At 42.5% G+C, this 57,671-nt stretch carries 48 protein-coding genes and 1 rRNA gene; 25 read left to right on the top strand and 24 right to left on the bottom strand.

Translation table 11 applies throughout. The features are described from left to right. Positions 1–160: 160 nt before the first annotated feature. Positions 161–706 (bottom strand): uracil-DNA glycosylase family protein, encoded by a 546-nt coding sequence (locus F9817_RS13740; protein WP_161156493.1) that lies wholly within the window; start codon positions 704–706, stop codon positions 161–163. 34 nt (positions 707–740) lie between these two features. After that, entirely contained in the window at positions 741–1,667 is a 927-nt protein-coding gene (locus F9817_RS13735; protein ID WP_161156475.1) for a D-2-hydroxyacid dehydrogenase, read from the bottom strand. 71 nt (positions 1,668–1,738) lie between these two features. On the opposite strand from F9817_RS13735, the gene F9817_RS13730 reads away from it, so the two are divergent. Then, entirely contained in the window at positions 1,739–2,326 is a 588-nt protein-coding gene (locus F9817_RS13730; protein WP_161156473.1) for a YjaG family protein, read from the top strand. A gap of 69 nt (positions 2,327–2,395) precedes the next feature. On the opposite strand, the gene F9817_RS13725 is transcribed toward F9817_RS13730, so the two are convergent. Together F9817_RS13725 and licT are read right to left on the bottom strand one after the other, a co-directional pair. Next, positions 2,396–4,294: a beta-glucoside-specific PTS transporter subunit IIABC gene (locus F9817_RS13725; RefSeq protein ID WP_161156471.1), complete on the bottom strand. Its 1,899-nt coding sequence runs from the start codon at positions 4,292–4,294 to the stop codon at positions 2,396–2,398. Positions 4,295–4,538: 244 nt separating this feature from the next. Next, positions 4,539–5,381 carry a BglG family transcription antiterminator LicT gene (licT, locus tag F9817_RS13720; protein ID WP_161156470.1) on the bottom strand — a complete coding sequence of 281 codons (843 nt, stop codon included), beginning with the start codon at positions 5,379–5,381 and terminating at the stop codon, positions 4,539–4,541. 619 nt (positions 5,382–6,000) lie between these two features. Here licT and ascB point away from each other — a divergent pair. The 3 genes from ascB to F9817_RS13705 all read left to right on the top strand — a co-directional run bounded on the left by ascB (position 6,001) and on the right by F9817_RS13705 (position 9,458). Then, complete coding sequence (ascB, locus tag F9817_RS13715) at positions 6,001–7,416, top strand: 6-phospho-beta-glucosidase (RefSeq protein WP_161156467.1); 1,416 nt, start codon at positions 6,001–6,003, stop codon at positions 7,414–7,416. A gap of 130 nt (positions 7,417–7,546) precedes the next feature. Continuing rightward, positions 7,547–7,777, top strand: coding sequence for a hypothetical protein (locus tag F9817_RS13710; RefSeq protein WP_161156465.1), 231 nt, complete (start codon positions 7,547–7,549; stop codon positions 7,775–7,777). An 82-nt stretch (positions 7,778–7,859) separates the two neighbouring features. Continuing rightward, the gene (locus tag F9817_RS13705) at positions 7,860–9,458 is read left to right on the top strand and encodes a carboxylesterase/lipase family protein (RefSeq protein ID WP_202436461.1); all 1,599 of its coding nucleotides are present in this window, start codon (positions 7,860–7,862) and stop codon (positions 9,456–9,458) included. 183 nt (positions 9,459–9,641) lie between these two features. Here F9817_RS13705 and F9817_RS13700 read toward each other — a convergent pair whose 3' ends face one another. Continuing rightward, the gene (locus F9817_RS13700) at positions 9,642–10,727 is read right to left on the bottom strand and encodes a CNNM domain-containing protein (protein ID WP_161156463.1); all 1,086 of its coding nucleotides are present in this window, start codon (positions 10,725–10,727) and stop codon (positions 9,642–9,644) included. A gap of 339 nt (positions 10,728–11,066) precedes the next feature. On the opposite strand from F9817_RS13700, the gene hupA reads away from it, so the two are divergent. After that, positions 11,067–11,339 (top strand): nucleoid-associated protein HU-alpha, encoded by a 273-nt coding sequence (gene hupA / locus F9817_RS13695; protein ID WP_161156461.1) that lies wholly within the window; start codon positions 11,067–11,069, stop codon positions 11,337–11,339. A 71-nt stretch (positions 11,340–11,410) separates the two neighbouring features. Next, positions 11,411–12,109 carry a DUF1481 domain-containing protein gene (locus tag F9817_RS13690; RefSeq protein WP_161156459.1) on the top strand — a complete coding sequence of 233 codons (699 nt, stop codon included), beginning with the start codon at positions 11,411–11,413 and terminating at the stop codon, positions 12,107–12,109. 78 nt (positions 12,110–12,187) lie between these two features. Here the strand turns inward: F9817_RS13690 and purD are convergent, their stop codons facing one another. Together purD and purH are read right to left on the bottom strand one after the other, a co-directional pair. Then, positions 12,188–13,477 carry a phosphoribosylamine--glycine ligase gene (purD, locus tag F9817_RS13685; RefSeq protein WP_161156457.1) on the bottom strand — a complete coding sequence of 430 codons (1,290 nt, stop codon included), beginning with the start codon at positions 13,475–13,477 and terminating at the stop codon, positions 12,188–12,190. Between the two features lie 120 nt (positions 13,478–13,597). Continuing rightward, positions 13,598–15,190, bottom strand: a complete 1,593-nt coding sequence (purH, locus tag F9817_RS13680; RefSeq protein WP_161156455.1) for a bifunctional phosphoribosylaminoimidazolecarboxamide formyltransferase/IMP cyclohydrolase — start codon at positions 15,188–15,190, stop codon at positions 13,598–13,600. Positions 15,191–15,422: 232 nt separating this feature from the next. On the opposite strand from purH, the gene zntR reads away from it, so the two are divergent. From zntR to F9817_RS13640, 8 genes are all read left to right on the top strand, one after another. After that, positions 15,423–15,836, top strand: a complete 414-nt coding sequence (gene zntR, locus F9817_RS13675) for a Zn(2+)-responsive transcriptional regulator (protein WP_161156453.1) — start codon at positions 15,423–15,425, stop codon at positions 15,834–15,836. Positions 15,837–16,086: 250 nt separating this feature from the next. Beyond that, positions 16,087–17,457, top strand: coding sequence for an ABC transporter substrate-binding protein (locus tag F9817_RS13670; RefSeq protein WP_161156451.1), 1,371 nt, complete (start codon positions 16,087–16,089; stop codon positions 17,455–17,457). Positions 17,458–17,737: 280 nt separating this feature from the next. After that, a complete protein-coding gene (locus F9817_RS13665; RefSeq protein WP_202436460.1) occupies positions 17,738–19,156 on the top strand; it encodes a sugar porter family MFS transporter in 1,419 nt (472 codons plus the stop codon). 482 nt (positions 19,157–19,638) lie between these two features. After that, complete coding sequence (locus F9817_RS13660; protein ID WP_161156447.1) at positions 19,639–20,856, top strand: tyrosine-type recombinase/integrase; 1,218 nt, start codon at positions 19,639–19,641, stop codon at positions 20,854–20,856. Continuing rightward, positions 20,844–21,440, top strand: a complete 597-nt coding sequence (locus tag F9817_RS13655) for a hypothetical protein (RefSeq protein ID WP_161156445.1) — start codon at positions 20,844–20,846, stop codon at positions 21,438–21,440. Before F9817_RS13660 ends, F9817_RS13655 begins: the two co-directional genes overlap by 13 nt. An 88-nt stretch (positions 21,441–21,528) precedes the next feature. After that, on the top strand, positions 21,529–21,720 hold the full coding sequence (locus F9817_RS13650) for a helix-turn-helix transcriptional regulator (RefSeq protein WP_161156443.1): 192 nt from the start codon (positions 21,529–21,531) through the stop codon (positions 21,718–21,720). A 137-nt stretch (positions 21,721–21,857) separates the two neighbouring features. Then, entirely contained in the window at positions 21,858–23,627 is a 1,770-nt protein-coding gene (locus F9817_RS13645) for a primase-helicase family protein (RefSeq protein WP_161156441.1), read from the top strand. Positions 23,628–23,668: 41 nt separating this feature from the next. Beyond that, positions 23,669–24,382: a competence protein CoiA family protein gene (locus F9817_RS13640; protein WP_161156439.1), complete on the top strand. Its 714-nt coding sequence runs from the start codon at positions 23,669–23,671 to the stop codon at positions 24,380–24,382. 230 nt (positions 24,383–24,612) lie between these two features. Here F9817_RS13640 and F9817_RS13635 read toward each other — a convergent pair whose 3' ends face one another. Next, positions 24,613–26,304, bottom strand: coding sequence for an alpha/beta hydrolase-fold protein (locus F9817_RS13635; protein ID WP_161156437.1), 1,692 nt, complete (start codon positions 26,302–26,304; stop codon positions 24,613–24,615). Positions 26,305–26,385: 81 nt separating this feature from the next. Continuing rightward, positions 26,386–27,690 carry a neutral/alkaline non-lysosomal ceramidase N-terminal domain-containing protein gene (locus F9817_RS13630; protein WP_161156435.1) on the bottom strand — a complete coding sequence of 435 codons (1,305 nt, stop codon included), beginning with the start codon at positions 27,688–27,690 and terminating at the stop codon, positions 26,386–26,388. A gap of 155 nt (positions 27,691–27,845) precedes the next feature. On the opposite strand from F9817_RS13630, the gene F9817_RS13625 reads away from it, so the two are divergent. Beyond that, positions 27,846–28,493 carry a TetR/AcrR family transcriptional regulator gene (locus tag F9817_RS13625; RefSeq protein ID WP_237476255.1) on the top strand — a complete coding sequence of 216 codons (648 nt, stop codon included), beginning with the start codon at positions 27,846–27,848 and terminating at the stop codon, positions 28,491–28,493. Positions 28,494–28,820: 327 nt separating this feature from the next. On the opposite strand, the gene F9817_RS13620 is transcribed toward F9817_RS13625, so the two are convergent. Continuing rightward, positions 28,821–29,405, bottom strand: coding sequence for an NAD(P)H-dependent oxidoreductase (locus F9817_RS13620; RefSeq protein ID WP_161156433.1), 585 nt, complete (start codon positions 29,403–29,405; stop codon positions 28,821–28,823). 1 nt (position 29,406) lies between these two features. Then, the gene (dkgB, locus tag F9817_RS13615; RefSeq protein ID WP_161156431.1) at positions 29,407–30,207 is read right to left on the bottom strand and encodes a 2,5-didehydrogluconate reductase DkgB; all 801 of its coding nucleotides are present in this window, start codon (positions 30,205–30,207) and stop codon (positions 29,407–29,409) included. A 110-nt stretch (positions 30,208–30,317) separates the two neighbouring features. Here dkgB and F9817_RS13610 point away from each other — a divergent pair, with 110 nt between their 5' ends. Continuing rightward, positions 30,318–31,223, top strand: a complete 906-nt coding sequence (locus F9817_RS13610) for a LysR family transcriptional regulator (protein ID WP_161156429.1) — start codon at positions 30,318–30,320, stop codon at positions 31,221–31,223. Positions 31,224–31,640: 417 nt separating this feature from the next. On the opposite strand, the gene fis is transcribed toward F9817_RS13610, so the two are convergent. The 11 genes from fis to F9817_RS13555 all read right to left on the bottom strand — a co-directional run bounded on the left by fis (position 31,641) and on the right by F9817_RS13555 (position 43,304). Next, positions 31,641–31,937, bottom strand: a complete 297-nt coding sequence (gene fis, locus F9817_RS13605; protein WP_000462885.1) for a DNA-binding transcriptional regulator Fis — start codon at positions 31,935–31,937, stop codon at positions 31,641–31,643. Between the two features lie 25 nt (positions 31,938–31,962). Next, positions 31,963–32,928 (bottom strand): tRNA dihydrouridine synthase DusB, encoded by a 966-nt coding sequence (gene dusB / locus F9817_RS13600; RefSeq protein ID WP_161156427.1) that lies wholly within the window; start codon positions 32,926–32,928, stop codon positions 31,963–31,965. A gap of 139 nt (positions 32,929–33,067) precedes the next feature. After that, the gene (gene prmA / locus F9817_RS13595; RefSeq protein ID WP_161156425.1) at positions 33,068–33,955 is read right to left on the bottom strand and encodes a 50S ribosomal protein L11 methyltransferase; all 888 of its coding nucleotides are present in this window, start codon (positions 33,953–33,955) and stop codon (positions 33,068–33,070) included. A gap of 137 nt (positions 33,956–34,092) precedes the next feature. Then, positions 34,093–35,550 (bottom strand): sodium/pantothenate symporter, encoded by a 1,458-nt coding sequence (panF, locus tag F9817_RS13590; protein WP_161156423.1) that lies wholly within the window; start codon positions 35,548–35,550, stop codon positions 34,093–34,095. Then, positions 35,543–35,827, bottom strand: a complete 285-nt coding sequence (locus F9817_RS13585; RefSeq protein WP_161156421.1) for a YhdT family protein — start codon at positions 35,825–35,827, stop codon at positions 35,543–35,545. Before F9817_RS13585 ends, panF begins: the two co-directional genes overlap by 8 nt. 70 nt (positions 35,828–35,897) lie before the next feature. Continuing rightward, positions 35,898–37,241, bottom strand: a complete 1,344-nt coding sequence (accC, locus tag F9817_RS13580) for an acetyl-CoA carboxylase biotin carboxylase subunit (protein WP_161156419.1) — start codon at positions 37,239–37,241, stop codon at positions 35,898–35,900. 14 nt (positions 37,242–37,255) lie between these two features. Continuing rightward, a complete protein-coding gene (gene accB, locus F9817_RS13575; protein ID WP_161156417.1) occupies positions 37,256–37,714 on the bottom strand; it encodes an acetyl-CoA carboxylase biotin carboxyl carrier protein in 459 nt (152 codons plus the stop codon). Positions 37,715–37,776: 62 nt separating this feature from the next. After that, complete coding sequence (gene aroQ, locus F9817_RS13570) at positions 37,777–38,226, bottom strand: type II 3-dehydroquinate dehydratase (protein WP_161156415.1); 450 nt, start codon at positions 38,224–38,226, stop codon at positions 37,777–37,779. A gap of 500 nt (positions 38,227–38,726) precedes the next feature. Then, positions 38,727–40,682, bottom strand: coding sequence for an acetate--CoA ligase (gene acs, locus F9817_RS13565; RefSeq protein WP_161156413.1), 1,956 nt, complete (start codon positions 40,680–40,682; stop codon positions 38,727–38,729). Between the two features lie 160 nt (positions 40,683–40,842). Further along, a complete protein-coding gene (locus F9817_RS13560; protein WP_161156411.1) occupies positions 40,843–41,466 on the bottom strand; it encodes a 3'-5' exonuclease in 624 nt (207 codons plus the stop codon). A 32-nt stretch (positions 41,467–41,498) separates the two neighbouring features. Then, positions 41,499–43,304 (bottom strand): DUF294 nucleotidyltransferase-like domain-containing protein, encoded by a 1,806-nt coding sequence (locus F9817_RS13555; RefSeq protein ID WP_161156409.1) that lies wholly within the window; start codon positions 43,302–43,304, stop codon positions 41,499–41,501. Between the two features lie 308 nt (positions 43,305–43,612). On the opposite strand from F9817_RS13555, the gene F9817_RS13550 reads away from it, so the two are divergent. Together F9817_RS13550 and F9817_RS13545 are read left to right on the top strand one after the other, a co-directional pair. After that, positions 43,613–44,776, top strand: a complete 1,164-nt coding sequence (locus F9817_RS13550; protein ID WP_161156407.1) for a 3-phenylpropionate MFS transporter — start codon at positions 43,613–43,615, stop codon at positions 44,774–44,776. Between the two features lie 119 nt (positions 44,777–44,895). After that, complete coding sequence (locus tag F9817_RS13545) at positions 44,896–48,324, top strand: PAS domain-containing hybrid sensor histidine kinase/response regulator (RefSeq protein ID WP_161156405.1); 3,429 nt, start codon at positions 44,896–44,898, stop codon at positions 48,322–48,324. Positions 48,325–48,367: 43 nt separating this feature from the next. On the opposite strand, the gene gppA is transcribed toward F9817_RS13545, so the two are convergent. After that, the gene (gene gppA, locus F9817_RS13540; RefSeq protein WP_161156403.1) at positions 48,368–49,864 is read right to left on the bottom strand and encodes a guanosine-5'-triphosphate,3'-diphosphate diphosphatase; all 1,497 of its coding nucleotides are present in this window, start codon (positions 49,862–49,864) and stop codon (positions 48,368–48,370) included. 7 nt (positions 49,865–49,871) lie between these two features. Continuing rightward, the gene (rhlB, locus tag F9817_RS13535) at positions 49,872–51,173 is read right to left on the bottom strand and encodes an ATP-dependent RNA helicase RhlB (protein ID WP_161156401.1); all 1,302 of its coding nucleotides are present in this window, start codon (positions 51,171–51,173) and stop codon (positions 49,872–49,874) included. Between the two features lie 111 nt (positions 51,174–51,284). Here rhlB and trxA point away from each other — a divergent pair, with 111 nt between their 5' ends. From trxA to F9817_RS13500, 7 genes are all read left to right on the top strand, one after another. Continuing rightward, complete coding sequence (trxA, locus tag F9817_RS13530; RefSeq protein ID WP_161156399.1) at positions 51,285–51,611, top strand: thioredoxin TrxA; 327 nt, start codon at positions 51,285–51,287, stop codon at positions 51,609–51,611. A gap of 201 nt (positions 51,612–51,812) precedes the next feature. Next, positions 51,813–53,072 (top strand): transcription termination factor Rho, encoded by a 1,260-nt coding sequence (rho, locus tag F9817_RS13525; RefSeq protein WP_161156487.1) that lies wholly within the window; start codon positions 51,813–51,815, stop codon positions 53,070–53,072. A 97-nt stretch (positions 53,073–53,169) separates the two neighbouring features. Then, positions 53,170–54,156, top strand: a complete 987-nt coding sequence (locus F9817_RS13520; RefSeq protein WP_161156397.1) for a hypothetical protein — start codon at positions 53,170–53,172, stop codon at positions 54,154–54,156. Positions 54,157–54,257: 101 nt separating this feature from the next. Continuing rightward, complete coding sequence (gene ubiD / locus F9817_RS13515; RefSeq protein ID WP_161156395.1) at positions 54,258–56,111, top strand: 4-hydroxy-3-polyprenylbenzoate decarboxylase; 1,854 nt, start codon at positions 54,258–54,260, stop codon at positions 56,109–56,111. Further along, positions 56,108–56,377, top strand: a complete 270-nt coding sequence (locus F9817_RS13510; RefSeq protein WP_161156393.1) for a 2Fe-2S iron-sulfur cluster-binding protein — start codon at positions 56,108–56,110, stop codon at positions 56,375–56,377. The genes ubiD and F9817_RS13510 overlap by 4 nt, the downstream gene beginning before the upstream one ends. Positions 56,378–56,391: 14 nt before the next feature. Beyond that, complete coding sequence (gene fre, locus F9817_RS13505) at positions 56,392–57,102, top strand: NAD(P)H-flavin reductase (protein ID WP_161156391.1); 711 nt, start codon at positions 56,392–56,394, stop codon at positions 57,100–57,102. A gap of 489 nt (positions 57,103–57,591) precedes the next feature. After that, positions 57,592–57,671: ribosomal RNA gene (locus F9817_RS13500) — 16S ribosomal RNA — on the top strand; the annotation flags it as partial.

Here is a 57,671-nt window from a genome sequence, read left to right as displayed (position 1 = left end):
TTACTATGTATTTTAAGTTCATAGGGTGATCTGGATTAAATCTGGAATTTTTCATTTTTATGGATATACCTAAATCACATTAAAATACTGTTGCAGCGAAAACCCATTTTCTCTTAGTCAAGACACTGATTTTAAAGTCTAAGAATTCTATGATTGGAAATCAGGATACAATATTTTTTAAATAAGGAAGGAGTTCCTTATCAAACCAAGAATTGCGTCTAAGCCAAATATTATTTCTTGGGGATGGGTGAGGGAGTGGGATTTTTTCTGGAGCCCAGTGTTGCCAGTTTTTTACTGTTTCAGTCAATGTTTTGGGTTTGTCTTGCAGGTAATAGTTTTGTGCATACTGACCAATTAATAATGTGGTTTTGATATTAGGTAATAAGGTTAATAGCTTTTCATGCCATAGGGGGGCGCACTCTTTACGTGGTGGTAAATCGCCGCTATTTCCTTTGCCCGGATAGCAAAACCCCATAGGAATGATGGCGACTTTGGTTGGATCGTAAAACGTTTCTTTGTCGAGGTTTAACCATTGGCGTAAGCGATCGCCGCTGGGATCATTCCATGGAATGGAGGTCGCGTGCACTTTCGTACCAGGAGCCTGACCGATGATCAGCAATTGTGCATTATGATGAGCTTGGATGACTGGATTGGCTCCTAGTGGCAAATGAGGCTCACAGGTGCGGCATTGGCGCACCTGCTGCATTAAAATGGTCAGGTCATCACTTGACCTGAGTTGCTTAGTAACCTTTGTCAAAGCTTACCTCGTTATCTAAGCGGAACCCTGTACACCACAAGTCGTAGTTATGAATGAATTGTTCGAGCACTTGGCTTGGAAAACTTAATGCCGCAATGTGTGGAGTAACAGTAATTGCGTGATTTTTCCAATATGGATGCAGCTCAGGGAGCGGCTCTTGCTCAAATACGTCAAGGAAAGCGTGTTCCACATAGCCCTTATCGATGGCATTAAGTAAGTCTGACTCAACCACGGTTTTCCCTCGTCCGACATTAAAGATTAATGTGCGAAAACAATGGGAGAGAACCTCCTCATTGATGAGGCCTCGGGTTTGTTCCGTATCGGGTAAGGTATTTACGATAATATTGGCTTGTGAAAGCGCCGCACTGAGTTCATTAACATGATAGGTGCGACTAAATTTCCCTGCTTTAGGGGGGATGCCACTGCTGTTTATCCCAATAACATCAATGCCCAACCCCGATGCGGCATGACTGAGATGAGAGCCAATCGAGCCGGTGCCGAGTATCGCCATCACCTTGCCCGAGAGCGATTCATAAAGATGCGGAGTCCATTGCTCTGCGCTTTGCTGTTGACGATATAAAGGAAAGTGGCGGTAATGACTAATGATATAGCCGATTACGTATTCAGAAATAAGCTGGCCAAAAATACCTTTAATATTGGTCAGTAGGTAATCGGTGCGTTTTGGGTGGAGTGTTAGGGCATCGACACCAGCATATACTGACTGGACCCATTCTACGTTAGGAAAATCGTTGATACACGATGCGGCCATTGGTGGTGCGGCTAACAAGATAGTCGCTTCTGCACGGTTATCTGTGATTGTTAGGCCATCAAGGTGAGTGTTTTCTATCGCTTGGCGGTAAATATCGTCGTGTTCAGTTAAAATATACAAGTGATGGTTAAAATTGTTCATATTGGTGGCTTTTTTCCCTGCTGGTTATCCAGTACACTGCCGCTGTCTTTTTCTGCAACGATTGAGTGATTATGCTACAGAATCCTTTACAGCTTCGACTCGAAAAGTTTGAGCCTTGGCAACAGATTACCTTTATGGTCAGTCTATGTGAACGTATGTATCCAAACTATGCGGTTTTTTGTGAACATACTGAATTTGCTCCAGCACGTGTTTACCGAGAAATTCTAGATAGCGTGTGGGAAATTCTTACGGTAAAAAATGCCAAAGTGAATTTTGAGCGCCAGCTAGAGAAATTGGAAGAACTGATTCCAACTTCACAAGATTATGATTTTTACGCAGTTTACCCTGCAATTGATGCTTGTGAGGCACTGGCTACATTGCTGCATGGCTTGCTTGATCGTGATAATTTATTGGAATTTGTTTTAGATGTTAGCCAAGTATCGGTGCGTACGGTTGCTCAATTAGAAGAAGCACAAGGTAGTGAAGAAATCACTAACGAAAACCAAAAGAGTAATGAAGCGGTATGCGCTGAATGGGATGTGCAGTGGGCAATTTTCCGACCTTTGAAAGAAGCACAAGAGCGTGACATTCAATTAATAAAAGACTTACGTTTAGAGCTACGCGAAGAAAACATCAGTAATATTGGTATGAGTGTGTAAGCTAATGCTTATCAATGCCGATATACAAAAAGAAGCCACTCATTTGAGTGGCTTCTTGCTTTGGGTTAATTACACCAAAGATAAGATAGGTGAACGAGCGTCTATATGCGGTTGGTTGGAGGAAGGTAAAACGTCGAGATACTCTTCGGTGTTCGTGATGATGACAGGTGTTGTCACGTCATAACCCTTCGCACGAATAGCTTCTATATCAAATTTCAGCAGTACGTCACCTTGGCTAACCCGTTGACCCTCTTTGACTTGAGGCGTGAAAAATTCACCATTGAGTTGAACGGTATCAAGGCCTACGTGAATTAATACTTCAGCGCCGTGATCGCTTTTTAAGCCAAAGGCATGATTGGTTTTGAAGATGGATTCGACGATGCCATCAACGGGTGAATATAGGGTGCCGTCATCGGGAATAATCGCGATGCCTTTGCCCATGAGTTCACTGGCGAACGTTTCATCCTCTACACCTTTTAAATCAATTACTTCACCAAAAAATGGGCTGCTTAATGTTTCTTTTTCAGGTTTCGATAGTGTATGAGCTTGTGCTGCTGGTGGTGTTTGTGGCACTGGTTCTTCATTCGTTTCTTCATGGTAGAAGGTCACCACTAAAACAGCAGGTACAATAATGCCAACGATAGCGGCAATAATGGCACCGTAAACACTCATATCAATCCCGGTATCTGGGATATATTGTGCGATACTGAAGATGGCTGGAATCCCCATCGAAAAGACTTTAGTACCAAAGAAACCAATGATACCGCCCCCGATAGCGCCACCAATACAACCAAATATAAACGGTTGTTTACGGGGTAGGTTCAAACCGTAGACTGCGGGTTCAGTGATACCGAAGAATCCACTTATACCGACTGAGCCTGCTAAAGCGCGTGTTTGTTTGTTCTTAGCAATAATAAAGATACCTAATGCCGCCCCCACTTGACCGAATACGGCTGGGAGAGTCATTGGACCAAATACATCGAAGCCATTGACAGTTAAGTTGTTGATAAACACAGGCGCTAAGCCCCAATGTAAGCCAAAAATTACCAAAACTTGCCATAGAGCGCCCATGATCATACCGGCGATGACCGGGCTGGCTGAGTATACAAACATAAAGGCAGCTGATAGACCTTCACCAATCATGGTGGCAATAGGGCCGATCACTAAGAAGGTGAGAGGTACAGTAATTAGCAAACACAAGAAAGGTGTGAACAAGTTTTTAATTGAATCAGGCAACCATTGATTAAAGCGTTTCTCTAGTATGACGTTAAACCAACAAGCAAGAATAATAGGGATAACAGAGGAGGCATAGTTCATGTAGCTGATTGGGATACCGAGGAAATATTCACTTGGAATCGTCTTTCCTGACAACTCAGCAGCAAAGATAGCATTAAAGTGCCCCATTACATCTGGGTGAACCAGAGCTGCACCTATTGCCATTCCGATAAACGGTTTACCACCAAATTTTTTCGCTGCGGTGTAGCCAAGGAAAATAGGCAGGAAGTAGAACATACCATCCGCGGCCGCGTTCATGACGCGGTGAGTTCCTCCTGATGCATCCATCCAGCTCATTGCGACACAGAGTGCAATTAAGCCTTTCAAAATACCGGCTCCTGCCATAATGCCAAGAATAGGGGCAAAGATGCTGGAGATAATATCAATAACGCGATTAAGGAGCGTTTGATCAGAAGCGGCTGAATCCGCATCGTCAGAGGGAGCGCCAATATAGGGTTGAATGGCGTCGAAAACACTGGATACATGGTTACCAATGACTACTTGAAATTGGCCACCGCTTTTTACCACGGTAATAACACCAGGGTTTTGTTTGAGTGCTTCTGCTTGACCCAGAGAGATATCTTTCAGTTGAAAACGCAGCCGAGTGGCACAGTGAATCAAGCTGGCAACATTGTCTGCACCACCCACTTTTTCCACAATCTCTTGGGCTAATTCATCGTATTTGTTACTCATTTATATTGTCCTCTATCACTGCGCAAACAGGTGAACATTCTTTTAGAGGACATTTCGTTATGTATGGCAGTCCCCAGATAAGAATGTGGTTATGAAAATGCGCTTTCATAATCGTTTCCTTTGGTTTGGGTCTTGCCTGCTTAACCAGTAACAATCCGAATCAACAACTCATTATTTTGCCAAGAATATTTCCTTGGTAGGATGCCCATGAGTAGGGGCATTGGTTATTACCTCATGATGAGGTTTAAATAGAACGTCTCAGCCGTTCAATATGAATGGTGAGAAACATCATCTCTTCTTGAGTCATCGCGTGACGAAACTTCTCTTCGACGAATAAGTAAATTTTTTGTGTACAAGCAAAAGACTGCGGGTATTGCAATCGTACCGATTGAAAGAGTGCGTCATCATCGCTAGTTACAGATGCACGATGCATCAAACGGTGAGCAAAAAACTTTAAGTGTGTCACTAAGCGTTGATAATTTAGACTTTCTTCATCTATTTCAATTCGTAATTGATACTTAATGATTTGGATAATATCGCGAATGAGGTTAGTTATCCCAATCGTGTTATGCATGTCTTCACTCAGTTGCGCGTTGACTAAATGCAGAGCAATGAATCCAGCTTCATCTTCAGGAAAAGAGATATTTGAGATGTTTTTGATGATCTCAAGTGCCTCCATCCCCATGGCAAATTCTTGTGGGTAGAGCTTTTTAATTTCCCACTGCATCGCGTTTTTAATTTCTTTGCCTTGAATACACCGTTCTAATGCGAAAGAAAGGTGATCAGCCAACGAAATACGAATACTTGGGTGTAATTCACCCGGCAGTTTTTTCTGTGCGGTTTCAACAATGGTTTCTGTTGCTAGTAGCAGATCGACGGGTATCTCCGCCAACAGTTTGTGATAGCGAAAGTCGATACTGCCATCATCTGTTTGTTCTAAACGAAATATCTTCTCTACCTTATCGAGAGCAACATCCATCCCTGGCTTCATTTGGAAACCAAGGCCTTTTCCCATAATAACGATCTCTTTGTTATCGCTATCTTTTGAGATAATGACGTTGTTATTTAACACTTTTTCAATTTGCATGTTCACGCACTTTTCCGGCTTGGATTAACAGAAGCTGGATACAAAAAAACCTAGCCCGTAAAAGCTTCTATGGCTTTTATCGTGTCTAGGTTTCGCCTGCTAGGAGCAGTAACAATCCAATTAAGTTCATATATAACGGCAACCGTTCCCATTATTCAACCAGTAAGTTAATTAAATGTGAGTTTGCTCTCTTTCGCCTTTTTACTTTGTGAGCCAAAGTAAGTAAATTAATAGTTAATATATAAATATCAGTAACATAGGTTATTTTAACGATAAAGTGGAGTCGTCTTGGTGATAGCTATCACAGGTTTCAATCTTTTCCATTGCCACGTAAGACGATGGTGTTTTAGAGTTTCGGACAGGCAATAATGGATTGTCACTGCATAAGCAGGCAAGACCTTATATCTATCCAGCAAAATACTGTTTGTATTTTTAACTGGGCGTAGATATAGGGTTTTTTTTTGGTCTTTTTTTGCCTAATTACTTTTTTAGGGTTTTTCGGATTGTTACCGCAGTGACTCTGCGGGCAAAACCTGAAAGCGCACTCCACGTGTGGGGAGTGGTCGTGCTTTCAGGTTTTTTTTTGTCTCAACACACCCATACGAGGAGCGTATTTATCATGAGTTTTCAATTTCCCGAATCTTTTTTATGGGGTGGCGCGATTGCTGCCAACCAAGTTGAAGGTGCTTACCTATCTGATGGTAAAGGGTTATCCACGTCCGATGTGCAACCTAAAGGGGCACATGGTGAATTAGTTGACCGCAAAGCTGGGGATTACAACATTAAAGATACGGCGATCGATTTTTATCACCGTTATCCAGAAGATATTGCGCTGTTTGCTGAGATGGGATTTACCTGTCTACGACTGTCAATTGCTTGGAGTCGGATTTACCCGAATGGTGATGATCTAGAGCCAAATGAAGCAGGGTTGGCCTATTACGATCGCATATTTAATGAGTTAGAAAAGCACGATATCACACCATTGGTTACTCTTTCTCATTATGAAATGCCATTGAACTTGGCAAAACAGTATCAAGGCTGGGCCAGTCGTGATGTGATTGAGTGTTTTACTCGCTATGCTAAAACCGTTTTTGAGCGTTACGGTCACAGAGTAAAACGTTGGCTTACCTTTAATGAAATTAACGTCACTCTTCACGAACCTTTCACCGGTTCTGGACTACCAAGAGATTGTACTGAGCAGACGCGTTTTCAGGCGATTCACCATCAATTAGTGGCGAGTGCGAAAGCGGTGAAGCTATGTCATGACATTATTCCTGATGCCAAAATCGGTAACATGATTTTGGGTGCAATGCTTTACCCATTAACTTGCCATCCAAGCGATATGGTAAAAACCTTAATGCAAAATCGCGAATGGTTGATGTTTGGTGATATTCAAGCGCGTGGTTATTACCCAAGTTATATGACGCGCAAATTCCGTGATATGGGAGTTGAACTTAATATCACACCAGAAGATGAAGAAGCGCTGAAAGAAACCATTGATTTCATCTCTTTTAGCTATTACATGACAGGTTGTGCTAGCGCAGATCCTAAGCAAGCGGATAACGCTGATGCCAACATGCTGCAGATGATTGCAAACCCATATCTAAAGGCCTCTGAGTGGGGATGGCAGATCGATCCGGTTGGCCTGCGTTACCTATTGAATTTCTTATACGATCGTTATCAAAAACCACTCTTTATTGTTGAAAACGGTTTAGGTGCGAAAGACGTACCGAATGAAAGCGGTGAAATCATTGATGATTACCGTATCACCTATCTTAATGACCATCTTTATCAAGTTGGTGAAGCCATTCAAGATGGTGTTGAAGTGATGGGATATACCTCTTGGGGCCCAATCGATTTAGTCAGTGCTTCTACTGCGCAACTATCTAAACGCTACGGTTTTATTTATGTTGATCGCGATGATAATGGCGAAGGCTCTCTAGCACGCAGTCGTAAGAAAAGTTTCTATTGGTATCAAGATATTATTCAATCTCGTGGCGCGACATTAGCGGCACCAGACCAAGGCCAGTCATGATGATTGGATAAGATATTTAGGCGAAATAACAAAGACTAAAACGCCTTACCTCGCACCCTAACCGAGTATCTCCACTGAGTTTTCCTGAGCTCAGTGCGAGTTTACTCATCCTTAATAAAGGATAATAACGATGAAACGAGCAAATATTCTTACCAGTGGTAACACCGTTAGACCCTTGTCTCTTGCTGTATTGATGGCATTAAGTACTAGTGTGTCTGCTGAAGATTTAACTGTTCAACAGCAGATCACTCAGTTACAACAACAGATACAGCAAGCTCAGGTATTACTTAAACAGCTCTCTGCTAAAAAAACCAGTGCTCCAGACCCTACAACTGAGCACATTGAAATCTGGTGGTTATAAGTGTTTACATGATAAACAGAGGGAGCTGGTGCTCCCTTTGATGTTTCTAAAGGTATCGTTAGCTATGGCGTAGGAGAAGCCTATGAAAATGAGACAAACGATAGCGGCTGGCGTTTTGAGCATGGCTTGTTCGCTAGTGGGAGGTATGGTGCAGGCGCAACCTACAAAGGTTATTTCGTTAGATGCCGGGAAAATTCAAGGGGCATCACAAGACAACATCGATGTTTATAAAGGCATCCCTTTTGCGGCGGCTCCTATTGGTGAGTTGCGCTGGCGCGCTCCTCAACCAGTACCTGCGTGGGATGGCATACGCCAAGTGACGCAGTATGGTCATGACTGTATGCAGAAGCCTTTTCCTAGCGATGCGGCGCCATTGGGGACGGCTCCATCTGAAGATTGTTTAGTGCTTAACGTATGGGCACCTAAGCAAGATAAAAAATCACTTAAACCCGTGATGGTATGGATTTATGGTGGTGGATTCGTCAATGGTGGGGCTTCTCCTGCTGTTTACGATGCCAGCCAGTTTGCTGAACAGGGGATAGTCGCGGTTAGCTTCAATTATCGATTGGGAAGATTTGGTTTTTTTGCCCACCCAGCATTAACCAAGCAACAGCGTAAATACCCAGAAGAAGCGTTAGGTAATTACGGTTTTATGGATCAAATAGCCGCGTTGAAATGGGTAAAAAATAATATCAGTAAGTTTGGTGGTGATCCCAAGCAGGTCACTCTGGTAGGAGAATCTGCTGGTGGTTTTTCTGAGCATGTATTACTGACCTCGCCTAAGGCGAAAGGGCTATTTAATCAAGCCATCATCCAATCTGGTTTAGGACGACAATGGGAACATGCAAAACGGTTTGGTGTGCCCCTCTCTGATCCTGATTCAGCCGAAGCGACAGGTGTTGCTTTTGCCAAACAATGGGGGATTGAGGGCAATAACGAGCAGGCATTGAAAAAGCTGCGTTCACTCTCTGCAGATCAAGTTGTGCATGATATGAATATGATGAATATGAATACTCCAACGTATGCAGGGCCAATGCTTGATGGACGAATCATGGTGAAGCAACCACAAGAATACTACATGTCAGGTAAAGGGCTTGCTATGCCTATTATGGTCGGAGCAAATAGCTCTGATATCGGTTTTGCACCATCGGTGACGTCAACGCAGCAAGCCTTAGCGATATTTGGCAACGCCAACTACCACCAAGCGTTAGCCGCTTATAAACAAAGCGGGGTCACTCAGCCTCAGGAGATAGCTCAGGCATTAGCCAGTGATAGGTTAATGGTTGAGCCTGCTCGTTTTGTCGCACAGCAAGTAGATAAACAAGGTGGAGACGCCTATTTTTATCGGTTTGGATACGTGGCTGATAGCTTGAAGTCTCAATGGCCAGGTGCTTACCACGCGACTGATATTCCATATACATTTAATACAGTAAAAGCAAAATATGGTGATCAGTTAACGAACAATGATTCTGCTATGGCAGCGTTAATTCATCAGTATTGGGTTAACTTTATCAAACGTGGTGATCCTAATGGTGAGGGTATACCTGCTTGGGATTTGTATCAGGATGATGGCCATGAAATGATGCTGTTTTCCAATCGAGGTGTCGCATATTCACACACAGTATCAGACCCCTGGACGGCACGTTTAGATATGGTTGCTCACTTGTATGATAAGCCATAGAAGCGGGCATTAAGGAAAGGGATGTACAGCTTGTTGAGCTTTAGATACATGATGATCCAAAAGCTCTGTAAGTTGTACATTTACAATTAAATCAATGTGTTATGTTTTTACTCTCGCGTGTCTATATTATGTGTACAGGCTTTGGGGTAATTGGAACCCTATGATCCCAAAGCTTGTCTATACTCACTTATTCTGCTCTTCATTAGATGCTTTATCTTCTTCGTCACGGCTTTCAATAACACCATATTTTCTTTTCCAAGCTTCCCAGCGTTCAAACGCCAATTTTTGCATATTCATAATATGATCGGCTTCGTCAATGATTTCCTCACCGAGTAGAAATTCGAAAATATCTTCTAAAGTCACAATGCCTTGGACGGTTCCATATTCATCGACAATCATCGCGATTTGCTGGCGTTGCTCGATCATCTGTTCGAATGCTTTAGGCAGTGTTTGAGTTTTGATTAAAGCGTGCAACGGGCGCATTACCGCACCAAGCTGCTTTTCTCCAAACCCAGATTGTTGGAGGCGATAGAGTTCTAGTCGGTGTACAAAGCCAATGATGTTGTCTTTGGTATCGCTGAACACGAGAGGGCGAGAAAAAGGAGTGTCTTTATGGCTGGCGAGAAACTCATTAATCGTCAATAGGGCACTGACTCGAAATAAAACAATACGAGGTGTCATGACTTGAGTAATCGGAATGCGCTGTAGTGCGAGTAAGTTATTAAGAATACGTGATTCTCCCTCTTCAAATTCGCCATTCTCGTTTGCCAATAACGCCATCGCTGAAATCTCATCACGATATTTGGGCATGGTGTGGTGTCTCTGTAGACGTTTGGTGATCTGTTGTGAAAACCATACGAAGGGAGCGAGAATGATCACCATCCATTTCAATAGTCGACCTGTGAGAGGGGCCAATTGACGCCAGTAGGCTGCACCAATAGTCTTGGGAATAATTTCTGAGAGCACCAAAATACCAAAGGTGAGAACTGCCGAAAAAACGCCTAACCACTCGCTACCAAATACGACAGCTGCTTGTGCGCCTGCACTTGCCGCTCCAATCGTATGAGCAATCGTATTTAAGGTAAGGATAGAAGCGAGAGGCCGATCTATGTCGGATTTAAGCGCCATTAATGTGGGTGCTATGGGGTGTTCTTGCTGACGCAGTTGGGCGAGGTAACTTGGAGTCAGGCTCAGTAACACCGCTTCCAAGACCGAACAGATAAATGAGATACCGATCGCCACGCTAATGTAGATGGAAAGCAAAAACATTGTCGATCCTTATCATACCTTTTTATGATTTTAGTGTATTACGTCACCAGCGCAGAAAATTTCTTGCTATGGTTTACTATTACTAGTTGCATATGAAATGCCCGTTAAATGCAGGCCAAATCAGGCTTTGACGTGTTTTTATACTTATTAAATAAGGTGATAAGTGCGTCAAAACAAGTCGTATAAATTGGTCAATGAGTAACAAATTGTGAGCTCTTACTCATATTATGGTTAAAAGTGCGTCAGAGTCACCAAACTTGCGCGACAAACCTTTGCCATACGGGCTATTTATGCTTTAGAGTGAAGTCAATTCGATAACCTATAAAGAAGGGAAACCTAATGAACAAGACCCAATTAATCGACTTTATCGCAGAAAAAGCTGATCTATCTAAAGCACAAGCTAAATCTGCTCTTGAAGCTACACTTGGTGCTGTTGAAGGTGCACTTAAAGATGGTGACCAAGTTCAACTAATTGGTTTTGGTACATTCAAAGTAAACCACCGTGCAGCTCGCACTGGTCGTAATCCAAAAACTGGCGAAGAAATCCAAATCGCAGCAGCAAATGTTCCAGCATTCGTAGCTGGTAAAGCGCTAAAAGAATCTGTGAAATAATATTTGATAAACGCCGAGGAAATCCTCGGCGTTTTTCTTTCCTTCCTGAACATCTCTATTTAGCTTCTAATATGAAATATAGAATTGCTTCCATACTGTTGCTTAGCGTTTTGGCTGGATGCAGTTCGACATCCCCAACTTTAAAAAAACCGCAAACAGAGTTGTATAGTGGTGGTGAGCGAGTGGGTGATGAAGCTCGTTATTATTGGTTCACAGAAAAAAACAAAGCACCAGTCAGTGCTTCCGATTATGTTATTTCTGGCGCTTATAATTGGTATAAAACCAGTTATCGTTGGGACAATAACTTAGTACGAGAAGTGTCCCGAGTTGGCGCTCAGCGTAAAGATGGCAAAGTAGTTTCTTTCGAAACGTTACTGCGTTTTGATGTTCGTGGTGAGCCTATTTATCAACGTTATCGGATTGATGGTAAAGTGTATCCATTAACGACAGAACAAATCGATAAATATATTCAGCAAGCCCGTTACGTTTCTAAAGTAACTCAAGAGCAAGACAAGCAAGGATTAGAATTAATCCAAGGTGTATGGAACGGAGAGAAGTTTGTAACGTGTCGGGCAAGACAATATGCTCGAGTTCAGTTCAATGATTCCTTGCCGGATTTTGTGATTAATCGACTCGCATCGATTGATAGTTACATTGCGTTTCTTGGAAAGATTCGTAATAACACCATCTATATCGAAAAGTTACTGACTTTGGATGATAGTGAGCATCAATGTGTGACTCGTCCAGAGCTACTTGATGAAAAGAATTAATGCCTTCTATTATTGCTTGTTCTAAATGACATAAAAAAAGCGCAGACTCAGTCTGCGCTTTGCGATCGATAACCGTGATTACTTATCAGATTGTTCGCGTGCAATCGCACGATAGCCAATATCGTTACGATAGAACATACCATCCCAGCTTACAGTCTTAGCAAGCTCGTAAGCACGTTGTTGAGCTTCTGAAACTGTATTGCCCAGCGCAGTAGCACAAAGAACACGGCCGCCGTTAGTGACAACTTGCCCTTCTTTATCTGTGGTACCTGCGTGGAAAATTTTCTCGCCTTCAATTTCACCACTTGGCAGAGTGATAACATCGCCTTTATTGTAGCTACCAGGGTAACCACCGGCTGCAAGTACGACACCGATTGACGCGCGAGGATCCCATTTCGATTCCATTTGATCTAGCTTACCTGCGATAGCAGCTTGGCAGAGTTCAACCATGTCTGATTGCATACGCATCATAATAGGTTGAGTTTCTGGGTCACCGAAACGACAGTTATATTCAATCACTTTTGGTGTGCCTGATTGATCAATCATCAAGCCAGCATAGAGGAAACCAGTGTATGGGTAGCCTTCAGCAGCCATACCACGTACTGTTGGATAAATAACTTCATCCATAATGCGGTCATAGATTTCAGAGGTTACAACTGGAGCCGGTGAGTAAGCACCCATACCGCCAGTGTTAGGACCTGTATCTTTATCGCCTACGCGTTTGTGATCTTGGCTTGTTGCCATTGGCAGAACGTTTTCACCATCCACCATCACGATAAAGCTTGCTTCTTCACCATCGAGAAATTCTTCGATAACCACTCGGCTGCCTGCATCACCAAAGGCATTACCCGCGAGCATGTCTTTGATCGCATCTTCAGCTTCTTCAAGTGTCATCGCAACGATAACGCCTTTACCTGCCGCAAGACCATCGGCTTTAACGACGATTGGAGCTCCTTGTTCACGAACATAAGCAAGAGCTGGTTCGATTTCAGTAAAGTTTGCGTATGCTGCAGTTGGGATATTGTGGCGAGCAAGAAAATCTTTCGTAAAGGCTTTTGAACCTTCAAGTTGCGCTGCACCTTTGGTTGGACCAAAAATTGGCAGATTTGCTTCATTGAATGCATCAACCACACCGATAACAAGTGGTGCTTCAGGGCCGACAATAGTCAGTTCAATCGCGTTATCTTTTGCAAAAGCCACTAAACCATCGATATCTTCAACGCCAATATTAACGTTTTGAAGCTTTGGCTCAAGAGCGGTGCCTGCATTACCTGGTGCAACATAAACAGTCGTTACGTCTGGATTTTGAGCGACTTTCCAGCCTAGAGCGTGTTCACGACCGCCGGAACCGATTACCAATACATTCATCTTTGAATCCTTGTACTGTGAGGACTTACTGAGAGTTTATATAACACCTAAACTATTACATTTTGCAGCTTGAGGTGTAAAAAATGAGGCTGCCTACACAAGGTTGGCAGCCTGGGTGTCTTAGTGACGGAAGTGGCGCATACCAGTGAAGATCATCGCCATGTCGTGTTCATCTGCCGCAGCGATAACTTCGTCATCACGAATAGAACCGCCAGGTTGAATAACACATTTGATACCTGCTTCTGCCGCAGCATCAATGCCATCACGGAATGGGAAGAAAGCGTCAGACGCCATTACACTGCCTGCAACTTCTAGGTTTTCATCAGCCGCTTTAATACCTGCAATTTTAGCAGAGTAAACGCGGCTCATTTGGCCTGCGCCAACACCGATAGTGCCGTTTCCTTTCGCGTATACAATCGCGTTAGATTTCACGAATTTCGCTACTTTCCAGCAGAATAGCGCATCTTTCATTTCTTCTTCGGTCGGTTGACGTTTAGTCACGACTTTTAGATCGTCAAAGGCTACCATGCCGTGGTCACGGTCTTGAACCAATAGGCCACCGTTAACACGTTTCACGTCGAACCCAGTGGATTGTGCAGTCCATTCGCCACACTCAAGTAGGCGTAGGTTTTTCTTCGCAGCAATGACTTCAACCGCTTCTGCCGTTACTTTCGGTGCGATGATCACTTCAGCAAATTGACGGTCGATGATCGATTTTGCTGTTTTAGCATCTAGCTCGCGGTTGAACGCAATGATGCCACCGAAGGATGATGTTGGGTCAGTTTTGAATGCGCGATCGTAAGCGTCAAGAATGTTATCTGCAATTGCAACGCCACAAGGGTTGGCGTGTTTTACGATAACACAAGCTGGTTCGTCGAATTCTTTCACACACTCAAGTGCTGCGTCAGTATCAGCGATGTTGTTGTAAGAAAGCGCTTTACCTTGTAGCTGTTTAGCGGAAGAAACAGAACCATTTTGTGCATCGCTTTCAACGTAGAAAGCGGCGTCTTGGTGGCTGTTTTCACCGTAACGCATGTCTTGTTTTTTCTCGAACTGCATGTTGAACGTACGAGGGAATTTAGACTCTTCGTCGCCTTCTTTGTTTTCGCCGTAAGAAGGAACCATTGTACCGAAATAGTTCGCGATCATACCGTCGTAAGCCGCAGTGTGTTCAAATGCAGCGATAGCTAGATCGAAACGAGTATCTAGAGTGAGAGACTTATCGTTTGCGTCCATTTCAGTGATTACACGGTCGTAATCTGAAGCTTTTACTACGATAGTGACATCTTTATGGTTTTTCGCTGCAGAGCGAACCATAGTTGGACCACCGATATCGATGTTTTCTACTGCATCAGCAAGAGTACAACCTTCTTTTGCTACTGTTTCAGCAAACGGGTAAAGGTTAACAACAACCATATCGATAGGCTTGATGCCGTGCTCTTCCATGATGGTATCATCTTGACCGCGACGGCCTAGTACACCACCGTGAACTTTAGGGTGAAGCGTTTTTACGCGTCCATCCATCATCTCTGGAAAACCGGTGTAATCAGAAACTTCTGTTACAGCAATGCCTTTTTCTGCAAGTAGGCGGGCAGTGCCACCGGTAGACAAAATGTCGACACCACGTTGTGCGAGTGCCTGTGCAAACTCAACAATGCCAGTTTTATCTGATACGCTGATGAGTGCGCGACGAATTGGACGAGCGTTATTCATGCTTCCCTTTTCCTCAAATGCTTGGAGTTAGTGACGAAAGATACTTGCCAAAACTGAGTATTACGCGGCAATGTTAGGGACGCGCTGGCGAGTTTTGGTAAAGACCTTTAATCCCAAATTTGATGGCGCACATTCTAACTAATCTCTTAAGAAAAAGCTCGCGCAATCGTTTGGCATGCGCAAAATAATCGCAAAAAGAGTGTTTTTCAAGAAAAATTTAAAGAGGCTTCAGATGTTTCAAATCGGTGAGTTTGCCAAACGTAGTGGGGTTTCTACTGATACACTGCGTTTTTACGAGAAAAATGGCTTAATCGTGCCTGCTGGTCGAAGTGAATCGGGTTATCGACTTTATAATGAAACGAACTTACAGCAGATTCACTTTATTCTTAAATCCAAAGAAGTGGGGTTAAGTTTAGAAGACATCAAAGAGTTGATGGAAATTCGACTTGAAGCAACCGAACATAGCTGTGCTGAAGTAAAGGCGATTACCTCGGCAAAGTTACGTTTGGTTGATGAGAAACTTGCGGAGTTAAAACGCATTCGCAGCGCATTGGAAAAAATGAATAATGCCTGCTGTGGTGATGTGGATGATGATGCCAGCCATTGCTCTATTTTGGCTGCGTTGAATGAAACGGAAAATAATTAACTCACTACTTTTCTAGTAGTCGGTAGCAGGTCTACTTACCATGATCGCGTATTGTTTCAGGGCATGATGAGCCTTGATTTGCATTAAATCTGTGTTTTTCTACGATAAACTGCGAGTTGTTTTTGGGCTAATTTCTCCCTCTGCCTATACTGATCTTACTGTACCAACAAATATAAATATCATGAGTATCAATTGATGATGAGATGCCATGGGTTAAGTCTGAGAGATCATGAAAAGGAATCATTGAGTGATGAGTCATTTCAGCGATTATGTGCGTAAGTTATCGTTAATCATTATTTCATCCACCTTTTTGCTGGCGGTAAGCGTTCCAGCAAATGCTGCATTTGATTGGACTTCTGCAAAAGGAGAATCAATCAACGTTCAACTGAACAAGCATCCCTACGCTGATGCCATCATTCTACAAATTCCCCAATTTGAAAAACTCACGGGCATTAGTGTCACGTATTCAGTGACAACAGAAGATACCTACTTCGAAAATTTAACGGCAGGTTTAAATTCCGATCATTCTCCCGATGTATTTATGACGGGCTCATATCAATTATGGGATTACGCCTCGAAGGGTCATGTGCAGTATTTAGATGCACTTATCAACGAGCCAGATAGAACAGAAAGTCAGTTTGATATTGAAGATTTCTTTGAAGGGGTATTAAACGGCGATCGCTGGGATTTGACGCCTGGGCATCCTGTTGGCACTGGAAAACTATGGGCAATCCCACTTGGTTTTGAAGCGAATGTGTTGATTTATAATAAGCGAGCATTGGAGAAAAAAGGACTAACAGTGCCCCAAACCTTTGATGAACTGTTAGAAACATCGAAAGAACTGAATGGCTGGAATGGTATTGATTCCTACGGGACTGCCATACGTGGCAGCTTATCTTGGGCGACCATTCATCCAGGGTACATGAGTGCTTTTTCTAATGCTGGGGCGAAAGATTTTACCATTCGCAATGGTCGTTTGGTGTCGCTGCTAGATTCGCCTGAATCGATTAAAGTCACCCAGACTTATTCTCAACTCATTAAAGAAAGTGGACCTAAACAGTGGTCATTCTACACTTGGTACAATGTGATGAATGATATTGGTAATGGGCGAGCTGCGATGGCTCTAGACGCCGATATCCTAGGGTTTTACATGAATAAAGATCCAGATTCTAGGGAAGGGCGTAACCTTGCTTTTGCGCCAATGCCAGTATTTGATAATGGCGTGCAGGGGGCAAATGAATGGATATGGTCGCTGGCCATGAGCAACTCATCTGCACATAAACAAGCTGCTTGGCTGTTTATGCAATACATGACCGGCAAAAAACAGATGCTCTGGGGAGCGACACATAATTATCTTGTTAACCCTGTTCGAAAATCTATTTGGGATTCAAAAGAGTGGCAACTGGTTATCAAAGGAATCACGGGCTACGAAGAAACCTTCATGAAGATTATCGATAATGTCGGTATTAAGTTCACACCGCAACCGATGTTTTTTGAAACAACAACCGATTGGGCCGAGGCGCTGCAAGATATTGTGTTAAACAATGCTCCTGTTGCTCAAAGAATGAAAGAGTTAGCGAATTCGGTCGACCGTAAAGTATCCACTATCCCTATTCAGTGAATCAATATCAGGAACTGTTTTGAATAAGAGATCTCGTTCACAAAATCATATGTAGTAAAAAGCCAGACTGTTTTAGTCTGGCTTTTTTCATTCTTTTTCAAAAACATATAGTTATCGATCTGTGTTCATCATATCGGTTATATACCCATCATTTACATGTATTTTTTTGCTAAAAAAATACATAAAAGCGCTCAGTTTGTAAGCGTGAGATTTCCTCAAATGTTTCTAAATCGGGGTTCCATATTATAGAGACACCCTACTAATGAGGAATAATAATCAAATGTTTAACTATAATACTCTCGTTTCAGTAGCCGCCTCTCTTGCGGGGCTACTTTTCGGTTTAGATATCGGACTCATTTCTGGAGCGCTACCATTTATCACATCGGAATGGAGTATTTCAATCCACCAACAAGAATGGATTGTAAGTACCATGATGCTCGGTGCTACGTTAGGCTCAATTTCAAATAACTGGTTATCTGCACGTCTTGGACGTAAACGTAGCTTACTATGGGGCGGTATCATCTTCGCCATTGGTACGCTAGGCTGTACCTTTGCATCGAACATCAATGTCATGTTGTTCTTCCGTGTTGTTCAAGGCTTCTCTATCGGTATCGCGTCTTTCGCTGCGCCACTTTACCTATCTGAAATGTCAGATAAAGAAGTTCGTGGTCGTCGTATTGCAACTTACCAATTAATGGTAACCGTTGGGATTTTGGTCGCGTTCCTTTCTGACACTTGGTTTGCTCAAACTGGTAACTGGCGCATGATGTTTGCTGTGCTGCTTGTTCCAACGGTAATTCTTATTCTTTCTGTATATTTCATGCCTCGTTCGCCACGTTGGTTGGCATCGCGTGGTTATATGCAAGAAGCTCAAAAAGTGCTGTTGTCTCTACGTATTGATGAACGTGCTGCTAGCTCAGAATTTCAAGAGATTGTGGCAAGCTTGAAAGTAAAACAATCAGGTTTTGCTCTTTTTAAAGCAAACAAAAACTTCCGCCGCAGTGTAGGCCTAGGTTTGGTTCTACAGTTCATGCAACAATTTACGGGTATGAACATCTTGATGTATTACGCACCAAAAATTTTCGAAATGGCTGGCTTTACCAGTAACATGGAGCAAATGTTTGGTACGGTGCTTGTTGGTGTCGCTTTTGTTGCTGCAACCTTTATTGCCATCGGTATGGCTGATAGCTGGGGCCGTAAACCTGCATTGAAAATTGGTTTTACTGTAATGGGTGTCGGTATGTTCTGTTTAGGCCTATTACTTAAATTTGTATTGGCTGGTGAAGCGCCAGTGTACTTCTCTTACTTAGCCGTTCTAACTTCAATCGTTTGTATTTGTGGTTATGCTATGAGTGCTGCACCAATGGTGTGGGTACTATGTTCAGAAGTACAACCTCTTAAAGGTCGTGATTTTGGTATCGCATGTTCAACAACAATGAACTGGATTTCAAACATGGTGTTAGGGGCAACGTTCTTAACTCTTCTAAATGGTATCGGTACTGCACAAACATTCTGGTTATACGCAGTATGTAACATTTTATTTGTAGCGGTAACTATCTTCTTCGTTCCTGAAACCAAAGGCGTTACTTTGGAATCTATTGAAGCGAATTTGATGTCAGGTAAGAAACTAAGAGATATTGGTATCCCTCATGACAGTGAACAACCTGTCCCTCTTAAATCTCACCATGCACACTCATAGTTATTCAGTCTGTTAAGACACATATACTTAATTACAAAGCCAACCTAGTTCAGGTTGGCTTTGTTTTTTGTTGTTACAGCTAAGCAAAAAAAAAGACTTACCATTTATGGTAAGTCTTTTTAAAACAATTATTTATAAAATAATTATTTATAAAATAATTTTTAGTTCATGCCGTATTTTCAATTTTGTCATCTATTCGTACGTAAAGTAATGTCAAGTTAACATTACTAATCCATTGTTATTAAAGGCTTCTTTGAGTCCTTGTTTCTCATTTTTTCTTAACGTATCTTCTGACGTATTCGCTGATCTGTGGGTTCCAGTGTGGGTTCTATTTGTGGGTTCCAAATTCACTTTAAAAAATTCTCACTTTTTCTATTTAACTTAGGACACTTAGGACAGTAAGATAATAAACGTTTTAATACAGTAACTTAGGGTGTCCTAAGTTGTTTCTGTACTTAGGACAGCTTTAGGACACTTAGGACATGGCAATATCTGACTCAAAATTAAAAGCGCTTAACGGTAAAAAGCACGAAAAAGCGCCTATTAAGATGGCAGACCGAGACGGATTGACGGTATATCACCGAAAAACAGGTACGCTCTCATTTGTTTTCCGCTATCGCTATAACGGAAAACAGCAGAATCTCTCTTTAGGTACTTATCCTTTAATGAGCTTGTCTGAGGCAAGACAGCAAGCTGTTGAGTGCAAGAAGCTACTAGCAGGAGGGCAAGACCCTAAGTTAGAAAGGTTATTAGAGAAAGAAAAAATCTTACAGGCTGTGACAGTTAAGCAAGCGCTCGATTATTGGATTGATAATTACGCAGCTAAAAATAGGTCTAACCATGAAAAGCACCGTGCTCAGTTTGAAAAGCATGTTTACCCATACATAGGTAATATACCTCTCGATAAATGTGAAACTCGCCATTGGGTGAAAGTGTTTGATGACATTACTAATGGGAAACACCACAGAGCAGCACCTAAAGCGAGTGGCTATATTCTGCAAAATGCGAAACAGGCGCTTAAGTATTGCCGTAACCGTCAATTTGCTAAATCAAACGCTTTAGATGATCTGAATATTACCGATGTAGCGGAACACCAACAGAAGAAAGATCGAGTTCTATCTTGGGCTGAGCTGTTAGATGTTTTGTATTGGACAACCAGTCTAAGAGCTAATTGGTATTACAAAAATCTTGTTTATCTATTGATTGTGTTTGGTTGCCGCACGCAAGAATTACGTTTATCAACCGTTGACGAATGGGACTTAAACGAAATGGTGTGGACTGTACCTAAACGACATAGCAAAACAGGCTCCGAAATAAAAAGGCCGATACCTGTTTCAATTAAACCTTATATCGAAGAGTTACTAGAAGATACAAATGCGGGAGAACTGCTACTCGGGACAATGAAAAGACCTGAAGCTGTTTCTGGGTATGGTCGTACGTTGTGGAAGCTACTCGGACATAACGCACCGTGGACGCTTCATGATTTGAGACGGACGTTTGCCACCATGATGAATGATTTAGGCATTGAGCCTTATATTGTGGAGCAACTCCTTGGCCACGCCTTGGCGGGAGTCATGGCAGTGTATAACCATTCACATCATCTAGAAAAGAAACGTATAGCACTCGATTCTTGGGTTGCTAAGTTACACGAAGAGCATGAAGACGCCAAAATCTTGGAGATTAAAGAATGGAAAAAATAGAGACCAAAGACGTCTTAGAAATGGATAAATATGATCAATATGCTTCTGAATGGCGCGAGTTATCAGAACTTAAGAGTTTCTGTTCAGATTGGGTAATCACTCATTATTGGGAAATGTTCGACAAGGAAAAACTGTCTCCAGAGCAAGCAAGGCTGCACGATATAGCAAAAGTTCTTCATGAATATATGCGTGGTAACGACCCGTTTATTGAGCTTAAAAATGACAAATCACCTCAGGCATTTGATTTGTTCACTTTAAGAGTTGGTGCAATGTTATTTACTCATAATAAAAAGAAAGTGTCTGACTTTTTTAATCTGGCTGACGATGGAAAAACCCTCAATAGTTCGATTGCCAGTCGTGCTGAGCAGTTTTGTTCTGATGAGCAACTGAGAGGACTTAGTACTGCGGCTAAGGCCAATCTGATTTTAGAAGTGATAGAGAAAAATCGTTCGTTGAGAAAGTCCATTATGACAACGTTCTATATGGCTTTTACGGAATTGCTTTATCAGAAACAACAGCATGACGTGACATTCCAAAATTATAGCTTTAGGCAGTGGGTGAGAATGGCATCAATAAAGGGGTAGGGAATGTGAATTTTTAACGTTCCCCATCCCAACGAATTCATTATTTTTTACTATCTAGACCACTCAAGATAACTAAGGAAATAAAACAATGAAATCGAATAAAACAGCTGCTCGCCTTCTTACTTACACTGATGTATGTGGAATGTTGAACCGTAATTACAAAACGATTTGGGCATGGGTTCGTGATGGGCATTTCCCTAAACCAGTGAAGTTTCGCGGTAAGACGTTAGGATGGAAACAAGAGGATTTTGACCAATGGCTTGCTGAACATAGCAATTAAACATGGCGGTTTGTTTATCAATGTAGCCGCCCAATAAAAAGGCTTTGAAATAAGATTCAAAGCCTTCCAAAAACACACTGATAGTTCATTCTTTGGCGAGACCGTTCTATCAGTTGATAACAAGAGTCTATAATATTATGGCCGTTTTCGCACGTAAAAAAAACGAGCAATACCAGCATGAGAAAGCATTAACTGATGCCGTATTGCATGAGATGCCCGTTTCATTCTCTGACGCAGATAAAATTGATGTTGCATTGGTGCAAGATGCAAAAAGTAAGTTGATTTTATCTGTCTTTAAAGAGCTTTATCAAACTCCTACTTCGCAACCTAACAATAAGCAAATTGCTGATGCTGTCTATGATGAGTTGCAGCGTTCGGGATACTCCGAACTCGATTCAGAAAAGGTGGCTGATGAAATTGAGAATCTCTCAGGTCGTAAACGTCAACCGAATATCAGTTTAGTCGCAGAAGCAATTCAGCGGTTGGGCATTGATACGACTAAACCAACCTATCTCCATTTGGTCTCTGAACAAGAAAGCCCAATTGCGTATGATTCATTACTTCAACTATGTAAAAACTCAGGTTCTGATTCTTTAGAAGAACATCGAGATTCTATTGTTGGTCTGTTTAATTCCAGTCATTCAGTGGTTTTGCATGGTGGAAAAACTCTGATCTGTGAGAGAACCATCGACCACAAAAGTAATATTGCTTATACTTTCTCTGCTGTGCCGCAGAAGAAATCATTTTATGCCAACCTCAATTTATCTTACTTGCAAGATGACAAGATAAAATCTGCCAACTGTTTTGATTTGTGGATGAGAGCCCACGATCGTAAAACCTATCATGGTGTGGTGTTTGACCCATCGAATCATTCTGACCAACGTTTTCTAAATATGTGGCATGGATTTGCAATCGAGCCGGTAGAAGGGGAACAGCATTTACAACCCATTTTTTGGCATTTATTGGAAATCATTTGTAATGGCAATAAGAAAGATTATAAATATTTGCTCGCTTGGATGGCTCATATTGTACAAAAGCCAGAAGAGAAGAGCGGTGTTTGTGTTGTTTTAAAATCTGAGGCTAGGGGAACTGGTAAAAGCACCGTGTCGGTAATGATGGAACGCATGTTAGGGCAACACGCTATGAGAGTGCAGGATGGTAAACACCTATTGGGTGCATTCAATAGCCATTTAGCCAATAAGTTATTTGTAACGGTAGAAGAGGCATTCTGGAGTGGTTCAGCAAAAGACGCTGGGAAACTGAGAACACTCATTACTGAGAGTACAGTGACAATTGAAGCTAAGGGAAAAGATGCCATCGAAGTTGATAGTTACCATCGTTATATGATGTGTACTAATAATGATTGGGCTGTACCTCAAACGCATGATGAGCGCCGCTTCTTTATTCTCGAAGTTTCAGAAAAAAAGAAACAGGATTCAGAATATTTTTCTAATTTATTTACAACCATCAATTCTAATGAGGCGATGGGGCAGTTTATAAACTTTCTAAAAAATTACGATATTGAAGAGTACAACTTACACAAAGCACCGAAGACGTCAGCGACACAACAACAAATCATGGAATCACTACCAAGTGAGGCCGTATGGTTAAAAGGGGTACTGGATGAAGGCTGTTTGACTGATGGGAATATCGCGTTCGATTTAGAAAACTCACAAACTATTCCTAAAACCAGCTTCTTCAATAACTACATCCACTTTTGTGATCAGATGGGTATCGTTGGTTATGACCGATGCAACCCAATCAAATTAGGAAAATATTTGAAATCAGTCGTCGCGATTACTGAGGGAGGAAAGCTTTCAATTAATGGACAAAGGCTTAATTGTTATCGAACGCTGCCTGCCGAGGAAATGACCGTTATGTTTGATCAGCATTATAGCTATCAGTAATGCTTTACCTATTTATTATTAACTAGTTAGAGGAATATGCTATGTCTGAGTTCGCGGTATTAATGCCCTTTGCCAAAAGCAATAAAACGGGAAGGGTCGTCAGTATTTTAGAAGTGGAAAGGGGCGACAAATGTGATTGTCGGTGCCTTTCCTGTAATACTCCCCTCACAGCCCGGCAGGGAAATATTAATCAGAAACACTTTGCTCATCGTACTAATGAGTTATCTACATCACATCAATGTTCCTTCTCTCCTGTTACTGCAATAGCATTAATTATTCGCCAGCAGTTACCACACCTTACCATGTTTGATTTAGACGGTTGGGATTTTAGTAATGTTGTCTGGGAAATTGATACTGCAAAACTTGGTACTAAGTTAGACGCTTTTACGAGAGATCCATATAGTCAAAAAACGATTGGCGTACAGATACCGTTTGCTAACGGGGTTTGCGATAACGTGAAAGATTTACCAATAGAGCTCGATTTCGTTTTAAAAATTAATACTCATGCCATTGCTCGTTTTCTTTTCTTTCACAGTAGAAGTCCACAATTAAAGAGTACAGAAGAAATATACATGCTTCTCATAGACAACTGGGGAGACTTCGTTGAGCTTCTTCGTTGCCCTGAAGAACTGCTAAACCCCAGTCTTGAAAAGAAAACATGCAAATCAGAGCACAAAGCTCAAAGCGTTAGTGGAGGCGTTGAAACACATCAAAAAACTGCTCAGCCGCAGCAGCTCTGTCTAGCAATCTATTAGCTGGCACGAAATTGTCCATCAACGTGTCAGGTTAACCTTGCATATCTAGCACGAAATTGCCTCCAAAGCTTGCTAGGCACCGAGCTATTTTTAAAACGTATGGCGATCTAGTTGACCAAATTTTAGTCATGTTACAGAGTATTTATGGAGTCGGTTACGATTCATCCTGTTATTTTGCGGTAATAGGTGTCCATACCATTGCTTACAACTTGCTTTTCTCTGTTGTGGATTTATTTTTTCAAACGCTTTACTGCTTGCTTAGCTTCAGAGTTATCATCGGTCGAGGCGAGCGTATACCAACGTAGAGCTTGGTCTTTATCTTGTTTTACTCCGAAGCCATTTTCATATAAATAGCCGAGGCGAACTAATGCCATAATTCTTGGATGGACATTTTTTGCTGCGATTTCTGGAGTGGGAGCGGCTTTTAAATACCATTGAATAGCATGTTCATAGCTTTGCTGAACACCTAACCCTCGTTCATAGAGTGAGCCTATCCTTGCTGCTGCGGTAATATCGCCTCGTTCAGATGCTTCCTGATAAAACTTCATTGCATCTGAGTAGCTTACACTGGTGCCTAGCCCTTCTTCTTTCATCATTCCAAGATAGCGGGGAGCTTTCATATCACCTTGTTGTGAGGCTTGGGTAAAATAGTCTGTAGCCAGAGGATAATTCTGATTTACGTCCGTACCACTATAGTAAAGAATACCTAAATCCAGTAACGCTCGATTTACACCATTTGTTGCGGCTTTTTTATACCAGCTGATTGCATTACTGGTATTTTTCCTAACACCTAGCCCTTTTTGGTAATCTCGAGCCACTTCATATTGTGCCATACCGAAATTTAATTCAGCAGATCGAAGCATGTATGTAAAAGCCTGCTGTTGATTTGAGGAATCTTTTGCCTGGAAATAAAGAGCTTTGGCGTTACTGATACCTTTTGTTTGTTTAAATAGCCAGTCTCTCACGCTTTCAAGTTGGTATGCATAATCAAAGGAGTACATATGTTCTGCACCACCATGTGTGGTGCCATCAGGGGTAACCGTTCCTTTGTCAAACTGGACAAAATTTATATCCTGACCTTGAGCAATAAGGTCCTGTATTTGTTTTTCCTGTTCACTGTGTACTAGTTTGGCTGAAAACGAGGTACTTGCGAATGGTACACCGCTATGGTGGAACATTTCGCTGAGCTGTTTCATTCCTTTTGATGCCTTTGGATCACCCGCTGACACAATGTAGAAAAATTTGTTTTTTGCCAAAGGAGCCAAAACATTCACATCCCACTGGCTACCGACAAAGAGAGATGCAGCGAATAAATCAGGGTAATTAGCGTTCAGATAGAAAGAAATCATTCCCCCCATTGATTGCCCGGTTGTATAGAGGCGATTTTGATCAATGCTATATTCTGACACTACGTGTTTTAGTAAACGAAGTGCTATACCCAATTCATCGCTGACTTGCCAGTTATCATTTGTTACATTTTCAGGGCCAGAAAATGCAGGAACTAAAACAAAGCTCGGGTGTTTTGCCTGGCTTTCACTGCTTGCCCAAATAATACCTCCGTACCCTTGCATCAAGGGAGATTTAGCCCCTTTACCTGTAGTACTCGCATCAGCCATAAATAAGACTAGTGGATAACTTTTATCAGGGTCATAATTTTTAGGAACGTACAGATTATACGTCATTGATTTACCTGTTTTGGAATCAGCAAATGTTAGTGTCTGAAAGCGAGGAGCTATTTCTTCACGCATCTTTAGCAGGTTTGTATCGTAACTCTTGTTTACTCCGCCATAAGATGAGTCCCAATTGCTTGATACGTTAATGTTGTTTTTTATTGAAGATGCCTGTTTAGATTCAGAATTGTTGGAGATAGAGCATCCAGCTAATGCCGATATAATAACGATGTATAGTAATATTTTTTTCATATGAACAGCTTGATAGTTATTGGGTGGTCGTCTTAAGTCTTTTGTTTACTGTAAAATTTGTATGTTTTTACTCAACAAATATTAGTTGGACTTTGCTAAAGCCTCATTAATCATCGTGCTAAAGTTCTGTACAATTGCGTTTTCTGCGCATCCACGTTGCATTGGGCTTCCATTTACCTCGAAGATTGGGCGGTCGTATGCTGCATCATCAGGAATATATCCAATGCGATCATTAGCGAGAGAAAATAAAAGTGTATTTTTAACCGGCGAGCTTTGTTCTAGTCGTTTGGCTATATTTGTCACTACTTCTCCTGATACACCGGTTAATGCAGTCTGATTTAGCATCATTAATTCAAGACGAAGACTTACGTTACTGACATCCTTCTGATTGATATTATCCATATCACTGACGCCTCGCTTAGTGGGGCACTGGATGACTTTTTCTTGAGCACTGATGGTTAAATCAGGTGTCATATTTTTTATATTATTTGAAGTACGGATTATTTCATCGCCAACCAACATACCTTGTGCTTTCATTGCTTCCCAAGCGGTGGATGGATCAGATTTGTTTTGTTGAGGATTAAATATTCTGGGGTTTTGATCTGCAACGGAACTTAAGGTCCATAAAGAGACTACTTCATTACCGACTTGTTTTTCAACATAATCAGTTGCACTTTCAGCAAGGTCCCCACTAATTTGATTTGTACCTATTGTTACGACTGAATGAACAGCATAATTTGAGACAATGGCAATAGGTTGATCTTGTAAATTATCAAATTTCATTACCCATACAGTTTTATCTGATGGACCATCTGGATTAAAGCCGATTTTCCAGCCTTGACTCGTGTACAGATCTCTATTGACGTTAATGTCCACCATTCCTTTTGCAATACCAAATTTTGCGTATTGTGCCTTTTTTTCTGCGGTTTTCAGTGAAGAAACCATTGTATCGTAAAGCCATTCGCTCCATTTATTGGTTGCTGAATTACCGTCGTGAGCAAGGGCACCGGGAGAAACATTACCAACACGAGGTGCACTATGATCATGGGTGGCGACAATCATAATATGGTCAAAAGGTATCCCCAGCTCTTTCTCGATTTTCTGGCGTGCTTTAGTCATGTCCCCAACTTCAATGACATCGACAGAGATTAGTGCCAGTTTCGTTTCTTTATTTTCTATCAGTAGGGAGCGCATATAAATCGGATCGTGAACACGGGTAAAATCACCTCCCATTGGGTTCATATCCGTTAAGTTATTCGGTGTAATATCGGTTTTTACTGCTCCAACTTTAAAGTTACTGGTGGTCTCGGCATTTACAGTCGTTGAGATACACATTGAGGATAAAATTGTACTAGTCACCAGAGATGAAATTATTAAATATTTCACTAACAATACTCCCTAGTTGGATGTTTGGAGGGTTCCCGCTGAGATAATCAGGAATATGGGATTCCAAGGATTATCAGGAGGAAAAAGTAAATTTAGTTTAAAGTAACATATGGTACTTATCCAGTACCATATATTGTAAAAGCTAGTAAAGATGAATGCGTAATCAAATGAATATCAGAGATAAAACGAAACTGAATTTACGGGGAAGACCGGTTGCTACTAACAGAGAAGCTAGAAGACAGTCTATTCTGAAAAGTGCTTATGAAGCATTTGTTGAGCTAGGTTTTGCTAAGACGACTACAGCTGAGGTTGCTCGTAGAGCTAGAACGTCAAAACGAGCAATTTATGAAGTATTTGAAAGCAAGACAGCACTATTTGCTGCTGTTATTTTTGAAAATCAACATTTGATTATTGACCTGCCTCGAGCTGACGACGAATTATTGCCTATCGAAGAAACGTTATTTCGTATTTTCCGCTTAGATATTGTCGCTAAAGAAGCTAAAGCTAGAGAAGCTATTCTTCGGTTGTTAACACGTGAGTCGATTTTATTTCCGGAATTGACGGATTATTTATATGAGCATGAAGTAATTCGTTCCAGAGAGTTATTGATTGAGTGGTTAGAACTGGAACATAGCCGTTCTAGACTATCAGTTAATGATCCTGAATTATATGCAGGTATGCTTATGGATATCGTATTTGGTGCCTTATTACCTCATAGACCTTCGCACAGTGAGTTCGACTATCTAAAAAGAGTCGAAGATATTAAACAGCGCTTATGTATTATCATTACAACAATGTTGTAGTGATAAAGTAAAACTGGCAACAGGTTTAGAGCTTTTCCATACTTTTGATAATCGGAATTGCTTTCATTAGAGCAAAAGTTCTAACACGCTTCTGTCCACTTTCGTTTCAGCCAGCTCTGGCTGAAACGTTTTTGCCCCAAATCCACTTAGTGCGTTTGCTTTTAATACCTTTTCTTTCTTCTGTTTTACCAACTAAATCTAATGCATGTTTAGTTCATTATCATGCGGTATTACCAAGATACCCACCCTCCCTGACTATAAGAGGATGGGTAGTTTAGAATCCCGAAACAAGCAGGTGTAGCCCAAAGGTGACGGTATCGTTCTAGATTAACTTGAAAACACGTCCTTCAAGTGTGCTTTATACCTTTCAAAGTCATTTTCTATCTGAGGATTTTTTATGACATCATTACACATAAATGTTCTCAAAGGAGACATTCCCAAGAACTGATGCGCTTTATGAAATGGTAAGTACACACCATCAACGCCTACCCCTTCAAAAAACTGAGAAGGATCAGTAAAAGCTTCTTGTGGGGCATTCCATGTAACCGAAAGCATATACTTTTTACCTTGAATTAAACCACCTGAACCATAATTTTTGTTGCTATCACTTCGTGTTCTACCATCGCTTTGATACAAACGACCATGACCAATGGTAAACACTTCATCAATATACTTTTTGACAATCCATGGTATCCCCATCCACCACGCTGGATTTTGATGGATAACAACATCGGACCATAACCATTTCTCGATCTCAGTTTCTATGTCGTATCCAGTATCGACCTCAGAAACTTTGACGTCATGGTTCAACTCGGTCAGATAGCTTTCAGCGAGTTCGACCAAGCTATTATTGAGTGCTCCTGCGGAGTGAGCAAATTGTTTGCCGCCGTTGACTATCAATATATTGCTCATTTTAGTCATCCCACTTTGGTGCAAGACCATCTGGACTCACTTGACGCCCATTACGTTCAAGACCATCGATCAAATCCAGATCTTCACTCGTTAGTTGGAGTTGCTGTGCTTGCAAGTTGCTGATGAGATTTTCGCGTTTGGTTGACGAAGGAATGACGGCAAATTCTTTGGCTAATGCCCACGCCAACACGATTTGCGCTGGTGTCACTTTGTACTTCCCTGCAATATCAATAATCAAAGGGTCCTTTAAAACTTCACCATAGGCTAATGTCATGTAAGAGGTGACTTTTATGCCTTTTTCTCGCATATATGAGACTAATTTTTGGTTTTGTAAGTAAGGACTTAGTTCAATTTGGTTTGTAGCAATATTTTCTTTGCCAACTGCATCAAAGGCTTTATCTAATAGCTCGATATTGAAATTTGACACCCCAATTTCTTTAGTTAACCCAAGGGACTTTGCCTCAAGTAGAGCCTGCATATACTCTTCGATATTTTCATTCTTACCAGGCCAGTGAATGAGCGTTAAATCCACATAGTTCGTTTGTAGCTTTTCTAGACTTTCTTTGAGGCTTGGGATGAGTTTAGCGTTAGACATATTGTCTACCCAGATTTTGGTTGTGATGTACAACTCTTCTCTAGGTACGCCTGACTCAACTAATGCTTCTCCAATGCTCGCTTCATTACCATAGATCTGAGCAGTATCAATCACGCGATAGCCAACTTCTAATGCGTTTAATACTGAATTTTTTACCACTTCGCCCTCTAAGCGAAAAGTGCCTACACCAAATGAAGGTACTGACATAACGTCTCCAAAGTTTTTATGTTGTTGTCACTGTGAGTACTAACTTTACTTGGTAGGATATGTTCGTTTAAGTTAACATTAATCAAATTTGAATTTACATAAGGTAACGAATGAAATCGACTTTGGATGAGATGAAGGCACTAGTCGCTGTTGTAGATACAGGAACAGTACGAGGGGCGTCAGAAATTCTTTCTGTTACACCAGCAGCAGTGAGCAGAACTATCTCAAGGCTAGAAACAAAGCTCGAAACTACGTTATTGAGTCGTACTACTCGTAGGTTGAGTGTTACATCGGAAGGAAGGGGTTATCTCAAAAGAGTTCGAAGAATACTCGAAGATGTTGATTTAGCTGAGGAGCGTTTGAGAATCCAAAAAGATAAGCCTTCAGGTCTTTTACGAATTAATGCTGCGACACCCTTCGCAATTCACGGGCTTGCACCTTGTATTAGCCATTACCAGGCACTTTATCCTGACGTTGAAATCGAGCTTAATACAAGCGAAGAAAATATTGATTTAGTCGGGAAACAAACGGATATCGCTATCCGCATTGGTGAACTTAAAGATTCAACATTGAGAGCGGTATTTCTCGGTAGCAGCAGAATACGCATTGTGGCTAGCCCTGAGTATCTGGAAAAATTTGGTGCACCAAGTCGTATTGATGAACTATCCAGCCATAGGCTATTGGGGTTTCGCAAGCCTGAAATTCTGAAAAATTGGCCACTCATGGACGAAAACGATAAGGTATTTAAAGCAACAAGTAACTTACAAGCAGATAATGGCGAGGTAATTCGACATTTAGCGTTAAGTGGAGCAGGCATTGCATGCTTATCTGATTTTATGACATATAGAGATAGGAAAAATGGCAGTTTGGTAGAGCTGTTTAAGGACTCTTCTCTCATAATAGAGCAACCCATTCATGCCATTTACTATAAAAACTCAGCAACATCTCTGAGAATTTCATCATTTATCGAGTTTATCAAAAGTAACCTTAAAATTGATAATAATGAGTTCATGTAGCTGTTCCTTATCACTAGAACGACACATTTGGTTGCGTGATTTTCCATACTTTTAGTAATCCGTACGTTACTAATTTAGTGTTATCACTGACACGAAAATGTCCAGTTTCAATTTAGTCACCTTACTGCCAATTTCCCCAAGTGTCCTAAATGACTTAGGACACCTCTCCAACTTAGGACAGTAAAATATCCTTTATATTCAAAGTCTTGTCCTGATGTCCTCAGTGTCCTAAGTTTTTGGCTTATTTTTCTGTAAAAATTTTAAGGTGTGGTGATTTAGACTTTCGCATGAGAAATTTTGAGGGGTAATTAATCAATTAGAGGGGGATTATGTGGGTCTTTCTGTGGGTTCTAAATAAAAAAGGACTTGCCAAATTAATGTTAAGTCCTTTTGATTCAATAACTTAGAATTTAATTCTTAGTTCATGCCGTATTTTTTTAGCTTCTTACGAAGAGTACCACGGTTGATACCCATCATCGTTGCTGCGCGTGTTTGGTTACCGCGAGTGTACTGCATGATAGTGTCTAGTAATGGTTGTTCAACTTCAGCTAGAACTAATTCGTAAAGTTCTGTTACTTCTTGACCGTTTAATTGAGCAAGGTAATTTTTAAGAGATGCTTTAACGGAATCACGTAATGGTTTTTGCGTGATTTGATCTTGTGAAGTTACTGTTGTTACTGTTAAAGCTTCTGAAGTCAGATTTTGTTCGAACATATTCGGTCTAGCTCTTCTCTTAATTTTATGCAACGTTATCAAAATAACCTTCGAGCGCCTCTAGTTGCAGCGGCGCTGACTCGATGGCGTTAAAGGTCCGGCGAAACTCACTTGCTTGTTCATGTTCTTTTAAGTACCACCCGACGTGCTTACGCACGATACGAGGGCCAAGATACTCACCATAAAACTGGTGCAGAGCTTGTACATGACCAAGCATGATGTCTTTCACTTCCGAATTCGGTAGTTGAGGCATCGTGGTGCCGGTTTCCAAAAAATGTTGGATTTCCTGAAAAATCCACGGGCGTCCTTGGGCAGGACGTCCAATCATTAAAGCGTCTGCACCGGTGTACTCCAGTACGTGCTTGGCCTTCTCCGGGCTATCGATATCACCGTTAGCGATAACCGGAATGTTGATGGCTGCCTTGACCGCTTTAATGCTGTCGTATTCCGCCTCCCCTTTGTACATGCAGGCTTTAGTGCGTCCGTGGAGCGCTAACGCTTGTATGCCGCAGTCTTCGGCTAATTTAGCGATATAGACACAGTTTTTGTTTTCTGTGTCCCAGCCAGTTCGCGTTTTCAATGTGACAGGCACATTGACTGCATTCACTACCGTTTTCAAGATGTCTTCGATGACATCGGGATAACGCAGCAGTGCAGAGCCAGCTAGCTTTTTATTCACCTTTTTTGCTGGGCAACCCATGTTGATATCGATGACTTGAGCACCGTTCTCGACACTAAATTGGGCTGCCTCGGCCATAAGCTGTGGGTCACTTCCAGCAATTTGCACAGAACGAATGCCCGATTCGCCCTCATGCACCATGCGATTTTTTGACTTCGACGTTTTCCATAGAGCTGGATTCGCAGACATCATTTCACTGACGGCCATTCCTGCTCCATACCGTAGACACAACTCACGAAATGGTCTGTCTGTAACTCCTGCCATAGGGGCAACGATTAGATTGTTCTTGAGTTGATAGTTTCCGATTTTCAAAACGTCTTCACAGTTCTGTACCAGCAAGGGCGCGCATTTTACGCATTTTTTTACTGCGTGAAAAGCCTAATATTTGAGCATTTACAAATTGTTTTTGTAAATTGTCTATTTTTCAAACAATTAGCGTACAAACCTTTATCTAGCTGTGTTTGAGACCTGTGATGCGACACCATTCTTGCATCTCGATAATTGGTTCAATATCCAATTCATCGCGGTAGTAATTCGCCACATCTTCAGCTTGCGTATCTAATACACCGGACATAGCCAGTTGACCATTTGGTTTGATTAAGCTTTTAATCACTAGTGAAAGTTCACGCAATGGGCCAGCAAGAATATTAGCCACTACAACGTCTGCAACCAGCCCCTCAGGCTGATCTTTAGGAAGGTAGACCTCTATTTGGTCTTTTACGCCATTGCGCTCTGCGTTGTCTTGAGACGCTTGTAGCGCTTGTGGGTCGATATCGATACCGATGACTTTAGCCGCACCAAGTTTGATGGCAGCAATGGCTAAAATGCCTGAGCCACAACCAAAGTCGATCACAGTTTTACCGCTAAGATCTAAGCTATCTAACCATTGTAGGCATAGCGCTGTGGTTGGGTGAGTACCTGTACCGAAAGCAAGACCTGGGTCGAGCATCACGTTTACAGCCTCTGGTTCTGGGATATCACGCCAGCTAGGACATACCCATAAGCGCTCACCGAATTTCATTGGGTGGAAGTTGTCCATCCATTCACGTTCCCAGTCTTTATCTTCAATCTGTTCGATTTTGTAAGCGAAGTCTTCTGCCAATAAGTGGCTACCCTGGATCTGAGTTAATACTAGGTTGGTATCAATTTCAGCATCATACAGTGCAAGGATATCGGTATCCCCCCAAAGGCGGGTTTCACCAGGCATAGGTTCGAAAACTGGAGTATCCTTTGCGTCAAGAAACGTCACAGACAAAGCGCCTGTCTCTTCCATTAACATATCGCCGATTTTTTCAGCGTTTTCGTTGGTAGCGTTTAGCTTGATTTGAATCCAAGGCATCTTACAAGACTCTCATTAGGAATTAGGGGGCGAAGTTTATCAGATCCCTTTACTGATGGCATCTTATCCACACGATGATGAGTAGAATAAAAAACGGAGCTCGAGGCTCCGTTTAATAGTATCAATGAGTTATGTTATTAGGCTGCTTCAATCGCGACCCGTGCTGGCGCCGGCTTGAGTAAGCTTCCGACAACAAAGACGATTAAACTCATGACTTGAGTTGGCACGATGGCATGCACGCCACCCATATCGGGTTTTAACCAGCTCAATAAAATGAACACGGCTAGACCGACCACCATTGAGCTTAGAGCGCCGGTGGCTGAGGCTTTTTTCCAATATAGACCGAGTACGAGTGGCCATAAGAATGCGGCTTGTAATCCACCAAAGGCCATTAAGTTTATCCAGATGATCATATCTGGGGGATTCGTGGCGGCAAAGAACACCAGTAGGGCAAAAATACCTGTTACCCATAGCGATAAACGATTCAGTTTTCGTTCGCCATTAGCACCTTCGACAACCTTCGGATTGATATAGTTGATGTATAGATCCTTTAACAGGGTTGCTGACGCTTGAATCAACTGCGAGTCGATGGTCGACATAATCGCAGCCATTGGGCCCGCAAGAAAAATTCCAGCTACAACAGGTGGTAAGACGGTCATCATCAGTGTGGGCATGATCTGATCCGGGCTACCAACATCTGGAACAATAGCCCGTCCCAGTGCGCCCGCGAGGGAAGTTCCAAACATTAACAGAGCCACCACAACAGTACCGATGATCATGCCTTTATGGACCGATTTACTATCACGATAGGACATACAGCGAACTGCTGCATGAGGTAGACCAATCACACCGAAGCAGACTAAGACCCAAAAGCTTAAAATAAAGGGCTGGCTGAGAAAGTCATGAGGACCATATGGTGTGACTAAAGAAGGATCGATATCGTGCAGTTTTTTTACTAAATCACCCACGCTGCCACCAGCATGAATCACGCCATAAAGTAGGGCAACTGTACCGATGAGCATCATAATGCCTTGCACAGTATCGGTAAGTACCACCGCTCTAAAGCCACCAATCGTGGTGTAAAGTCCTACGGTAAAGGCGAAGATGAACAGCCCTTCTTGGTAGGGAAGGCCAGTTACGGTTTGCAACAAGCGTGCACCGCCGACAAATTGCACGACCATGATGCCAAAGAAAGCGAGCAAGAGTGAAGCCGAAGCAAGAATCACGACAGCACGGCTTTTAAAGCGAGCGTAGAGGATGTCGTTAACGGTTACTGCATTATGGCGACGCGCTTCGATGGCGAACTTTTTACCCAAGACGCCAAGCGTTAACCAGGCTACGGGTAATTGGATCATGGTCAGCAAAACCCAACCGAGCCCCATTTTGTATGCAGCTCCTGGTCCACCGATAAAGCTACTGGCACTCGCATATGTTGCAGCTAACGTCATAGCTAAAACAAAGCCACCCATGCTGCGGCCACCAACAAAGTATTCATTTAAAAAGTGACTTTTGCTTTTGAAACGACGAGTAAACGCTGCCAAAGCAAATACCGCTATCAGGTAAATGATCAATGGAATAATCAGTTCACTATTCATGGTCGTCCTCTTCAGGGGCAATATCTAGTGGAACATCTTTGTAAAACACTTTCACCATTAAATAACACAATACAGTAAATAGAATCGGTCCAATCAAGCATGAGAAGAAAAACCATACTGGCATACCCCATATAAGGGCAGGCATGGATGTATCTCCTAAAGCTGGGGCCAAACCATAGGCTGTGGTGTACCACCAAACAAAATAAAGCACAGCAAGGCCTAAGGCCATGGCTGCTTCTTTATGTGCTTGGCGATAAATGTCAGAGAGCTTTGACATCTTATCTTCCTTTTAATAAACGAAAAGGCCACCCTAAGGTGACCTTTTTATCTAGAGTATTATGAACGGCTTATTGAAGGCCGAGCTTTTTCTCTAAATAGTGAATGTTGGTACCACCATGTTGGAAGTTTTCATCCAACATGATTGATTGTTGTAGTGGCACGTTAGTTTTAATTCCTTCAACAATCATTTCATTCAATGCGTTACGCATACGTGCGATAGCAACATCACGGTTTTCACCGAAAGTAATCAGTTTGCCGATCATTGAGTCGTAGTATGCAGGAACGGTATAACCTGAGTAAATATGCGATTCCCAACGAACGCCCATACCACCTGGTGAATGGAACATATCGATTGTACCTGGACAAGGTAGGAAACGCTCAGGATCTTCTGCGTTGATACGACATTCAACGGCATGGCCACGAATCTTAATATCATCTTGAGTAAATGACAAAGGTTGGCCAGCAGCAATGCGAAGTTGCTCTTTGATGATGTCGACGCCGGTAACCATTTCAGTTACTGGGTGTTCAACCTGAACACGAGTGTTCATTTCAATGAAGTAGAACTCACCGTTCTCGTATAGGAATTCGAAAGTACCTGCACCGCGGTAACCGATTTCTATACAAGCACGAGTACAACGTTCACCGATGTATTTGCGCATTTCTTCAGTGATGCCAGGTGCTGGTGCTTCTTCCACAACTTTTTGGTGGCGACGTTGCATTGAGCAGTCACGTTCACCTAGGTGGATAGCATTACCTTGACCATCAGCAAGCACTTGAACTTCAACGTGACGAGGGTTTTCTAGGTATTTCTCCATGTAAACCATATCGTTGTTGAACGCCGCTTTTGCTTCTGCACGAGTCATTGCGATAGCGTTAATCAGTTCACCTTCACTGCGAACAACACGCATACCACGACCGCCGCCGCCACCAGATGCTTTGATGATAACTGGGTAGCCAATGCGTTTTGCGTGAGCTTTGTTTTTCGCTTCATCGCCGTCTAGTGGACCATCTGAACCAGGTACACAAGGAACGCCTGCTTTTTTCATTGCAGTGATTGCTGATACTTTATCACCCATCATGCGAATAGTTTCCGCTTTAGGACCGATAAAGATAAAACCAGACTGTTCCACTTGTTCTGCAAAATCTGCGTTTTCAGATAGGAAACCGTAACCCGGGTGGATTGCAACGGCGCCAGTTACTTCTGCAGCAGAGATGATACGTGGAATGTTTAGGTAACTGTCGATACTGCGTGCAGGACCGATACAGATTGTTTCGTCTGCAAGTAGAACGTGTTTCAAATCACGGTCAGCTGTTGAGTGAACAGCGACGGTTTTGATACCCAGTTCTTTACAGGCGCGAAGAATACGAAGCGCGATTTCGCCTCGGTTCGCGATGACAATTTTGTCTAACATGATTTCAGCTCCACTTATTCGATGATAACAAGTGGTTGATCAAATTCTACAGGTTGACCGTCTTCAACTAGGATAGCTTTAACCACGCCTGCTTTATCAGCTTCGATTTGGTTCATCATTTTCATCGCTTCTACGATACATAGAGTATCGCCAACGTTAACGCTTTGGCCAACTTCCACGAAAGATTTAGCTTCTGGGCTTGGAGAGCTGTAGAAAGTACCAACCATTGGAGAAAGCACTTTGTGACCCGCAGGCTCTTGAGAAGCTGGCGCTGCTGCTGGTGCAGGAGCCGCCGCTGGTGCTGGAGCTGCTGCAGGAGCAACTGGTGCAGGTGCTGCGTACTGAATTGGAGCTGCAGGAGCAACGCCGTGGCGGCTGATGCGCACTGACTCTTCACCTTCAGCAATCTCTAGTTCAGCAATGCCTGACTCTTCAACTAGTTCGATAAGCTTCTTGATTTTACGAATATCCATTGTTTCTTTCTCTTTTATCTGTGAATAAGACAGCCCCGCTATTGGGACTGCAGAGTGATTGTTTACTTTGCCCGCAGTGATTGAATCGCTGCCGACAGAGCGAATTGATACCCTTGAGCGCCCAAACCACAAATGACACCCTGTGCTTTATCTGACAGGTAAGAATGGTGGCGAAACGCTTCTCTAGCATGAATATTTGACAGGTGCACTTCGATAAACGGGATGTCTACGCCAAGTAGAGCATCGCGCAGTGCTACACTGGTATGAGTAAATGCTGCCGGGTTAATAATAATAAAATCGACTTTACCGTGTGCCTGATGAATCGCTTCAAGCAGTTCATACTCACGGTTTGACTGAAGATGCTCTAACTCAATGTCTGCTTTTTTTGCTTGTTCACGTAATGTCGTGACAATTTGTTCTAACGTGTTTGAACCATAGTGTGCAGGTTCTCTTAAACCTAATAAATTTAGATTTGGTCCATTGAGAACAAGAATGCGTAATTTTGCAGTCATTGTGCTGTTATCTTCCTTTATAGTCGATGAAACTTAAATTATACCCTCATCATAGTGCATTTGACTTCAAATTATTGTCAAAATTCCCTAGATTTTAAAAAATTGACCAAGATTATAGCTAATTCACAGCAAATGGCAGCAATTTACTGGTCTAATCTCCTAGTTTGTTAATTAGCTCGAAGATATTCGATACTTACTCTATGAGTGACATAGCAACTCAGACCTCTTTGTTAGAGGCCACGGGTAAAGGTTTGGTCCAATAGAGAATGAACAAGCCAGAGCTAAAAAGAGTTTGGTCAATGAGTGGTCGCTGATATTAGTATAGGTAACTAATAAAACGCAATATTTTCTCTTTATTCTCCCCATTACGACAATACTCATAAAGAGGGATTTTGCACTTACAATGAGAGTATTGTTAATAATTATACGATGTAATGCCAATAAAAAACTCCGATGACAAAGCATTCGGAGTTTTTATGACATGGACGAGTTAAACGCTGTTATTTAGTGGAATAATGATCTTTTTCTGTAATGAGTTTTTGTACCACACTCGGATCTGCAAGTGTGGAGGTATCACCTAGGTTACCTGTATCACCTGTGGCTATTTTGCGTAAAATTCGCCGCATAATCTTACCTGAACGGGTTTTCGGTAGAGCATCTGTCCAGTGCAAAACATCTGGTGTTGCAATCGCTCCAATTTCTTTACGTACCCAGTCTTTGACTTCTTTATGGAGTTGAGCATCAGGGAAAACGCCATCATTAAGCGTAATATAAGCATAAATGGCTTGCCCTTTAATGTCGTGAGGTACACCTACCACGGCGGCTTCCGCAATTTTATCAAAAGAGACTAATGCCGATTCAACTTCAGCCGTGCCCATTCGGTGGCCAGATACGTTCAGTACATCATCGACACGCCCAGTAATCCAGTAGTACCCATCTTTATCGCGCCGTGCCCCATCACCAGTAAAGTACATCCCTTTAAAAGTAGAAAAATAGGTTTGTTCAAAGCGGTCGTGGTCGCCGTAAACGCTACGCATTTGTCCCGGCCATGAGTCAAGAATCACAAGGTTCCCCTCGTTGGCACCATCAACAAGGTTACCTGAGTTATCAACCAAGGCAGGTTGAACGCCAAAGAATGGACGAGTTGCCGAGCCTGGTTTTAATTCTGTCGCACCTGGTAGCGGGGTAATTAAAATGCCACCGGTTTCCGTTTGCCACCACGTATCAACAATGGGAGATTCACTGTTACCGATTGTACGGTAATACCATTCCCACGCTTCTGGGTTGATGGGTTCACCAACGGATCCCATGATGCGTAGGCTAGAGCGAGTGGTGCCTTTAATGGCTTCGTCTCCTTTGGCCATTAACGCACGAATAGCGGTTGGGGCTGTATAGAGCAGAGAGACTTTATGTTTATCAATCACTTCACTCATACGGCTGGTTTGTGGGTAGTTTGGCACCCCTTCAAATAAAATGGTTTTTGCCCCGTTCGAAAGTGGGCCATAAATGAGATACGTGTGTCCTGTAATCCAACCAACGTCGGCGGTACACCAATAAACATCATTGGGTTGATAATCAAACACGTATTTGAACGTCATCGTGGCGTAAACCAGATAGCCGCCCGTCGTATGTAACACACCTTTGGGTTTACCTGTTGATCCAGAAGTGTAGAGAATAAAAAGGGGATCTTCGGCTTTCATTTCTTCTGGTGGGCAGTGATCGCTAACCGATGCTGTTGCTTCATGCCACCAGATATCTCGATGAGAGTGCCAGTCTACTGAGCCACCAGTTCTTTTCATCACTATGACTTTACTGATGGTTTTTACTTCTGGATTAGTGAGGGCTTCGTCGACATTCTTTTTCAACGGTACGGCGCGACCACCACGAACGCCTTCGTCGGCAGTGATGACTAATTTGGCATCAGAGTCGATAATTCTTCCTGCAAGAGCTTCAGGAGAAAATCCGCCAAATACCACCGTGTGAACAGCACCAATACGGGTGCAAGCGAGCATAGCAACTGCGGCTTCCGGCACCATTGGCATGTAAAGGCAAACCACATCACCTTTCCGCACCCCTTGGGCCTTTAGTGCGTTAGCAAAGCGGCAGACTTGCTGATGAAGTTCGTTAAACGTGATCTTGGCATCTTGGGCTGGATCGTCACCTTCCCAAATGATCGCCACATCATTCCCATGATCTTTTAAATGGCGGTCAATGCAGTTGGCAGATACATTGAGCGTGCCATCTTCGAACCAACGAATATCCACATGCCCAGTATCAAATGACGTCTGTTTTACTTTAGAGAAGGGCTTTATCCAATCAACAATTTTCCCGTGTTCAGCCCAAAAGCTTTCAGGATTGTTAACCGATTGCTGGTACATTTTTAAATAGGTATCGTTATCCGCGTGAGTACAAGCCTTAATATTTGGCTTAACGGGATAAATTTGAGCATCACTCATGGCCTTCTCCTTGTGAAATCAGCAAATTCCTAATGTTTTGAATCGAATTATGGATGGTGAAATAGGAATTTTTCTTGCTTATAAACATTGGCTAATCGGTGCAATTGCTCAATTAGACTTTAGGAGTATGAAAAGCCAGATCACATTGTGATTGTTGAATTTATTGTGAACGCAGTGGCGGAAGGTCGCCATTCATGAGACGGATAAAAATGAGTCCGGCAGAAATGGCATCTTGCAGGGCATCGTGATTATCTTGGATTGGCAGCTCTAAATGTTTACATATTGAATCTAGACTCAAATCGATATACGCATTGGGCAGTTGTTTGGCGAGTTTGTCTTGGTATAACTGGCTGACTTCAACGTGTTTGTAAGGGAGAGGAAAGCCTAAATGTTTACGGCAAGCGATATCAAGAATCTTCTTATCATAACGGATATGATAGCCGACTAAAGTACGGTGACCAATAAAAGCCAGTAACTGTTGTAGTGCTTCTTTCTCGGTTATTCCATCATGCAAATCTTGATGGCGTATTTGATGGATTTTTATTGAATCTTCATTCAGAGACGTTGGCGGCCTCAAATGGACTTCAAAGGGCTGGCTGAGAATAATGCGGTTATTTAATATTTTTGTTGCGGCTATGGTGACGAGCTCAGCCTGATTGGGATCTAAGCTTGTGGTTTCACAATCCAGTGAAACATATTCATTAGGTGTCGTTTTTTCAAATAGGTAGCGATAAGGCGAGCCTTCTAAATGATGTAACCAGTATTGCCGCATTAACCAATTCATATGCACTCCCAGACCTCAGTGTGTTAGATGATTTATTCCCGAACTTGATAGTGGTAAGCGAGCCATTGCTTAAACTTTTTCACTACATGTAAGCTGTGTCGAAGTAAGTCTCGTTCGGCCCGAGCCAATGGTTCAAGTGATAGCAGGTGGGTTTGATGATCGTGTTGTAACTGTTGGGTTAACCTAAGCTTAATGAAAAATTTTAAAGCTTCACTGAGGTTATCTGCGGTGTTTTTTTCCAAAATATGCTGAGCCTGCAGAGTTTCGATGCGCTCAAAGGTATTTGTCACTTCAACCCCATGTTCTAACGATAGAGTACGAACGCCATGGACAATAGGGAAAATACCCCCTTGTTTGATGTCTAATCCTTTTTTCCCTTGTTTTACTTGACCAAAAAAAGTGAGAGGAGAGGCAAAGGCAAGTGCTGGTTTTACCATGTCGGCGAGTAGAGCATCTTGCTGTTGGGTGCATTGTTTGATGGTTGTTTTGAGCGGTGTAATTAATTCGTGATTACCAGCCACTACATGGGCGTCTGCTAATATCGCCAATTGCATGAGATCATGTGCTGAACGTTGGGAGCACCATGACATTATTTGTTCTTTCCAACCGTTTTGAGAATGAATCCATTCTGGGTTGTTCACCATCACTTTGCCCGGACAAGGAGGGTAACCAAGTTGAATCATGGCTGTGGAGAGTGAATCCATACACTGTTCTACCTCTGGCCAGTCGATGTCTTGCGCCAAAATTAATGCGTTGTCTTGATCGGTTTTCAATATTTGCTCTTTACGTCCTTCTGACCCTAATACGATAAAGCAGCATTGGGCCTGTCTTTCTTGTGGCACAATCAGTTGGAAGGCTTTCTCCATAATTTGTTCATTGACCGCGGCGAGCAGTTCCATAATAAAACGGGTACGAACTCCTCTTTGAAATAGGCTTTCAACAAGTAGGCGCTGCTTTTGTGATGCTTCGATTAACGCCTCTAAATCATTAGCTCTGGCAATAGCTAATGTTAATACGTGCGAATGTGTGGAGAAGGTACTCAATATCTGAGTCATATCGAGTAGGCCGACGGCTTGGCCTTGGCGTTTCACCATAAGTCGTTTTACTTTACAGCGCGTCATTTGCACCATGGCGTCAAACAGATAATCGCCTTCTTCAACCGAGATAACAGGCTGAGATGCGATAGGAAGAATGGGGCTATCTAGCGAATGTTTTTCGCTCACTAAAGCGTGCAATAAGTTTGTTTGCGTGATAATCGCATAAGATGGAAATGGCTCTTGTTCGTTTATAGGAATTAAGGCAGCGTCCACTTCGTGCTGCTTCATCGCTAAGGTTGTGTCTCGAATGGATGTTGAGCCCGCAATGAGTAAAGGTGGGTGATAAATGGAAGCATCTACTTTGGTTAGAATGAACTCAGCAATATTTTTTTGACGTTGGGCTTTCTCTAATAATGCTCGTCTAGCAACAAGGCTGGTGTCAAAGTAATTCGCAAAATCGGCGTTATTCCCATAAATATCGGCAAAAACAGATTTAGGTAGAAGATAGACTAACGTGTCTTCTAAAGCTACGTATCTGTGTTTGGTTAACGTGGAAAATAATCCTCGCACATCAAATAGATCATCATGGGTATAGTGGGCGTATACTTCTCCGGTTTCAGCAGACTGTTCTTCAACTGTCCCCTTTATCACGATATGGAGATATTGCGCGGGTTGTTGTGCTTCTATAATTATCTGCCCTGTTCGATAGTAAGCAATATCCAGTGCTGCGCGAAAACGCTTCTGTTGCACCCCTGTTAAATGATCAAAAGGGGGTGTTTGCATGTCGAATTTAGTTGGCATGGAGGGGGGCCTCCTTTTGAACATTGGATCTTAAGTGTGGCGTGTTTCTTTACTCTCTCCAGACGACTTTGGTCTAAGCTGGATGTTTCATAGGTGGATTAATAGTGTTCTGCATGACTGGAAATGATGTAAGTTTCTTATTTGGAAACAGCATGTTGCTAAAGTATCCCTTTGAAATTAACCCTATCCATTGCATAATTTGTCGTCATCGCAACCACCCTTGCTTTGGCGCCTGAACATATTTCATTAGCGTAATCAGCCTTTTTACTTTTGGCAGCGATGTAACCTCATTTAGACAGGACGTTGTTATGAAAAATACATCCCCTTACGGGTGGATTTCGCAGTATCTATTCGGTTTCTTTTTTTCTTATGGTGTGTACCTGCCATTTTGGGCACTGTGGTTTTCTTCCCAAGGTGTGTCGGCGACAGATATTGGTACGTTAGTCGGTTTAGGTTTTGCTACCCGCTGTGCCTCGAACCTTTTAATCACTCCTCGAATTCATAAACTTTCTTACATATTGCCTGCTCTGCGCTGGTTGTCATTTTTAGGCACTGTTGCGGCTTCACTGTATTTTGTGGCGGGTGGTAACTTTTGGATCATGGCGATAGCAACCGTGCTGTTTAATCTTTGCATGGGGCCCATGATGCCGTTGCCTGATGCGATGGCGAATTATTATGCCAAATTGAATATTCTCGATTATGGTTCAACGCGAGTATGGGGCTCCATTTCGTTCATTGTTGGTTCTACCTTGGTAGGGTACCTGGTCACAGGGTGGGGGAGTAGTTGGATTTTATATACCGCTATCTTCGGTTTTGCTGCCACATGGATGATGAGCTTAAGAACGCCAGATCCTAAACCGTTGGATACTGAACCCGCTAATGCAGCAGAAAGACCTAAATTGCTTCACTTATTGCGTGAGTGGCCCGTTGTTAAGTTTCTTGTGTTAGTCGCGTTAATTCAGGGAAGTCATGCCGCCTATTACAGTGTGAGTTCTCTGTACTGGAAACAATCAGGTTATTCCGAAGATGTGATTGGTTATCTCTGGAGTCTGGGTGTTGTTGCTGAAGTGATGCTCTTTGCCCTAAGTAAACGTATCTTTGCTGGCTGGGGAGTACGCACTTTATTTTTGATCTCATCGGTTGCTGTTATTGTTCGCTGGGGGATTACTGCCAGCACAACGGCTTTGATTCCTTTAGTGATCGTTCAGTTACTGCATAGTCTGACTTATGCGCTTGCTCATTTAGCGGCGATTCGTTACATACAGCAATCGGCACAAAGCCGTATGGTGGCGTTGCAGTCTTTGTATAATGCTTTGGCCCAAGGTTTGTGCATTGCCATCATGACGTCATTTAGTGGGTGGGGATTCCAGCACTTTGGCGCGAATGTGTTTTGGGTGATGTCGGCAATGGGGTTTCTTTCTTTGTTGGTTCGCTTAGAGTTACCTCGGTCTCAAATTCAAGCCTCCAGTTAAGCAAAAGCTTATTCAACCCCGCAGAAATCAATTTCTTAGATTGTTCATCCGGTTGTTACTCGTTTAAATCAAAGCCTCTTCTATAGTTAGAAGAGGCTTTTTTATTAGTAAGGAGAGCGATGCAAGGATGGTTAGTCGTTCCAGTCTCTTTGGTTTATCTGGGCGCATTATTTCTTATAGCTTGGTATGGCGATCGTCAGCGGCGATGGTTAGAAAGTTGGCGTCCGTGGATTTATAGCCTATCTATTGCTGTCTATTGCACCTCTTGGACTTTTTTTGGCACGGTTGGGCAAGCAAGCGCTAATCCGTGGTCATTTATTCCTATCTATCTTGCTCCGATATTGGTGTTTGTTTTTGGCTGGCGCATCATTGCTCGGCTGATTTTAACGGCCAAGCGAGAGCACATTACTTCAATTGCTGATTTTATCTCTGCTCGATACGGCAAAGCTCAGGGATTGGCGGTGGTCGTTACCGTGATTGCCGTTGTGGGAGTGTTGCCTTATATCGCGTTGCAATTACGCGCAATTACTACTGGACTTAATGTGGTCGCCCCAGAGCTATTTTCTGATTTGGGGTACGATGATCAAAGTGTGTCGTGGTTTGTTGTATTCGCGCTGGCTTTATTCAGCATGCTATTTGGTACGAGGCAGGTGGATAACACCGAGCATCACCGTGGCATGATGATCGCTGTAGCGTTTGAATCGATCATTAAGTTAGCGGCATTCATTATTGTCGGGATATTTATTTGCTATGTATCCTGGAATACTCCCGACTTTTCAATGGGGCAGCTTGCTCAAATCAGCTATCAGCCTCCCAACTGGCCTACTCTGACGATTCATCTTGTTTTGACTGTTGTGGCCATCATTTGTTTACCGCGCCAATTTCACACCATCGTGGTTGAGAATGAGCAGGGGCAAGATTTACATACCGCGCGTTGGTTATTTCCTATGTACTTATTTCTCATGAGTCTGTTTGTATTGCCTATCTCATGGGTCGGGCAAGGGCTTTTACTGGGAAACCCTGATACTTTTGTCGTGAGTATTCCCAAAGCGGTTGAAGCAGATGGTATTGCTCTTTTAGCCTTTTTAGGAGGGGCTTCGGCGGCGTCGAGTATGGTGATTGTTTCGACGATGGCACTGGCAATAATGATGTCGAATGATTTAGTCATGCCTTTGTTATTACGCCGTATGCGCTTAACCCAGAGAAATCACATTCATATCTCTCGGATTTTGGTCATCGTTCGGCGCCTACTTATTTTGCTGATTATGTTAGGAGCTTGGGGCTTCTATCAGGTTCTTGATTCTATTCCGTCACTATCGGCGATAGGTTTCCTTTCTTTTGCTGCCATTACTCAATTTGCTCCTGCGTTACTAGGGGGAATGTATTGGCGAGAAGGCAATCGTAAAGGTGCTTATGCGGGGCTTGGTGTGGGATTTTTTATTTGGCTGATTACGTTGATGAATGCAACGGGCTTACTGGCTGGTAGTGCTGATAATAATGTATTGCTGTGGATTTCGACGCCTCCGCTAACGCTCAAACACTGGGGGCTTGCCTCACCTGAGTGGGGAATGTTTCTTAGTGTTGTGCTTAATGCACTTTGCTATGTAGTGGTGTCATTGGTTACTCGTGCTAGTTTGAGTGAGCGTCTGCAAGCCGCATCCTTTGTTGGTACGCCAATGCCCAATAATGACAACATTACGATTTATCAAAGTCGAGTTACCGTGGGTGAGTTAGAAATGTTGGCGGCACGATTTGTTGGTCGATCGCGGGTTAGGCACGCCTTTGAACAGTACTGGTCGGCTCAACCTGAAAGGTTGATGCAGGGTCAGCAAGCAACGGCTTCACTAATTCGTCATACAGAAAGAGTATTAGCTGGAGTTTTTGGCGTTTCGTCTGCCAAATTGGTTCTTACTTCAGCATTGCAAGGTCGCAATATGCATTTAGAAGATGTGGCGACCATTGTTGATGAAGCGTCAGAAATTTATGACTTTAGCCGTGGTTTACTTCAAGGGGCAATTGAACATATTAGCCAGGGCTTGGCTGTTGTTGATAAACATTTACGGCTGGTGGCATGGAATCAACGTTACCTTGAACTATTTAATTTTCCGGCCGGTTTAGTTCAAGTAGGGCGGCCGATAGAAGATATTATTCGCCATAATGCTAAGCAGGGATTATGTGGCCCTGGTGATGTAGAAGAGCATGTCGAAAAGCGCCTACGACATTTAGAAAAAGGGACAGCGCATACTTCAGCTCGTGAAAGGCCTGATGGTAAAGTGATTGAGGTGCAAGGGAATCCGATGCCCGGAGGAGGTTTCGTGATGAGCTTTAATGATATCACCGCATTTCGCGCGGTAGAACAGAGTTTAAAAGAAGCCAACGAAAACCTTGAAGAGCGAGTTCATCAACGTACCCATGAATTAGAAACTCTGAATAAACAGTTAGTCCTCGCCACTCAACGTTCAGAACATGAATCTCAATCGAAATCGCGTTTTCTCGCTGCAGTTAGCCATGATCTGATGCAACCTTTGAATGCAGCCCGCCTGTTTTCTTCATCGCTAGGAGAAATAGCTCAAGATAAAGAAGTCAAACAGTTGTCTCAGCATATTGAAAGTTCACTCGGCGCCGCGGAAGATTTGATCGGTGATTTATTAGATATCTCTCGCTTGGAATCCGGAAAGTTGGAAGTGTATCCGCAAGCTTTTGCTGTAAGGAATATTTTGGATAATTTAGCCGCTGAATTTCGTGTGATAGCTTCCAAGCAAGGTGTTGAGTTTTCAATGGTGCCTTCTTCTCAATACATTATTTCTGACCAAAAACTGTTGCGGCGTGTGGTTCAAAATTTCCTGACTAATGCTTTCCGGTACTGTTCTCATGGCAAGGTTCTACTGGGGGTAAGGCACAAAGCAGAAAAAGTGGTAATCGAGGTTTGGGATAATGGTGTGGGAATAGAGCAAGAGAAACAACAAGAAATTTTTGAAGAGTTTAATCGCGGTTCTCAAGTTCGTTCTGATCAGGGGTTAGGGCTCGGTCTTGCTATTTCAAAAGGAATTGCTCAAGTATTACATCATGATATCGCGATGCGTTCATGGGTTGGAAAAGGGAGCGTTTTTTCTGTCACCATGGATAAAGCTCAAGCACCTGAACCTATTGCTTTCACCCCAGAAACAAACGAATCGGTACATAATGTTGAGTATTTAAGAGTGTTATGTGTCGATAATGAAAGCGCTATTTTAGATGGGATGCGTGAATTGTTAGAGCGTTGGGGGTGTGAAGTTAAAACCGCCTTAAATCTTGTTGATAGCTTGCAAGTGCTTGAAGAACAATGGCGACCCAATGTCATCTTATCTGATTACCGCCTTGATGATGGCCGAACCGGGTTAGAGGTATTGCAGCAATTTCGTTTGAGGTTAGGCGATGACTTTTCCGGCGTAATCATTAGTGCTGATAGAACGACTGAGATACTTGAAGCTGTAAAAATTCACGGTTTCCGGTTTATTGCTAAGCCTGTTAAGCCACTTAAATTGCGCGCTTTGTTATTAGCAAAGTAAAAACGCCCTCGAAAGAGGGCGAATGAATGTAGTTTTGATAAATCTAGAGTGATTCTTCAATTTGTAGCGGCCAGCCAATATCGGTCTGACGATTAGCTTCTAGCTCTAATTCCGCTTTAGTGAGCGGGTTTGCCTCTAGCCAAGTTTTATCCAAAGTTAGAGTGAGTTGATCACCGCTGGCTTCCAATGTAAATGCAGGTTCTAAATCAGCATTACGTCGGTGGCTAAGTAGCACTGCTAATCGGAGTAAGCGCAAGACACGTTTTGCGCTGGTACCAGAAAGAGCATGTTGTTCTGGCAATGATGTTAGTTGCTCTCTATAGCGGCGAGCTAATTCACCAATATAGAACTTTTGCGCGCGGGTAAATCCGGGTAAATCTAAATGTTGTAATAGGTAAGCACTGTGTTCGCCCCCTTTTTTGTAGTCGATGCTAAGCCCAATCTCATGTAATTGGGCCGCACTACATAACAACATTTCAGCTTGTGATTCTTCAACCCATTCACTGCCACCACACTGGTTGAACATATTGCTGGCTAAGGTCGCAACTTGCTTAGCGTAATTTTGGTCGATTTGATAACGGCGTTGCACACTATCAATCGTGCGGCTACGAATATCATTTTGACGTAGCCCATCCACCATTTCATAAACTAAACCTTCACGTAACGCACCGCCGGCAAGTGTCATCTCTTCTATCTTAAAAGATTCAAAAATGGCAATTAAGATAGATAACCCGCTAGGGAATACTAAAGCACGCTCTAGCGTCAGCCCTTCAATCTCCAACTCTTCAAGATGATCAGACATCATCGCCTGTTTTTGTAAGCGCTTCAGTTTGGGCAGGGTAATGATTTCATCCATTCCCTGTGCCAGCATAATTTCTTGCAATGCTTGCACCGTACCACTGGCACCAACACAGATATCCCAACCAATTTGACAATAAGATTCTAAAATTGGCGATACCGTTTGTTTGGCTGCTTCAATTGCACTTTGGAAGTTAGTGTTGTTGAGCTGACGGTCTTTAAAATGTCGTTCGAGCCAAGTGACACAGCCCATTTTTAGGCTGTTGAGTGCTTTGGCTTCAAAACCTTCACCGATGATGAACTCTGTACTTGCACCGCCAATATCAACCACCAATCGACGGCCTATACCCCCGGAAGTATGAGCCACACCTTTATAGATGGTGCTTGCTTCTTCTTCCCCAGAAATAATTTCTATTGGGTGACCTAGGATTTGATTTGCTTTGATAAGAAACTCATTAACGTTTATCGCAGTACGCAAAGTTGCGGTTCCCACGATGCGGATATTCTCTTTTGGAATATCTTGTAGACGTTCAGCAAATAGGCTTAAACAATCCCAACCACGCTGCATCGCTTCTAAACTCAATGCATTGTTTTCATCAAGGCCTGCGGCTAGGCGAACTTTACGTTTAATTTTCGCCATGGTTTGAACGCTACCATCAATATGACGGACAACGAGCATATGAAAGCTGTTCGACCCCAAATCAATCGCGGCATATAGCGGTGAAGATACATCTCGGCTCATAGGTTAATTACGAATCCTTTTTCTGACGAGGACGTGAACGACGTTGATTATTATTACGTTTATTACCAGAACGCGAGCCACCAGTATTGGTGCGACGTTGGTTATTTCTACGTAGGGTAATGGGTTTTGGTAAATCTGTCAGCAGCGCTGTAGGATCATACTCAGAAACCGGGATTGAGTGTTCAATATATTCTTCAATTGGCGGAAGGTTAATCGCGTATTCTTCACAAGCAAAACTAATAGAAAAACCGCTAGCGCCAGCACGACCGGTACGGCCAATACGGTGAACATAGTCTTCACAATCATCAGGTAGATCGTAGTTAAATACGTGAGTAACTTGAGGAATGTGTAAGCCACGCGCAGCTACGTCAGTGGCTACTAGAATATCCAATTCACCTTTAGTGAATTGTTCTAGAATCCGTTCACGTTTTTTCTGTGGTACATCGCCAGTTAACAGGCCGACACGATGTTTATCTGCAGCGAGATGACCCCAAATTTTTTCACACTGATGTTTTGTGTTTGCAAAAATGATGGCGCGGTCTGGCCATTCTTCTTCGATAAGCGTTTGTAGTAGAGCCATTTTGTCATCATTTGATGGGTAGAAAAGCTCTTCTTTAATGCGTGCGCCTGTTTTACGCTCAGGTTCAACAACAACGTGTTCAGGGCTATTCATATGCTCAAATGCGAGTTCTTGAACACGGTAAGACAGCGTTGCTGAGAACAGCATGTTGAGGCGGTCTTTAGGCTCTGGCATACGACGGAAAAGAAAACGGATATCTTTGATAAAGCCCAAATCAAACATTCGGTCCGCTTCATCGAGTACGACCGCTTGGATGTCGTTAAGATTAAACGCTTTTTGGTGGATGAAATCTTTAATACGGCCTGTAGTACCGATAAGGATGTCCACACCTGCATTGATTTGCTCTAATTGCTTGTCATAGCTTTCGCCACCATAAGCTAAAGCGGCTTTTAGTCCTGTACTTTCAACAAGACACTCGGCGTCATGATAAATTTGAATCGCTAATTCACGAGTCGGTGCCATAATAATAGCACGAGGCTGATTTTGTTTACGGCGCTCATGAGCCGGTGTTGTCAGCAAATGGTTGAAGGTTGCAGTAAGAAACGCAAGCGTTTTACCCGTGCCCGTTTGGGCTTGGCCTGCAATGTCTCGGCCGGCGAGCAGGACCGGCATCGCCATGGCTTGGATAGGGGTGCAATATTCGAACCCTTTTTTTTCCAATCCATCAATGACTTGCGGCTCTAAACCGAAGTCGGCGAACTTATGCTCTGTGATATGCGTCTTTTTCATAGCTATAGAATATCAGCCTAGGCTTGCAATATGGAAGTAAATACATTCCAATAGAGCATCTATTTACTGGTTAGTATGCAACCAGTTCAGAAAAACACAGTGGAGTGGAAGATGAGTGATAAATTTTTGCAGCTAACTGATGATAGTTTTGAGGCTGACGTAATTAATGCTGCAGGCCCTGTTCTTGTTGACTTTTGGGCAGAATGGTGTGGTCCTTGTAAAATGATTGCTCCTATTCTTGACGAAGTCGCAGAAGAATATGAAGGCAAGCTCACAATCGGCAAACTTAACATCGACCAAAACGCAGGAACACCACCAAAATTTGGTATTCGTGGTATTCCAACGCTTCTTTTATTCAAAGATGGTAACGTCGCGGCAACTAAAGTAGGCGCACTTTCTAAGACTCAGCTTAAAGAATTCTTAGACGCGAACCTTTAATCGCATTTACATAAACCGTACATAGAAATATGTGCGGTTTGTTTTATGGTTAAACATTTTCTAGACTACACTGACATTTAGTGATAGTTTATCGACCGTTAATTAAACAAGTGTTCACTTCTTGGTCAATCCTGCGACCAAATCCATCTTACTTAACTTAAAAAACAGATCCTAATTTTGACTAAACAAGTATCCACCACAATGAACCTAACAGAATTGAAGAACAGACCCGTGTCTGATCTTGTGAAACTTGGTGAAAGCCTAGGCTTAGAAAATCTAGCACGCCTAAGAAAGCAAGACATAATCTTCTCCATACTTAAAGCTCACGCGAAAAGTGGTGAAGATATATTTGGCGATGGGGTTCTGGAAATTCTACAAGACGGTTTTGGTTTCTTACGAAGCTCAGACAGCTCCTACCTTGCTGGCCCAGACGATATCTACGTATCACCAAGCCAAATTCGTCGCTTTAACTTACGTACCGGTGATTCAATCGCCGGGAAAATCCGTCCGCCAAAAGAAGGTGAGCGTTACTTTGCACTGTTAAAAGTGAACACTGTTAACGACGATAAGCCTGATAATGCACGTAATAAAATCCTGTTTGAAAACTTAACCCCCCTACATGCGAATGAACGCATGGTTATGGAGCGTGGTAATGGCTCAACAGAAGATATCACTGCACGTGTACTGGATTTGGCCTCTCCGATCGGTAAAGGTCAACGTGGTTTGATTGTTGCTCCGCCTAAAGCGGGTAAAACCATGTTGCTGCAAAATATTGCTCAGAGTATTGCTTACAACCATCCAGAATGTGAACTGATGGTACTTCTTATTGACGAACGTCCGGAAGAAGTAACTGAAATGCAACGTTTGGTGAAAGGTGAAGTGATTGCTTCCACATTCGATGAACCAGCTAACCGCCACGTGCAAGTAGCTGAAATGGTTATCGAGAAAGCAAAACGCCTAGTTGAGCATAAGAAAGATGTGGTTATCCTTCTTGACTCTATTACTCGTCTAGCTCGCGCTTACAACACTGTCGTGCCTTCATCAGGTAAAGTTCTGACCGGTGGTGTTGATGCTAACGCTTTACACCGTCCGAAGCGTTTCTTCGGTGCGGCTCGTAATGTAGAAGAAGGTGGTAGCTTAACTATTATCGCGACTGCTCTAGTTGATACTGGTTCGAAAATGGATGAAGTTATTTACGAAGAGTTTAAAGGTACAGGTAACATGGAATTGCACCTGAACCGTAAGATCGCTGAAAAACGCGTCTTCCCTGCGATTGACTTTAACCGCAGTGGTACTCGTCGTGAAGAGTTACTAACTAAATCTGATGAGCTGCAAAAAATGTGGATTCTACGCAAGATTGTTCATCCAATGGGTGAAATCGATGCAATGGAATTCCTCATTGATAAGTTAGCGATGACGAAGACCAACAATGAGTTTTTTGACGCAATGCGCCGTCAATAAGCCAAAAAAAGTGAAGCACCACCGATACGGTGGTGTTTTTATTTGCATTCCCCATAAAGTCAGGCAAGACTGATAGGGAATGTAAAAAGGAGTTTTTATGCAACAAGGATTGTTGTGCTCGCTTCTTCTATTATCGTTAGCCTTGTATAGCGGAATTGCTGGTGCTGTAGAAATGTCTGTGGCGGAACAACAGGAAGTTCTGCATGACAAAACACTTGAGCATAAAGTGGATCAGTTATACGACTATGCAATAAAAGATGATATTGACGCGCTAAAGTTTGCCTTCCAGCGGCTTGCTCTTCCTCAGCAGGAAGCTGCTCGCTACCTACTATTTAAACGTCTCGATAAAAATAACATCTCTCTATCTGCGCCTTTATATGGTTTTGTCCAGCGACAAAATGGATTGTTGCCTGTATACCAAATTACTGTAAAGGGCGACGGCTATGAATTCTCTTCCCCAGCATTTAATTATACTGCAGTCGGTTCTCGGCTAATGAAGCGGTGGAAGCAGGATCAAAAGGTAGTTGATTTTGTTCTTAAAGCTGAACTTCATGAGTTGAAATTAAAAGCTTGGTTATCTGGACCTGACAAGTTAACCCATGAAAAGCTCTTAATTAAAGAGCTTGATCACTTGTCGATCCCAGCTATTCAATCGTTAGTTGATCAGCTAATTACTGTGAAAGTCACAAGTTGGCTACCTTCATCGGCAGTCATGGTTCGTATAGCCCAAGTTAGTCATAGCCCAGAAGTTTATAAGTTACTGTGGTTGATGAGAGCTGACGGAGATATAGAAGGTGAATTGGACCGACTATCTAAGCGCAATGACCACTTTGCGATTAAGCAGATGATGCTGGCTGCTCAAAACCCGCGTTTAAAGGATGAAGCTATCAAAGATTTAGCTCGTTTTAACCCGATGAATGATGATGTTAAAGCATTTTTAGTCAACCGTTTATCCGATGATGATGAGGTATTCAAGGTTGCTAAGACGTTGGTAGAGCAGGGGCACAGAAGTTGGTTACAAGAGTTGTTAAGCTCAAACCGACAGGTTAAAGCAAGTGTCATATCTCAAGTCCTTGAACAATAATCAGCTAATCACAGAGAGCTGATCGGGATGCAAAAAAGAAGAAACGAGAAACCTGAGTTTTTGTTATACTCTTGCTATCCCAATCAGCGCCAAATATACCTATGACTTTTAAGGATTTACCCAGTTTTTTAGCTCATTTAGAACAGCGTGGGCAGTTAAAACGTATTTCGCATCCTATCGACCCGCACTATGAAATGACGGAAATTAGTGATCGCACGTTGCGAGCACAAGGGCCTGCGTTGTTATTTGAAAACCCAGTAGGGTATGACATCCCTGTTCTGACTAACTTATTTGGTACTCCCGAGCGTGTGGCGCTGGGTATGGGAAGAGAAAATGTTCAAGGGTTAAGAGAAGTTGGTCAGTGGCTATCATATTTAAAAGAGCCGGAACCGCCACGTGGTTTAAAAGAAGCTATTGATAAACTGCCGGTATTTAAACAAGTCCTTAATATGCCTGCTAAGCGTCGCCGCCATGCTCCATGTCAAGAAGTGGTTTGGCAAGGTGACCAAGTTGATCTAGACAAAATTCCAGTAATGAGTTGCTGGGCCGAAGATGTAGCCCCCTTAATGACCTGGGGATTAACGGTGACAAAAGGTCCAGCGAAGAAGCGTCAAAATATCGGGATTTATCGCCAGCAGAAGTTAAGTAAAAACAAAATTATTATGCGCTGGTTAGCTCATCGAGGCGGTGCTCTAGACTTTCAGGATTGGAATGAAGTCAATCCAGACAAACCTTTCCCTGTGTCAGTTGCTTTTGGTGCTGATCCTGCGACGATTCTTGCTGCAGTAACCCCTATTCCAGATACCTTATCTGAATACGCTTTTGCAGGACTACTTCGAGGCAGTCGCTCAGAGGTGGTTAAATCAATCAGTAATGATCTCGATATCCCGGCGTGTTCTGAAATTGTTCTAGAAGGTTACATCGACCCTAACGAATACGCAGAAGAAGGTCCTTATGGTGATCATACCGGTTACTATAATGAGGTAGAAACACATCGGGTTTTCACTGTTACTCATATAACTATGCGTAATAAACCTATTTATCACAGTACTTACACTGGGCGTCCACCGGATGAGCCCGCAGTGTTAGGTGTCGCTTTAAACGAAGTGTTTGTCCCTATCTTGCAAAAGCAATTTCCTGAAATTGCAGATTTTTATCTACCGCCAGAGGGATGCTCTTACCGTTTAGCTATTGTAACCATGAAAAAACAATATCCTGGACATGCTAAGCGAGTCATGATGGGCGTTTGGTCTTTCTTACGTCAATTTATGTATACCAAATACGTAATCGTGTGTGATGAAAGTGTTGATGCTCGCAATTGGGATGATGTTGTTAAAGCAATGGCTGATAACATGGCTCCTGTAGCCGATGCCTTATTTATTGATAATACGCCGATTGATTCACTAGATTTTGCTTCTCCAGTTGTGGGGCTTGGTTCCAAAATGGGAGTTGATGCCACTATTAAGTGGGATGCTGAGTTAGCCATGACTGGATTAAATGACGTTCCTGAGTGTAAAGATTTTGACGTGACCATGTTGCAGGATTGGAAGAACCAATACAGTAATGTAGTCGATATTCATTTACCTCCTTCTACCGGACATCGATTCATTCTTGTCAGTTTAAATAAGGAAGCGTCAGATCAAGCTAAGGCGTTCATTAATCACATGTTGAAAAATCTTCAACATGTAAGTGATATAAAGTTTATTGCTTTATTTGATGAAGATGTAAATATTCGTGATTGGAAAGATGTTATTTGGGCGATTACGACCAGAATCGATCCCACTCGAGATATCCGTAAAGTAGAAGGGTTGAATAACAAAAGTAGTTTGCTAGCCTTTGATGCTACCAATAAATGGCCCGATGAAGTTCAACGCGAATGGGGTAAACCTATTAATAAAGATCCCAAAGTATTAGCTAAGATTGATGCAATTTGGGACGAGTTAGATATTCTATGAGTCATACTGTCTTATTATTACCCAATAAGATTCAGTTTACGGTTTCGTCGGGACAGACGATATTAGAGGCTGCGCTCAACCAGCAGATCTCTTTCCCTAACCGTTGCCAAGTTGGCGCGTGTGCGGCCTGTCTGTGTAAAAAAGTCGCAGGCAAAGTAAGCTATCAGTTAGAACCAATGCTCACTGATAAAGAGCGTGAATCTGGCTGGGTGTTTGCCTGCCAAGCTATCCCAGAAAGTGATTTAGTACTTACTTTTGAAGAGTAAGTTAGAGGAAACACATGATTGTGAAATGTAAAGTTAAGTCGATTGCTCCGCTAGCAAGCAATACCTATAAAATATTGTTGCAACCAGAAGAGAAGATCGAATTTAAAGCTGGCCAATACCTTATGGTTGTTATGGGCCTAAAAGATAAACGCCCTTTTTCTATTGCTAACTCGCCAACTCGCGAAAATGGCGAATTAGAACTTCATATCGGTGCGGCAGAGCAGAACGCATACGCAGGTGAAGTTGTCGAGTTGATACGCGACTCTCTTACAACAGACAAGGCGATTGAAATAGATGTTCCCCATGGTGATGCTTGGGTCAAAGATAGTGAACGCCCTCTATTACTTATAGCTGGTGGTACAGGATTTAGTTACGTACGTTCAATCTTAGATGATTGCGTAGCTAATAAAGTGAATAAACCTGTTTATCTATATTGGGGAGCGAAAGATGCGACTCAACTTTATGCTAAAGAAGAGCTAGTTGCTCTTGCAGAACAAAATGAACATGTTCACTTTGTTCCAGTTGTTGAGCAACAAGAAGAGAACTGGCAAGGTAAAGTGGGTAATGTGCTTCAGGCAATAAATGAAGATTTTGCATCCTTGTCTGAATACGACATTTATTTAGCTGGGCGCTTTGAAATGGCTGGAGCTGCACGTGAACAGTTTGTGGCAAATAAACAAGCGCTTGCAGAAAGGATGTTTGCCGACGCATACGCGTTCATCTAAAAGTTATACAGTAAAATATTCTGAAAGAGGGCGAAATCGCCCTCTTTTTCATCTATTTGCACAATTACTATCCTAACGAACCGATTTTTGCATTTTTTTCTAAAAAGTTCTTGCTTAATAATCCGCGAGGTCTATACTGCGCAACCACTGACACGGCAGACGCCATAAGGCTTCAGCGGTTCAGTAAGAGGATAAGACGCTCGAATGAGAAAGTTGAAAAAAGTGTTTGACACTGACAACGATATCGCTAGAATGCACCTCCACTTTGAAGAACAAAGTTCTGCAAAGAAAGCTCTTTAACAATTTAAACCTATCAATCTGTGTGGGCACTCGTTGATGATAATCAAATAAGAAACTTCGGTTTCGAATTGGTTTCAATGAACTGAGTGACCAATCAAGATGTCTTTTGGAAACATTAGAGGTCTTGGCACAGTCAATTCAACATTACTTAGTAATGTATTCAGTATTCATTGAGCCACAAAAAACTTTTAATTGAAGAGTTTGATCATGGCTCAGATTGAACGCTGGCGGCAGGCCTAACACATGCAAGTCGAGCGGCAGCGACATAA

The sequence above is a fragment of the Vibrio eleionomae genome (genome assembly GCF_009874545.1).
GTDB lineage: Bacteria > Pseudomonadota > Gammaproteobacteria > Enterobacterales > Vibrionaceae > Vibrio > Vibrio nitrifigilis.
This window is presented reverse-complemented; position numbering and strand designations above follow the sequence as displayed.

What these genes read in the sequence shown, in the direction of transcription:
- aroQ (WP_161156415.1), bottom strand. Translation starts at nt 38,226, where the DNA reads ATGACTGCAAAATTACGCATTCTTGTTCTCAATGGACCAAATCTAAAT.
- purH (WP_161156455.1), bottom strand. Translation starts at nt 15,190, where the DNA reads ATGAATAACGCTCGTCCAATTCGTCGCGCACTCATCAGCGTATCAGAT.
- F9817_RS13690 (WP_161156459.1), top strand. Translation starts at nt 11,411, where the DNA reads ATGAAATATAGAATTGCTTCCATACTGTTGCTTAGCGTTTTGGCTGGA.
- F9817_RS13545 (WP_161156405.1), top strand. Translation starts at nt 44,896, where the DNA reads ATGCAAGGATGGTTAGTCGTTCCAGTCTCTTTGGTTTATCTGGGCGCA.
- F9817_RS13645 (WP_161156441.1), top strand. Translation starts at nt 21,858, where the DNA reads ATGGCCGTTTTCGCACGTAAAAAAAACGAGCAATACCAGCATGAGAAA.
- licT (WP_161156470.1), bottom strand. Translation starts at nt 5,381, where the DNA reads ATGCAAATTGAAAAAGTGTTAAATAACAACGTCATTATCTCAAAAGAT.
- F9817_RS13670 (WP_161156451.1), top strand. Translation starts at nt 16,087, where the DNA reads ATGAGTCATTTCAGCGATTATGTGCGTAAGTTATCGTTAATCATTATT.
- F9817_RS13730 (WP_161156473.1), top strand. Translation starts at nt 1,739, where the DNA reads ATGCTACAGAATCCTTTACAGCTTCGACTCGAAAAGTTTGAGCCTTGG.
- F9817_RS13655 (WP_161156445.1), top strand. Translation starts at nt 20,844, where the DNA reads ATGGAAAAAATAGAGACCAAAGACGTCTTAGAAATGGATAAATATGAT.
- F9817_RS13585 (WP_161156421.1), bottom strand. Translation starts at nt 35,827, where the DNA reads ATGTCAAAGCTCTCTGACATTTATCGCCAAGCACATAAAGAAGCAGCC.
- gppA (WP_161156403.1), bottom strand. Translation starts at nt 49,864, where the DNA reads ATGAGCCGAGATGTATCTTCACCGCTATATGCCGCGATTGATTTGGGG.
- F9817_RS13510 (WP_161156393.1), top strand. Translation starts at nt 56,108, where the DNA reads ATGAGTCATACTGTCTTATTATTACCCAATAAGATTCAGTTTACGGTT.
- trxA (WP_161156399.1), top strand. Translation starts at nt 51,285, where the DNA reads ATGAGTGATAAATTTTTGCAGCTAACTGATGATAGTTTTGAGGCTGAC.
- F9817_RS13550 (WP_161156407.1), top strand. Translation starts at nt 43,613, where the DNA reads ATGAAAAATACATCCCCTTACGGGTGGATTTCGCAGTATCTATTCGGT.
- F9817_RS13620 (WP_161156433.1), bottom strand. Translation starts at nt 29,405, where the DNA reads ATGAGCAATATATTGATAGTCAACGGCGGCAAACAATTTGCTCACTCC.
- F9817_RS13705 (WP_202436461.1), top strand. Translation starts at nt 7,860, where the DNA reads ATGAAAATGAGACAAACGATAGCGGCTGGCGTTTTGAGCATGGCTTGT.
- F9817_RS13520 (WP_161156397.1), top strand. Translation starts at nt 53,170, where the DNA reads ATGCAACAAGGATTGTTGTGCTCGCTTCTTCTATTATCGTTAGCCTTG.
- F9817_RS13560 (WP_161156411.1), bottom strand. Translation starts at nt 41,466, where the DNA reads ATGAATTGGTTAATGCGGCAATACTGGTTACATCATTTAGAAGGCTCG.
- F9817_RS13735 (WP_161156475.1), bottom strand. Translation starts at nt 1,667, where the DNA reads ATGAACAATTTTAACCATCACTTGTATATTTTAACTGAACACGACGAT.
- F9817_RS13650 (WP_161156443.1), top strand. Translation starts at nt 21,529, where the DNA reads ATGAAATCGAATAAAACAGCTGCTCGCCTTCTTACTTACACTGATGTA.
- ubiD (WP_161156395.1), top strand. Translation starts at nt 54,258, where the DNA reads ATGACTTTTAAGGATTTACCCAGTTTTTTAGCTCATTTAGAACAGCGT.
- accB (WP_161156417.1), bottom strand. Translation starts at nt 37,714, where the DNA reads ATGGATATTCGTAAAATCAAGAAGCTTATCGAACTAGTTGAAGAGTCA.
- rho (WP_161156487.1), top strand. Translation starts at nt 51,813, where the DNA reads ATGAACCTAACAGAATTGAAGAACAGACCCGTGTCTGATCTTGTGAAA.
- zntR (WP_161156453.1), top strand. Translation starts at nt 15,423, where the DNA reads ATGTTTCAAATCGGTGAGTTTGCCAAACGTAGTGGGGTTTCTACTGAT.
- dkgB (WP_161156431.1), bottom strand. Translation starts at nt 30,207, where the DNA reads ATGTCAGTACCTTCATTTGGTGTAGGCACTTTTCGCTTAGAGGGCGAA.
- F9817_RS13555 (WP_161156409.1), bottom strand. Translation starts at nt 43,304, where the DNA reads ATGCCAACTAAATTCGACATGCAAACACCCCCTTTTGATCATTTAACA.
- fis (WP_000462885.1), bottom strand. Translation starts at nt 31,937, where the DNA reads ATGTTCGAACAAAATCTGACTTCAGAAGCTTTAACAGTAACAACAGTA.
- hupA (WP_161156461.1), top strand. Translation starts at nt 11,067, where the DNA reads ATGAACAAGACCCAATTAATCGACTTTATCGCAGAAAAAGCTGATCTA.
- purD (WP_161156457.1), bottom strand. Translation starts at nt 13,477, where the DNA reads ATGAATGTATTGGTAATCGGTTCCGGCGGTCGTGAACACGCTCTAGGC.
- F9817_RS13625 (WP_237476255.1), top strand. Translation starts at nt 27,846, where the DNA reads ATGCGTAATCAAATGAATATCAGAGATAAAACGAAACTGAATTTACGG.
- F9817_RS13740 (WP_161156493.1), bottom strand. Translation starts at nt 706, where the DNA reads ATGCAGCAGGTGCGCCAATGCCGCACCTGTGAGCCTCATTTGCCACTA.
- prmA (WP_161156425.1), bottom strand. Translation starts at nt 33,955, where the DNA reads ATGCCTTGGATTCAAATCAAGCTAAACGCTACCAACGAAAACGCTGAA.
- ascB (WP_161156467.1), top strand. Translation starts at nt 6,001, where the DNA reads ATGAGTTTTCAATTTCCCGAATCTTTTTTATGGGGTGGCGCGATTGCT.
- F9817_RS13665 (WP_202436460.1), top strand. Translation starts at nt 17,738, where the DNA reads ATGTTTAACTATAATACTCTCGTTTCAGTAGCCGCCTCTCTTGCGGGG.
- fre (WP_161156391.1), top strand. Translation starts at nt 56,392, where the DNA reads ATGATTGTGAAATGTAAAGTTAAGTCGATTGCTCCGCTAGCAAGCAAT.
- F9817_RS13710 (WP_161156465.1), top strand. Translation starts at nt 7,547, where the DNA reads ATGAAACGAGCAAATATTCTTACCAGTGGTAACACCGTTAGACCCTTG.
- F9817_RS13700 (WP_161156463.1), bottom strand. Translation starts at nt 10,727, where the DNA reads ATGTTTTTGCTTTCCATCTACATTAGCGTGGCGATCGGTATCTCATTT.
- rhlB (WP_161156401.1), bottom strand. Translation starts at nt 51,173, where the DNA reads ATGAAAAAGACGCATATCACAGAGCATAAGTTCGCCGACTTCGGTTTA.
- panF (WP_161156423.1), bottom strand. Translation starts at nt 35,550, where the DNA reads ATGAATAGTGAACTGATTATTCCATTGATCATTTACCTGATAGCGGTA.
- F9817_RS13725 (WP_161156471.1), bottom strand. Translation starts at nt 4,294, where the DNA reads ATGAGTAACAAATACGATGAATTAGCCCAAGAGATTGTGGAAAAAGTG.
- acs (WP_161156413.1), bottom strand. Translation starts at nt 40,682, where the DNA reads ATGAGTGATGCTCAAATTTATCCCGTTAAGCCAAATATTAAGGCTTGT.
- F9817_RS13610 (WP_161156429.1), top strand. Translation starts at nt 30,318, where the DNA reads ATGAAATCGACTTTGGATGAGATGAAGGCACTAGTCGCTGTTGTAGAT.
- F9817_RS13635 (WP_161156437.1), bottom strand. Translation starts at nt 26,304, where the DNA reads ATGAAAAAAATATTACTATACATCGTTATTATATCGGCATTAGCTGGA.
- accC (WP_161156419.1), bottom strand. Translation starts at nt 37,241, where the DNA reads ATGTTAGACAAAATTGTCATCGCGAACCGAGGCGAAATCGCGCTTCGT.
- F9817_RS13660 (WP_161156447.1), top strand. Translation starts at nt 19,639, where the DNA reads ATGGCAATATCTGACTCAAAATTAAAAGCGCTTAACGGTAAAAAGCAC.
- F9817_RS13640 (WP_161156439.1), top strand. Translation starts at nt 23,669, where the DNA reads ATGTCTGAGTTCGCGGTATTAATGCCCTTTGCCAAAAGCAATAAAACG.